At 56.7% G+C, this 57,671-nt stretch carries 50 protein-coding genes (1 of these 50 running past the window's edge); 24 read left to right on the top strand and 26 right to left on the bottom strand.

Annotated elements, in window-relative coordinates; translation table 11 throughout:
* The 14 genes from ACYQ11_RS12375 to ACYQ11_RS12440 all read right to left on the bottom strand — a co-directional run.
* Positions 1–633, bottom strand: a 633-nt coding sequence (locus ACYQ11_RS12375; protein ID WP_459924103.1) for a hypothetical protein, incomplete at its 3' end; no start/stop codon positions are given.
* Between the two features lie 260 nt (positions 634–893).
* The gene (locus ACYQ11_RS12380) at positions 894–1,691 is read right to left on the bottom strand and encodes an RDD family protein (protein WP_459924104.1); all 798 of its coding nucleotides are present in this window, start codon (positions 1,689–1,691) and stop codon (positions 894–896) included.
* Positions 1,688–2,692: a stage II sporulation protein M gene (locus ACYQ11_RS12385; protein WP_459924105.1), complete on the bottom strand. Its 1,005-nt coding sequence runs from the start codon at positions 2,690–2,692 to the stop codon at positions 1,688–1,690. The genes ACYQ11_RS12380 and ACYQ11_RS12385 overlap by 4 nt, the downstream gene beginning before the upstream one ends.
* Positions 2,689–4,059 carry a DUF58 domain-containing protein gene (locus tag ACYQ11_RS12390; RefSeq protein ID WP_459924106.1) on the bottom strand — a complete coding sequence of 457 codons (1,371 nt, stop codon included), beginning with the start codon at positions 4,057–4,059 and terminating at the stop codon, positions 2,689–2,691. Before ACYQ11_RS12390 ends, ACYQ11_RS12385 begins: the two co-directional genes overlap by 4 nt.
* 6 nt (positions 4,060–4,065) lie before the next feature.
* Positions 4,066–5,031: an AAA family ATPase gene (locus ACYQ11_RS12395; RefSeq protein WP_459924107.1), complete on the bottom strand. Its 966-nt coding sequence runs from the start codon at positions 5,029–5,031 to the stop codon at positions 4,066–4,068.
* Positions 5,028–6,299 carry a DUF4350 domain-containing protein gene (locus ACYQ11_RS12400; protein WP_459924108.1) on the bottom strand — a complete coding sequence of 424 codons (1,272 nt, stop codon included), beginning with the start codon at positions 6,297–6,299 and terminating at the stop codon, positions 5,028–5,030. Before ACYQ11_RS12400 ends, ACYQ11_RS12395 begins: the two co-directional genes overlap by 4 nt.
* Positions 6,289–7,953 (bottom strand): hypothetical protein, encoded by a 1,665-nt coding sequence (locus ACYQ11_RS12405; RefSeq protein WP_459924109.1) that lies wholly within the window; start codon positions 7,951–7,953, stop codon positions 6,289–6,291. The genes ACYQ11_RS12400 and ACYQ11_RS12405 overlap by 11 nt, the downstream gene beginning before the upstream one ends.
* Positions 7,954–7,957: 4 nt before the next feature.
* The gene (locus ACYQ11_RS12410) at positions 7,958–8,272 is read right to left on the bottom strand and encodes a hypothetical protein (RefSeq protein ID WP_459924110.1); all 315 of its coding nucleotides are present in this window, start codon (positions 8,270–8,272) and stop codon (positions 7,958–7,960) included.
* Positions 8,269–9,267: a hypothetical protein gene (locus ACYQ11_RS12415; RefSeq protein WP_459924111.1), complete on the bottom strand. Its 999-nt coding sequence runs from the start codon at positions 9,265–9,267 to the stop codon at positions 8,269–8,271. Before ACYQ11_RS12415 ends, ACYQ11_RS12410 begins: the two co-directional genes overlap by 4 nt.
* Positions 9,268–9,289: 22 nt before the next feature.
* The gene (locus tag ACYQ11_RS12420) at positions 9,290–9,847 is read right to left on the bottom strand and encodes a B-box zinc finger protein (RefSeq protein ID WP_459924112.1); all 558 of its coding nucleotides are present in this window, start codon (positions 9,845–9,847) and stop codon (positions 9,290–9,292) included.
* A 30-nt stretch (positions 9,848–9,877) separates the two neighbouring features.
* Complete coding sequence (locus ACYQ11_RS12425) at positions 9,878–10,663, bottom strand: RDD family protein (RefSeq protein ID WP_459924113.1); 786 nt, start codon at positions 10,661–10,663, stop codon at positions 9,878–9,880.
* 473 nt (positions 10,664–11,136) lie between these two features.
* Entirely contained in the window at positions 11,137–11,643 is a 507-nt protein-coding gene (locus tag ACYQ11_RS12430) for a hypothetical protein (protein ID WP_459924114.1), read from the bottom strand.
* Positions 11,644–11,978: 335 nt separating this feature from the next.
* The gene (locus tag ACYQ11_RS12435; RefSeq protein WP_459924115.1) at positions 11,979–12,953 is read right to left on the bottom strand and encodes an electron transfer flavoprotein subunit alpha/FixB family protein; all 975 of its coding nucleotides are present in this window, start codon (positions 12,951–12,953) and stop codon (positions 11,979–11,981) included.
* Positions 12,954–12,957: 4 nt separating this feature from the next.
* Entirely contained in the window at positions 12,958–13,728 is a 771-nt protein-coding gene (locus ACYQ11_RS12440) for an electron transfer flavoprotein subunit beta/FixA family protein (RefSeq protein WP_459924116.1), read from the bottom strand.
* Between the two features lie 197 nt (positions 13,729–13,925).
* Here ACYQ11_RS12440 and ACYQ11_RS12445 point away from each other — a divergent pair, with 197 nt between their 5' ends.
* From ACYQ11_RS12445 to ACYQ11_RS12510, 14 genes are all read left to right on the top strand, one after another.
* Positions 13,926–14,627 carry a histidine phosphatase family protein gene (locus ACYQ11_RS12445; RefSeq protein WP_459924117.1) on the top strand — a complete coding sequence of 234 codons (702 nt, stop codon included), beginning with the start codon at positions 13,926–13,928 and terminating at the stop codon, positions 14,625–14,627.
* 58 nt (positions 14,628–14,685) lie between these two features.
* Positions 14,686–15,894 (top strand): acyl-CoA dehydrogenase family protein, encoded by a 1,209-nt coding sequence (locus ACYQ11_RS12450; RefSeq protein WP_459924118.1) that lies wholly within the window; start codon positions 14,686–14,688, stop codon positions 15,892–15,894.
* Positions 15,895–15,959: 65 nt separating this feature from the next.
* The gene (locus tag ACYQ11_RS12455) at positions 15,960–16,676 is read left to right on the top strand and encodes a TetR/AcrR family transcriptional regulator (RefSeq protein ID WP_459924119.1); all 717 of its coding nucleotides are present in this window, start codon (positions 15,960–15,962) and stop codon (positions 16,674–16,676) included.
* Between the two features lie 24 nt (positions 16,677–16,700).
* Positions 16,701–17,768, top strand: coding sequence for a phosphotransferase family protein (locus ACYQ11_RS12460; protein ID WP_459924120.1), 1,068 nt, complete (start codon positions 16,701–16,703; stop codon positions 17,766–17,768).
* A gap of 17 nt (positions 17,769–17,785) precedes the next feature.
* Entirely contained in the window at positions 17,786–18,079 is a 294-nt protein-coding gene (locus ACYQ11_RS12465; RefSeq protein WP_459924121.1) for a putative quinol monooxygenase, read from the top strand.
* Positions 18,080–18,124: 45 nt separating this feature from the next.
* Entirely contained in the window at positions 18,125–18,883 is a 759-nt protein-coding gene (locus ACYQ11_RS12470; RefSeq protein WP_459924122.1) for an SDR family oxidoreductase, read from the top strand.
* A 13-nt stretch (positions 18,884–18,896) separates the two neighbouring features.
* Entirely contained in the window at positions 18,897–19,616 is a 720-nt protein-coding gene (locus ACYQ11_RS12475; RefSeq protein WP_459924123.1) for an enoyl-CoA hydratase, read from the top strand.
* On the top strand, positions 19,613–20,533 hold the full coding sequence (locus tag ACYQ11_RS12480) for an amidohydrolase family protein (protein ID WP_459924124.1): 921 nt from the start codon (positions 19,613–19,615) through the stop codon (positions 20,531–20,533). Before ACYQ11_RS12475 ends, ACYQ11_RS12480 begins: the two co-directional genes overlap by 4 nt.
* A gap of 26 nt (positions 20,534–20,559) precedes the next feature.
* Positions 20,560–21,375 carry a nitroreductase family protein gene (locus ACYQ11_RS12485; protein ID WP_459924125.1) on the top strand — a complete coding sequence of 272 codons (816 nt, stop codon included), beginning with the start codon at positions 20,560–20,562 and terminating at the stop codon, positions 21,373–21,375.
* A 120-nt stretch (positions 21,376–21,495) separates the two neighbouring features.
* Positions 21,496–21,846 (top strand): hydrogenase maturation nickel metallochaperone HypA, encoded by a 351-nt coding sequence (gene hypA, locus ACYQ11_RS12490; RefSeq protein ID WP_459924126.1) that lies wholly within the window; start codon positions 21,496–21,498, stop codon positions 21,844–21,846.
* Complete coding sequence (hypB, locus tag ACYQ11_RS12495) at positions 21,843–22,511, top strand: hydrogenase nickel incorporation protein HypB (RefSeq protein WP_459924127.1); 669 nt, start codon at positions 21,843–21,845, stop codon at positions 22,509–22,511. Before hypA ends, hypB begins: the two co-directional genes overlap by 4 nt.
* Before the next feature lie 163 nt (positions 22,512–22,674).
* Positions 22,675–23,664: an ATP-binding protein gene (locus ACYQ11_RS12500; RefSeq protein ID WP_459924128.1), complete on the top strand. Its 990-nt coding sequence runs from the start codon at positions 22,675–22,677 to the stop codon at positions 23,662–23,664.
* Positions 23,665–23,974: 310 nt separating this feature from the next.
* Positions 23,975–24,607 (top strand): TetR/AcrR family transcriptional regulator, encoded by a 633-nt coding sequence (locus tag ACYQ11_RS12505; RefSeq protein ID WP_459924129.1) that lies wholly within the window; start codon positions 23,975–23,977, stop codon positions 24,605–24,607.
* A 262-nt stretch (positions 24,608–24,869) separates the two neighbouring features.
* Positions 24,870–27,116 (top strand): ATP-binding protein, encoded by a 2,247-nt coding sequence (locus ACYQ11_RS12510; RefSeq protein WP_459924130.1) that lies wholly within the window; start codon positions 24,870–24,872, stop codon positions 27,114–27,116.
* A gap of 293 nt (positions 27,117–27,409) precedes the next feature.
* Here the strand turns inward: ACYQ11_RS12510 and ACYQ11_RS12515 are convergent, their stop codons facing one another.
* Both ACYQ11_RS12515 and ACYQ11_RS12520 read right to left on the bottom strand, forming a co-directional pair.
* The gene (locus ACYQ11_RS12515; protein WP_459924131.1) at positions 27,410–28,996 is read right to left on the bottom strand and encodes an amidase; all 1,587 of its coding nucleotides are present in this window, start codon (positions 28,994–28,996) and stop codon (positions 27,410–27,412) included.
* A gap of 13 nt (positions 28,997–29,009) precedes the next feature.
* Positions 29,010–29,156 carry a hypothetical protein gene (locus ACYQ11_RS12520; RefSeq protein WP_459924132.1) on the bottom strand — a complete coding sequence of 49 codons (147 nt, stop codon included), beginning with the start codon at positions 29,154–29,156 and terminating at the stop codon, positions 29,010–29,012.
* Positions 29,157–29,557: 401 nt separating this feature from the next.
* Here ACYQ11_RS12520 and ACYQ11_RS12525 point away from each other — a divergent pair, with 401 nt between their 5' ends.
* Genes ACYQ11_RS12525 through ACYQ11_RS12540 form a run of 4 tightly spaced genes read left to right on the top strand, consistent with a single transcriptional unit; the run spans position 29,558 to position 40,407 of the window.
* The gene (locus ACYQ11_RS12525) at positions 29,558–31,528 is read left to right on the top strand and encodes a hypothetical protein (protein WP_459924133.1); all 1,971 of its coding nucleotides are present in this window, start codon (positions 29,558–29,560) and stop codon (positions 31,526–31,528) included.
* Between the two features lie 30 nt (positions 31,529–31,558).
* Entirely contained in the window at positions 31,559–32,542 is a 984-nt protein-coding gene (locus tag ACYQ11_RS12530; RefSeq protein WP_459924134.1) for a PKD domain-containing protein, read from the top strand.
* A gap of 27 nt (positions 32,543–32,569) precedes the next feature.
* Complete coding sequence (locus tag ACYQ11_RS12535; protein WP_459924135.1) at positions 32,570–38,419, top strand: hypothetical protein; 5,850 nt, start codon at positions 32,570–32,572, stop codon at positions 38,417–38,419.
* An 8-nt stretch (positions 38,420–38,427) separates the two neighbouring features.
* Positions 38,428–40,407: a fibronectin type III domain-containing protein gene (locus tag ACYQ11_RS12540; protein ID WP_459924136.1), complete on the top strand. Its 1,980-nt coding sequence runs from the start codon at positions 38,428–38,430 to the stop codon at positions 40,405–40,407.
* 68 nt (positions 40,408–40,475) lie between these two features.
* On the opposite strand, the gene ACYQ11_RS12545 is transcribed toward ACYQ11_RS12540, so the two are convergent.
* The 8 genes from ACYQ11_RS12545 to ACYQ11_RS12580 all read right to left on the bottom strand — a co-directional run bounded on the left by ACYQ11_RS12545 (position 40,476) and on the right by ACYQ11_RS12580 (position 47,905).
* Complete coding sequence (locus tag ACYQ11_RS12545) at positions 40,476–41,252, bottom strand: ATP-binding protein (RefSeq protein ID WP_459924137.1); 777 nt, start codon at positions 41,250–41,252, stop codon at positions 40,476–40,478.
* Entirely contained in the window at positions 41,249–42,019 is a 771-nt protein-coding gene (locus ACYQ11_RS12550) for a hypothetical protein (RefSeq protein WP_459924138.1), read from the bottom strand. Before ACYQ11_RS12550 ends, ACYQ11_RS12545 begins: the two co-directional genes overlap by 4 nt.
* Positions 42,020–42,072: 53 nt before the next feature.
* A complete protein-coding gene (locus ACYQ11_RS12555; protein WP_459924139.1) occupies positions 42,073–43,371 on the bottom strand; it encodes a GMC family oxidoreductase N-terminal domain-containing protein in 1,299 nt (432 codons plus the stop codon).
* 262 nt (positions 43,372–43,633) lie between these two features.
* On the bottom strand, positions 43,634–45,424 hold the full coding sequence (locus tag ACYQ11_RS12560; RefSeq protein WP_459924140.1) for a DEAD/DEAH box helicase: 1,791 nt from the start codon (positions 45,422–45,424) through the stop codon (positions 43,634–43,636).
* Between the two features lie 228 nt (positions 45,425–45,652).
* Positions 45,653–45,946, bottom strand: coding sequence for a PEP-CTERM sorting domain-containing protein (locus ACYQ11_RS12565; protein WP_459924141.1), 294 nt, complete (start codon positions 45,944–45,946; stop codon positions 45,653–45,655).
* A gap of 266 nt (positions 45,947–46,212) precedes the next feature.
* On the bottom strand, positions 46,213–47,007 hold the full coding sequence (locus ACYQ11_RS12570; protein ID WP_459924142.1) for an acyl-CoA thioesterase: 795 nt from the start codon (positions 47,005–47,007) through the stop codon (positions 46,213–46,215).
* Positions 47,008–47,016: 9 nt separating this feature from the next.
* On the bottom strand, positions 47,017–47,604 hold the full coding sequence (locus ACYQ11_RS12575; protein ID WP_459924143.1) for a transglycosylase SLT domain-containing protein: 588 nt from the start codon (positions 47,602–47,604) through the stop codon (positions 47,017–47,019).
* Positions 47,579–47,905, bottom strand: coding sequence for a hypothetical protein (locus ACYQ11_RS12580; RefSeq protein ID WP_459924144.1), 327 nt, complete (start codon positions 47,903–47,905; stop codon positions 47,579–47,581). Before ACYQ11_RS12580 ends, ACYQ11_RS12575 begins: the two co-directional genes overlap by 26 nt.
* A 274-nt stretch (positions 47,906–48,179) precedes the next feature.
* Here ACYQ11_RS12580 and rdgC point away from each other — a divergent pair, with 274 nt between their 5' ends.
* The 5 genes from rdgC to ACYQ11_RS12605 all read left to right on the top strand — a co-directional run bounded on the left by rdgC (position 48,180) and on the right by ACYQ11_RS12605 (position 54,251).
* Positions 48,180–48,794, top strand: a complete 615-nt coding sequence (rdgC, locus tag ACYQ11_RS12585; RefSeq protein WP_459924145.1) for a recombination-associated protein RdgC — start codon at positions 48,180–48,182, stop codon at positions 48,792–48,794.
* Between the two features lie 3 nt (positions 48,795–48,797).
* Positions 48,798–49,325, top strand: coding sequence for a hypothetical protein (locus tag ACYQ11_RS12590; RefSeq protein ID WP_459924146.1), 528 nt, complete (start codon positions 48,798–48,800; stop codon positions 49,323–49,325).
* A gap of 405 nt (positions 49,326–49,730) precedes the next feature.
* A complete protein-coding gene (dnaN, locus tag ACYQ11_RS12595; RefSeq protein ID WP_459924147.1) occupies positions 49,731–50,849 on the top strand; it encodes a DNA polymerase III subunit beta in 1,119 nt (372 codons plus the stop codon).
* On the top strand, positions 50,846–53,281 hold the full coding sequence (gene gyrB, locus ACYQ11_RS12600) for a DNA topoisomerase (ATP-hydrolyzing) subunit B (protein WP_459924148.1): 2,436 nt from the start codon (positions 50,846–50,848) through the stop codon (positions 53,279–53,281). Before dnaN ends, gyrB begins: the two co-directional genes overlap by 4 nt.
* 160 nt (positions 53,282–53,441) lie before the next feature.
* Complete coding sequence (locus ACYQ11_RS12605) at positions 53,442–54,251, top strand: response regulator (protein ID WP_459924149.1); 810 nt, start codon at positions 53,442–53,444, stop codon at positions 54,249–54,251.
* On the opposite strand, the gene asnS is transcribed toward ACYQ11_RS12605, so the two are convergent.
* Positions 54,252–55,616 (bottom strand): asparagine--tRNA ligase, encoded by a 1,365-nt coding sequence (asnS, locus tag ACYQ11_RS12610; RefSeq protein ID WP_459924150.1) that lies wholly within the window; start codon positions 55,614–55,616, stop codon positions 54,252–54,254.
* 10 nt (positions 55,617–55,626) lie between these two features.
* On the bottom strand, positions 55,627–56,955 hold the full coding sequence (locus ACYQ11_RS12615) for a trypsin-like peptidase domain-containing protein (protein WP_459924151.1): 1,329 nt from the start codon (positions 56,953–56,955) through the stop codon (positions 55,627–55,629).
* Between the two features lie 127 nt (positions 56,956–57,082).
* On the opposite strand from ACYQ11_RS12615, the gene ACYQ11_RS12620 reads away from it, so the two are divergent.
* Positions 57,083–57,671, top strand: partial view of a TIGR03960 family B12-binding radical SAM protein gene (locus tag ACYQ11_RS12620; RefSeq protein WP_459924152.1) — the beginning only. 1,952 nt of this gene lie beyond the right edge of the window; the window shows 589 of its 2,541 coding nt (coding positions 1–589); its start codon is at positions 57,083–57,085; its stop codon lies off the right edge, out of view.

Consider the following 57,671-nt stretch of genomic DNA (forward strand, 5'->3'; position numbering starts at 1 on the left):
AAAGGTGTACCCGGTTTTCACCAGAGATCCGGTGTTGCCCAGAACGGTGACCGGATCACCGTTGTGGTAGCTGTTGCCGTCCGTGGGCACGGCGCCTCCGGTGTTGGTATTGCCGTCATAGGTGACCGAGTACGTGGGCAATACCGGCGGAGAAAAATCCAGATCGTCAATCGACAAGAGTAAATTGCTGCCGCTGATGGTCACGGAGCTGATGTTCTGGAAATCAGTGTTTGCCGAAAAATCAAGGGTTTGAGTTACCCATGAATTGTTTGAAACAAGGGTCACGTCACTGCCGCCGCTGGGTGTGATCAGGATGTTTGCATCCGCCAGGGCATCAATGGCGAGTCCCCTGAAAAAGAACGTCAGCCCATCTGCCGCTGAAATGGTCAGGGAGGAATTTGTACCGACGGCCATGTAATAATCGGCTCCGTCATCCCCCAACGGACTGGTGCTGTCATTTGTCACGAACGTTCCGATCAATGGCGCTCCCAGGGTATAGGTGATGCCGTCGTTGGTGAATTGAGCGCCTGCCTCATTCAAAGCACTGTCATCATTGAAGTTTTCATCCGCCGGTTCGGCGTACGCTAAATGGAACGACGCGGCCATGACAATGGCCGTGATGAGAAGGGTCACGAGGGCTTTCATTTTTGTGAGCATTCGCATGTTGTACCTTATTCGTTGTTTATTAGGGGGGGGGGTGAACGATATTACGTGATGACCTTATCGTGCCCTGAATGAGGCGGTCATTTCAAATCGGAATAAAAACGGACTGACACGGCGGATTCGCGCTTCGGCGACGGACGACGCGACAGACTGCCGTCATGGAACATCATTTAATGTTCGGACATTATAGACGAGCTTCCAGACTGATGCAACGGAGAAATGATCGTGGGTTATGACGGCGTTTGCCGCAGGGCACCGGTGCCGGCCTCACTCCGGAAAAGGATTTCCACCAGGTTGCGGGTGATCTGCTCGTCGGAGAGTCCGACGAGGGCTTCGTCGGGAAAGGTCACGTGGTTTCGGAAGTGGGCGGCGATGGCGGCGAACAGGGTGATGCGGGCCTGGGGGGCGAGGGCTTCCCGGCGAAGCAGGGCGGCGAGGGCCAGGTCGGCCTCGGCGGGGGTGGTTTTCTGGCGGAGCCGGGCGCAGAGGTGGGGATAGGCGCGGAAGGAGTTGAACTTCCCGGCGAACAGCTGGGACAGGTCGGGCTGGGGGGTGTCGGGGGTCCAGACCACGATGGTTCCGGCGGCCAGGTCTCCCAGGCGCTGGTAGACGGGGGAGATCAGCATGAAGAGCCCCCCCAGCAGGTAAAAGGCGGGCAGAATATCCACCAGCCGCAAAAGGTTCCGGAGGGCCACCTGATCGAATCTCAATGACAGGCCCTGGGCGTCCATGACCCGCAGGTTAAGCAGCCGCTTGCCCACAGTCTGGCCGTGCCAGAGCCATTCCAGCACCATGCCGTAGCCCATGGACACGGCGAAATAGGTGAGGATGGACAGGGCCGTGTACACATCGGCGCTGATCAGGCCGACCAGGCCGAACAAGGCGGTGATCACACGGGTCAGCACGGCAATGCACATCAGATCCGTCAGAAAGGCCAGCAGCCGGACCAGGGGGCCGCCCAGGCGCAGGGCGAAGGTCAGGCCTTCGGGGGTGTGAATGGTCATGGCGGCGTAGCGTCGATCGTTCATGGCCGCACCTCTTCGCCGGATCGTCCGCAAAAAGCCAGAAAGGCGATCAGGGCCGTCAGTTCCACGGCACCGAACAGGATTTTGACCGCATAGGGAATGACCGGTTCGTGATACTGGGACAGAAAGGCCTCGACCAGACCGGCCCAGACCAGCAAAATCGACACCCCGGCGATAAGGGTCAGAAGATCCGGCCCGACGGCTCTCAGCCGGTTTCCAAGACCCATGGATTGCCCCCGGCCGATCAGGGCCCCGGCCAGCACCAGACCGGCCTGGCCCGCCAGAACGATGGCGGGAATTTCGATGGATCCGTGGGGCAGAAGCCAGCCCATCAGAAACACACCCTGGCCGGCCAGCAGGTAGTCGGCGACCACGGCCCCCAGCATCACGCCGTTTGCAAACAGAAGAATCAGGGTGCCGAGGCCCCAGGTGATCCCGAGGCCCATGGCCAGCATCGAGACCCGGGTGTTGTTGGCGATCAGCTGGGAAGAAAAGCCGGATTTATGACCGGCCAGGCGGTCCCGGTCGGCGCTTTCCTCCCAGGCCACGCGGTCCGCCGGATCACCCGACAGATGTGAAAAAGGCATCAGGGCCTCTTTGGCCTGGGGGTCCAGAGACAGGGCAAGGCCCCCGAACAGGCAACCGCCGGTCATGATGGCCGCAGACACCATGAGGGCCAGGATGCGCCGCCGGACCGTTCGGGGAAAATCCCGGACAAACCAGCGCAGCGGGGAAAAGGCCCGGCCGCGTTTGCGGCTTTCGTGAATCCGTGCAAAGGCCCTGGCCACCAGGGCTTCCAGATACAGACGGATGCCCTGCTCTGCCGAAAGTCCGGCCATGCGGGCAAGATCCGAGGCGGCTTTCTGGTACAGGTAGTAAAACCGCTGGATGCCGTCAAGGTCAAGGCGCATGGCCGGGTCGCGGTCCAGACGGTCGAGCAGGTCCTCGAGTTCGGTCCAGAACGGTTCGGCCTCGCGGATATAGGCGTTGAGATCAATAATCATAGACATTGCCTCTGCTTGATATCCAGATACTGGCCGATCAGGCCAAGGCTGAGGCCTGAGGGGTCCAGCTGAAAAAAACCGGTGTGACGCCGTCCCAGGGCCTTTTCCAGTTCCCGGAGCTGGTGCCAGAGGGTGTGACCGGCCAGATGCCCGTACAGATCGCCGAGATTTGGGGCATCCCGGGAGAACAAGGGTTTTGCCCAGGATGGTTTGAGCATGTTCACCACCACCAGATGCCGCCGGCTGAGGATGTGAACGTGGTTGAGAAAAGTCTCGGCCAGCACCGGATCATCCAGACTGGTCAGGATGATCAACAGGGACCGCTTTCGGAGCCGGGTTCCGGCAAAGGTGAACAGTTCGGAAAAATCCGGGGTGATCCGCCGGGGTTCGGCCATGTAAAGCAGATCCCGCACCGCGTTGTAGTGGGCCTTGCCGCTGCCGCTCCGGAGAAACCCCAGCATGGTGTCGGCGAACAGTCCGACGCCGATCCGGTCGCCCTGTTTTTCCGCGGCCAGGGCCAGGGTCAGGGCGGCGGTAATGTACCGGTCCAGGATGGTGTCCCCGGAGGCCGGATCCGTCTGTCGGTGATCGGGGGCCTCGTTCGGGTCGAAGATTCGTGCGCTGCGGGCGCTCATCCGTGAGGCGTCGATCATCAGGTAGATGTCCTGGGTGCGTTCGACCTGGAAGACTTTGGAGATGGGGGCGCCCCGCCGGGCCGTGGCCTTCCAGTGAATGTCCTCGTAGCTGTCTCCGGCCGTGTATTCCCGGAGCTTTTCGAATTCCCGTCCCTTGCCCAAAAGACGCCGGGACCGGCTGCCCGGGTCCCGGCTCAGAAACAGGCGGGCCAGGGTTTTCCGTTCCGTGGAAAGGTCCGGATAGACGCGGATGTCGACGTCAAGGATGTGCACGGCGCGAACAGCCCACAAGCCCAGAAGGGAGGGGCGATCCAGATAACAGCGCTCCAGCCGGTAACGGCCCCGCCTGCGGGCGGTCAGTTGGAAGGTCAGACGGTGGTCGGTGTGATGGCGGTCAAGCACCAGGGACTTGTCCGCCGTGTCAGGCACCAGGTCGGGCGTGAGGGCCGGGCCGAGGCGCAAAGCACCGCCGCATTCATTGGCGGTATGGATGTGAAAGGTCAGATCCCCGACCCCGTTTTGACTGAGGCGCAGCACCGGGTCGACGGTCACCACGACGTCCCGGGCCCGGCGCCGGGATATCAGCGCATCTGAAAGGGCCAGGGCGGCCAGAAGGGCTGCAAGGCCCCAGGCGGCGGTTCCGGTTCCGGGAATCAGGGCGGCCATCAGGCTCGAAGGGATCGTGATCATTCCTGAAAACACGATCAGTCGTCGGGTGGGTACCATGGGCATGGGCCTTTACCTGGGAACCGTCACGTCTGTGAGAATGTCGCCGATTACGTCCGAAAGGGTCAATCCCTCGATTTCAAATTCCGGCCGGAGAATCAGGCGGTGTTCCAGCACCGGCCGTGTCATGACCTTGATATCGTCGGGGGTGACGAAATCCCGGCCCGACAGGGCGGCAAGGGCCCGGGACGAGAGCAGAAGGGCCTGGGTGGCCCGGGGGCCGGCCCCGGTCAGCACCGAGGGATGGTTCCTTGTTTTCCGGACGATATCGACCATGTAGCCGATCAGCTCGTCGGCCACCCGGATGCCGAAAAGGGCGCTGCGCAGCCGGGACAGAGGCTCGCCGTTGAGCACCGGTCGGACGGTCCCCGAGGCCAGGATGGTTTCCGGGGCCTGATCGCTGCGCATCCGCTCGGCAAGTTGAAGTTCCTCGTCCCGGTCCGGGGGATCCATGGTGATTTTCAGCAGAAACCGGTCCTTCTGGGCCTCGGGCAGGGGATAGGTGCCGTCGAACTCGATGGGGTTCTGGGTGGCGAAGACGGTGAAGTCCGGCGACAGGACATGGGTGTTCCGGTCAATGGTCACACTGCGTTCCTGCATGGCCTCCAGCAGAGCCGACTGGGTCTTGGCCGGGGCCCGGTTGATTTCGTCGGCCAGCAGAAACTGGGTGAACACCGGCCCCTTGATCAGGGAAAAGCGGTTGTCGCTGAGGTTGAACACATGGGTGCCGGTGATGTCGGCGGGCATCAGGTCCGGGGTGAACTGGATGCGGTTGAATTCACAGCCCAGCACCTGGGAAAGGGTTTTGACCAGAAGGGTCTTGCCCACGCCGGGGACGCCTTCGATGAGTACATGGCTGCCGGTGAAAATAGCGACCAGGCACTGGTCGATGACCCGCGTCTGACCGATGATGACCCGGCCCACTTCGTCCCGGGTCCGGGTGAGGATGTCCTTGAGTTGTTCCGTATCCGTGTTCATGGTGTTTTTCCTTGGGACAGCAGGCGTCTGATCTCACGGTAGGCGGAAAGGGGATCCTTTACCCCGGCCTCGGACGTGGACACGGCGTCTGCCGCCGATAAAAGGGTGTGGCGTGTGTCGGCCCGGTCGCCTTTGAACAGGCGGATTCCGTCGCCGGAGCGTTTCCATTGGGCCACACAGACCCGGATCAGATCGCCGGGCGGGATGTGGCGTTTGTACAGACTGATCAGGCCCGAGGTCTGGTCCCGGTCCGACAGGGCCCCCCGCCGGATGGGCCGGTCCGCAGGGGGAACCAGGGGCACCGCGTTTTTCCAGATGAAAAGGAGTGCCAGAAGGGCCAGGGCGCAAACCAGGCCTTCCAGATCGTATTTGCGGATCAGGGTGGCGATGCCCGGTTGCATGTGGATGCCCAGGTGGGATTCGTCAAAGATCACCCGGCGGTGTTCGCCGATGAGGGCCGTCAGAAAAGCGGGGTGCAGATCCTCTGAAAGGCCCTCGTTGCTCATCATGTAGCTGTCCGAACAGAAGACAAGGGTTCCACGGCCCAGCGTCCGTTCGATGACCACGGGCTCCCCGTCGCGCCGGGCCAGGATCCGCCAGTCCGGGGTGAGATCGGTGAAAACAAGGGTCGAATACCAGGGCAGGGTCTGCGGACCGGACCCGTCATCGAACACGGCCGTGAGGGAGGACGGGTCCGGATCGGATGCCCAGGGTCGGTCTTCGATGGCGTAGCCCCAGATCTCCCGGAGGTCGACGGTGCGGATCCGGGGTGGCGGCGGTGAGCTTTCATCGTCGGGAGCCGGTTTGGATTCCGTCTCGGTGTCCGTTTCCTCCGGCGGCACCGGGTCCGGCTCGTCCGGGGAAACCGGGTCCGGCTCATCCGAACCCTCCTCGTCGGGGCCACCCAGGCTCTGGACGGGAAACAGGGCCACGACCACACGGCCACCGGCGTCGAGCATGGCGGCCAGGGGCTGATACTGGGCCTCGGGGATGCTGCCGCTGCCGGCCTGATCGCCGAGAAAAAACACCGTGGCCGGATCGGATGCATTCAGCGACGAGAGGGAGGCCCGGTGCCGGGACACCGACAGGCCCAGATCCGTCAGGGCATCGTGAAAGGCCCGGCAACCCAGGGGGTCGGACCGCAGCGTCGAGTAGGGCGGATAGATGTCGCCGGCATCGAACCGGAGGGTGAACAGATGAACGAGGGCCCATCCGAACAGACCGAACAGGAAAAGAAGGGCGAGGGTCTGACGGTGTTTAGCGAGCATGGCCGAGGATCCTTTCCTGGATGCGGGCGAAATCGAGAACATCGTCCCGGCTGACGGAATGCATGCCGTACCAGACGCCCTCGAACCGGGAGACACTGTCGGCGAAGCCGTGGACGCGCTCCGGGTGGTCATGGCCCCGCCGGGACAGTTCGTCCAGATAATCCCGGTTGGATTTGTAGCGGGCGAGGAAAAGCAGCTGCTGTTCGGAAAGCCGGGCCAGGGTCCCCAGGTAGAGGGCCCGCATGGCCGGCCGGAAATCGCCCTGATCCATGAGGGTGTGGGCCAGGCGGCTCCAGGAATCCGGCGGCAGATCGTCGGCCGACACGCTGTCGTCATTCAGGTCCACGGTGACCTGGGCCTCCGTCGCGACAGGCCCTGGCATCTTTTTCCCCCGGTTCCGGACCATCCGGAATAGGAAAACGATCAGGAAAAGGACAAAAAGTGCCGACAGGGCGTACAGGACCATCCGCAGGGATCCGCTTCGACCGGAGGGTCCGGTGTCCATGGACCCGTCCCCGTCAAGGGGGGGGAAGAGTTTTCTCAGCCAGTCCGCGATGGTGTCCACCCAGCGTGCTATGCCTTTGAAAAAGGCGGTCAGATGGGGGTTCAGCCAGTCGAAAAAGGCCTGGAGCATGCCGGGCTCATCGTTCTCGTCGATATCTGCAGGCGGCATGCGCCAGGCAAAGGCCCGCCTGTTCAAGACCTCATGCACGGCTTCTTCCAGCGCCTCGGGGCTGACGGCGGCGGGCGGGGCGATCCGGGCCGGAATCGGATCCTCGGTCAGGGCCAGGGCGCTGTGGGGCATGCTCAGGGCCGTCATGCCGAATCCCGCCGCAGCGATTGTCAGAAGGCCAATGATTGCCAGGCGTTTGAGACCGACCATCAGGTCCTGCCCCCCGGCGGCTGAGATGCCATGGAACCAGCGGAGGGTGTAGACGGTTTTGACCAGAGGATCCACGCATACATAGGTCAGGCAGAGCACGGTCATCAGATAGGTGCTGTTCAGGGGATTGAATCCGCCGAGGGTCATGGCCGATTCGATGCCCAGAAGACGCTTGGCCAGCTGGGGCAGGGCGTAGACGGCGATGGCCGCGTTCATCAACACGATCAGTTTCAAAAGGGTCAGGTAGAGGAGGATCATGTGGTTCTGTGCGGGCTCACGGGCGGCGGTTTTGAAGGTGTCCCGGACGATGGCGGTGACGGATTTTCCGGGAGGACAGTCGGCCACCAGGCAGGACTGATAGAAGGCATACACCCAGCCGTAGGGCAGGGTGATCAGAAGAGCCAGGGGCAAGAGAAAAGGTGCCGTGGCATGGACCAGGGCCTGGAAGGACAGGTGTCTCAGGGCTGCGGACGCAGACCCTCGCTGGGGCGGGGTGTCGTTCAGGTGGTCGAGGAGGCCCCGGGCAAAGAGACACTGAAACCCCTTCATCCAGACAAAAAGCAGGGCAAGGCCCAGGGCCGACACGCTCAGGCGGCCGGGGGCAAGGGCACTTTGGCTCATGTCGCCCCAGAAAAAAAGAAGGGCTGTCACAAAAGGCAGGGTTCCGGCATAGTAACGGACCAGAAGGCCTTTGGGAAGGCGTCTCAAAAGGTGGATGGCCTCTTCGATGAGGGCCGTGCCGGTCTGCTGACGGGGTTTGTCTCTGCCCATGGCGTTACCAGAGATCCTTGAAGATCGTGCCTTCGTGAAAGGCGGTGGGCAGCAAAAGCAGCAGCCGCCCTGCGGAATGGAACATCAGCCAGAGGATCAGAATGCCCAGCATCAAGGCGGCCAGGGAGCGGAGGGCGGCAAAGGTGCGTGTCCGGGGAGCCGGGCCGCTGACGTCCTCGCTCAGACAGGCCGCGCACAGCACGCGGCCATCGTGCTCGGTGACGCATTCCCGGCAGAAAAAACGCCCGCAGGACGGGCAGCGGGCCACGGCTTCGCGGAATCCGTGGTTGAAACAGCGCCGGGCCGACAGGCTGTTCATACGGTTCTCCGGCGCCTGAGGGCCCACAGTCCCCAGATTCCCACCAGGGCAAAGGCGATGATGCCGATGATGTCCAGGGTCAGAAAAACCGGATAGTCAAAGGGGTCCATCCGGGTGTGCAGCCGGAGCAGGGTCAGCTGATCGAGGGGTCCCTTGTCCTGACCGGCCCGCTGGAACACCAGAAACATGGTTTCGGCATAACTCTGGATAAAGCCCAGAACCACCAGGCCCAGACCGGCCCAGGCCGAGTGTCTGACCGAGGGGGAGAGACCGCTGTCCTTCTGGCGCACCAGGGCCGTGATGCTGGCGATGGCCATGGCTGCAAACAGAAGGGTTGCCGCGATGACCAGGAGATAGGGCCGGTAAAAGAGGGTGATGCCCGACATCACCGACAGCATGATCAGCATCAGATAAAGGGCAAGGTGCCAGGCTCCCGTCTCTTCCCGGCGGGGAAGATCGTCGGGGTCCACGGCCGAGAGCTGTTTGCGGACCGATGGGTCGGCGTCGGCCAGATGGGCCAAAACCTCGGGGGTAAGGGTTCCCTGGGCCTCGACGATGCGGTCCCTCAGCCGGGCGATCATGGAAAGGGTCGGCCTCATCCGGTGGGCCGGGGAAAGCTTTTCACGGCCCACCGCCGTGATGATCCAGCAGGCGCAGGAGGGGCCCGCAGCCAGGCAGAACAGACCGTAGAGCAGAAACACCGGGGCGGTGACCCAGAAAAACACCTGGACCGCGTGATCGAGTTTGAAAAGGACGGCGCCCGCGATCAGGCAGATCGCAAACACGGCGAACACGAACAGGGTCTTGGTCCGGGCCGTGGTGGTTTTTGACACCACCAGGCTTTTGATGTCCGTGTAATAGAACCTGCGGTAGTGTTCACTCATGCCGCTGGATACCATCAGAAGCAGGTGATCGGGGCCCAGCCAGAGGGTGTCCCGTCCAAGGGTTTTCCGTTTCTGTCCGGGAAGTCGCTGATAGGGTCTGGCAGTGGGCATGTCGGTCTCCGGCCGTCGTCGTTCAGGTCAACAGGGTGTAGAGTCCGGCCGACCAGGCCAGAATCTGAATGCTTGAAAAGATGCCCGCCAGCACGAATCGGATGCGGGTGCGCCCCACAATGCTGGTCGGGGCCTTCCAGTACCGGAACACCATGAAGAGCGACAGAGGCGCCGTGATCACGGTGATCCAGAACAAAAGCAACGGCAGAACCGACAGGCGGAGGGCGATGCCGTCATACAGGGTCCGGTGGTTGTCCAGGTCGTTGTTGCTCGTCTGATGCTTCTTCCGTTCCAGGCAGGAAAAGCAGGTGTGCCGCCCGGACAGCTCCACGTCGCAGAGGGCACACAAAAAACGCCCGCAGGTGTCGCAGGCGGTCACGGCTTTTTTGCCGGGATGATAGAAGCATCCGGCTTCCTGGTCCGACACAAGGGTTTCCCCGGCCTGAGCCGCGGGCGCAGGAGACAGGGCCGCAGGAAACAGATCCACCCGCTGCCGGGTTCCGCATCGGGCGCAGGGAACCAGGGTACCGGTATTGACCGCCTCCATGGGAATCGGGGCCTGACACTGGGTGCATCGCATAGGCGTTATTCCGTTTGAAAAATACGATAATTACAGATGCCGGACCCGGATCACCCGTGTGGCACAGATCCGGTCGTGAAGGGCGCGCTTTTCGCTGTCCCACCCCGCCATCAGGTAGCCTATGCCCAGGGTGATGCCGCTGACCAGTTCACCGAAATAGCGGGCAAAGCCCCGCATGTAGGAAACCTGACCCTGGTCGGCGGTGATGACCTTGAGACCGCAGGCCATCTTGCCCGGAGTGGCGCTGAAGTGACCGAGAAACAGGGAGCTGTAAGCCGCCGCCACCAGAATCTGCAGAAACATGGTAAACAATGTGAATTGCAGCGTCGCCGCCGGATCATCCAACACCGGGACCATCAGAAGTCCCATCACGAAGCCCATGAGCATGTTGACCACGCTGAGGATCAGGCCGTCGATGAACTTGGCCGCGACGCGGATCCAGAACCCTGCATAAACCGGCCCGCCCACGGAAACGCCTTCCCGGATTTTCTGGACGAACAGGGGTTTGCACCCGGCGCAGACCCGGGCGTTCTCAAAACGGACCAGTTCCTCATCGTAAAACTCACCCCCGCATTCCGAGCACCGGGCCGTCTCGCCGATGGGCTCCGGCGCCGTGACCGGCACGCCGGGAATCGGATCGGGTTCCTTGGCCTTGCCCGGGTAGTCCGGCACATCGGCCAGCCGGGTCCAGCCGGAAAAGGTGCTGTTCCAGACCAGGGTTTTGGCCGTGATCTGGCCGCTTGCCACACAGGCTTCGAAATCCGCCTCATCCAGGGGGCCGATCCGCTCCTTGCCTACCGCATAATACCACTGCATGCATGTCCTCCATGGGGGTGGTGAAACACCGGGGTGATAGGGTCTTTAAGTCAATGCCTTTAACTTAACGAGTGCTTTTGCTGTTTCACCTGATGGGCACGCGTTGCTTTGCCCATCCTACGGGCGACACAAGGTAGGATGGGCAAAGCGCAGCGTGCCCATCAGTGTCTTAAGTTAACGACATTGGTCTTTGAGTCAAAATCGGGATCGCACGATCCCTCCGTTCGAACGTTCAACCGGGCACAGGTCTGTGACGCCCACGGGAAGGCCTCCCCCCGTCATGGTGCATCCGATCCATTAGTATAGAATGTTATCTGACATATCAAGGGGAAAAAATGTGCGGAGACAGGCGGCGCGGATTCGTGTGGGTTCCGGGTTTTCCCCGGGAACGAAGGGGCGCTGGAACCTGAAAACCGCTTCACGCCGCCGCGTGCGGCATGAAGCGGTTTTTGGCTGAATCATTGCGCAGGGATTTAGAAGTTTTCAATGCGGTCTTCGCAGGGCAGGCCGTCCATTTTTTCCTGCCAGCGCTGCAGGGCTTCGTCGAGCATGTCGTTTTCTTCGGGGGTGTTGACCTGATAATTTCTGCCGTCATCCCAGGCGTATCCCCAGCGGTAAGGCTGTTTCCAGTAAGGTGATCCGCCGATTTCGGTTCCAAGGTAGAAGGCTGCGCCCAATTCCGGAATACCGGTTTTTTCCTGGACGCATTGGCCCAACCGGGCGTCTGCCAGCCGGCGCTCCACCCAGGTTCCGCCCCGCCAGTAGGCAATGTCGTGCTCAATGCAGCACTCACACCAGAGGTATTCCTGGGAGGGGTCCCAGGGGTACCCTTCAGGAACCACACTGCAGCCGTCAAAAATGAATTCATTGGGCTGGACGGTGGACGAGGGGGGCTCAGGCGTGCTGCCCATGGCAAACGCCGTGCCGGCAAGACAGAGTAACAGCAACAGACAATGTGTGGATATATCCGCTTTTTTCATGGTGTGTCCCTTCTTTTTTCAGTTGTCGGTCATCAAACAGGCTTTTTTCGGAAAAACGAAAACACTGCGAAACAATGTTTCCTTGTTGCAAGGGGTGTTCCACAATGGGGTGACCACCATATGGTCTTAAAAACAGCGGGTTAAACGACATGAAATTGACGCGGGGGGTCCACGGGTATAACAACCATTATCAGCCGGGGTTGAGTTGTTGAAAAATAGCGTATTATTTCAAGCAGATACATCAATTATAACCGGCGTAATAAAAATAACCCGGGTTATAAAAACAGGGGGGCGCCGAGGCCGCTATTTCCTTCCGTCCCTGGGCCTGCTGTCGATCATTTCCCCGAGACCAGCTCTTCGAAGGTTTCGATGAAGCCTTTGAGGTCGTCGACGATGCCGATGTCCGCCGCGTTGAAGATCGCCGCGTGGGGGTCGGTGTTGACGGCCACCACGAATTTGGACGCAGCCATGCCGGCGATGTGCTGGCTGGAGCCGGATATGCCGCAGGCGATATACACGTCCGGGGAGACTGCGGCGCCGGTGATGCCCACCTGGTAGCGGTATTCCAGCCAGCCCATGTCGATGAGGGGGCGGCTGCCCGCCACGGCGGAGCCGGGAATCAGGGCGGCGAAGCGTCGGATCAGGTCAAGGTTTTCGGCCTCTCCGATCCCCCGGCCCGCCGCCACGATGACTTTGGCCCGGCTGAGACCGGACGAGGCCGAGGGGTTCTGCTCGATGCCGGTAACCCGAAGGGCCCGGGGAACAAGGGTGTGGGTTTCGGTGGTGATGCGGCCGCGGTCCCCGGTGTGTGGCCGGGCGGGGAAGGCGCCGGGCTGGACGGTCACGACCGTCCGGTCGGTGCGGGGACGGATCAGGGCGTTGAAATTGCCCCCGCAGACGGCCCGGGAAAACAGGAGTGTGCCGTCCCCGTCGCGGTCGATGCCGTTGACGCCGGTGATGCAGGCGGCGGACAGACGCACGGCAAGACCCGGCGCCCATTCGGCCCCATGGGAAGAATGGGCGGTGAGGATCACAACGGCCCCGAGCAGTTCAGCCTTTTCGGCCACCAGGGTTTTGACGATTTCGCTGTTGTCGTGCACAAGGCCCGGCACGTTCAGATACAGCACGTCGAGGCCGGTCAGCCGGGCCGCTTCGTCGCAGGCCGCCGAAAGATCGTCGCCGATCAGAGCCAGCACGATGCGGTCCTTTGGGCCCGCGATGCGCCGGGCCGCGTCCGAAAGTTCCAGGGTGGCGGGTCGGAGCCGTCCGTCGGTCGTCTCCCCGATAATCAAAATGGAAATACGTTCCATAGGGTTACCTCATGATATCCTTTTGTCTGAACAGGTCCAAAAGCTGCCGGGCCTTGTCTTCCCGACTGCCGTCGAGAATCTTTCCGGCACGCTGTTTTTTGGGGTAGCGGATCACCCGGCAGGTCTGCCGGGTCAGATCGAGGGTTTCGGTCACGGTGGTCACGGTTTTGCTGTCGGCCTTGAGAATTTTCGACAAGGTGGGGTATCGGGGCGTGTTGATGCCCGCCTGGATGGTCAAAACACAGGGCAGAGTCACCTGGACCAGGCTTTTTCGGCCGCCCTCGATTTCCCGTTTCACGTGGGCGCGTTTGCCCTCCTCATCGAGGACCAGCTCCACCACCGAACTCACGCAGGGCAGTGAGAGGTGCTCGGCCAGCATCTGGCCGGTCTGTGCCTGCATCAGATCCTCGGACATGATGCCGCAGAAGATCAGGTCATAATGACCCCCGGCCGCTTCCCGGGCCAGGCGGGCCGCCACGGTGCCGGGATCCTGGTAGGCGCTGTCGTCATCGATAATGTGGATGCCGTCATCGGCACCCATGCCGAAGGCCCGCTTGAGCACCTCCCGGGCCCGTTCGGGGCCCAGGGTCAGAACATCGACCCGGACGCCTTGGGCACGATCCTTGATCAACAGGGCCTCTTCGAGGGCGTACTCGTCGAAGCGGTTCATTTTATAAGCGACATGGGCGCTTCGTGAAATCCAGGTTTCATCGTCCCGGATCGCAGTGGCGGATTCGGTCTGGGGGACGTGTTTGATGCAGACTAGAATGTTCATGACTCACCTTCTCCCTGGGTTATAATCAACCGTGTTGATATGAAAATAACCCGGCCGTCGAAAAAGATCAAGCCAAAAAGCGAACGCTCGTTCTTTTTTCTTGACAGACGGCGTCGTTCCCCTGTACTATCGTGCTGACGATGACAATCACGACCCGGCACGGCCGGGCGGCAACCGGCAAAGGACAACGCATTTTTATGACCCAGCTGATCATCATACGGCACGGCCAGGCATCGTTCGGCGCATCGGATTACGACCGTCTGTCGGACACGGGCGCTGAGCAGAGCCGGATCCTGGGCCGCTGGCTGGCGCATACGGGGACGGTCTTCGATAAGGTGATGTCCGGCACCATGAGCCGTCAGACGGAAACGGCCCGCCTGGCCCTCGGGGAAATGGGCCCGGACCGGAGCGGTCCCGTCACGGACCCGGCCTTCGACGAATACGACTACAAGGCCATCATCGGGGCCCTTCTGCCCGGCCTGATCACCGACAACCCGGCGATCGCCGATCTGTTGCCCCGGGTCACCACGGACAACCGGGCGTTTCAGAAGATGTTCGCTCCCATCATGGACCGGTGGGTGTCGGGCCGCTACGAAACACCCGGCACGGAATCCTTCGACGACTATGTGAACCGGGTTACCCGGGGGCTGCTTGGGCTGGCCGACGCCGGTGACGGCCGGCATCCCGCGGCGGTATTCACCTCGGGGGGCGTCATTGCCGTGGCCGTAAAACTGGCCCTTGGCCTGTCAAACACCGAGGCCATGCGTCTGGCCTGGTGGATCCGGAACACCTCGATGACCACGGTCAGTTACGGCAGGGGGCGGTTCAACCTGATGAATTTCAACGTGCTCTCACATCTTGACAAGGAAAACAGACCCGACCTCCTGACCTTCAGGTAGCACGGGCAAACGATAACAAGCTCACGACGGCATTACCCAACCACTTTGGAGGATACTTATGGATTTCAGCGTATCGCAGAAAATGCAGACGATCATCGGCATGATCAACGAATTTGTGGACAAGGAACTGATTCCCATGGAAGCGGAGTTTCTGACCCATGATTTCCACGAAATGCTCCCCGCCATCCGGGAAAAACAGGAGATGGTCAAGAAAATGGAACTCTGGGCCCCAAACTTTCCGGCGGAACTGGGCGGCATGGGCCTGTCCCTGCTCGAACACGGGCTGGTGTCCGAGGCCCTGGGCCGGTCTCCCCTGGGGCACTTCACCTTCTGGTGCCAGGCCCCGGACGCGGGGAACGTGGAAATCCTCCATATGTTTGGTAACGAAGAACAGAAAGAGACCTTCCTGAAACCCCTGATCCAGGGAAAAATCCGGAGCTGCTTTTCCATGACCGAAGTGGACATGCCCGGCTCCAACCCGGTGATGCTTGAAACCACGGCGGTCAAGGACGGGGACGATTACGTGATCAACGGCCACAAATGGTACACCACCGCCGCCGACGGGTCGGATTTCGCCATCGTCATGGCCGTGACCAATCCCGAGGCTCCCACCTACCTTCAGGCCAGCATGATCATCGTCCCGACCAACACCCCGGGGTTCAACCTGGTGCGTAACATTCCGGTCATGGGTCACACGGGCAGCGACTACGCCAGCCATGCCGAGATCCTTTATCAGTCCTGCCGCGTCCCCCAAAAGAACCTGCTGGGACCCGAGGGACACGGCTTCGTCATCGCCCAGGAACGCCTGGGGCCGGGACGGATTCACCACTGCATGCGCTGGCTGGGTGTCTGCAAGCGGTCCTTCGACCTGATGTGTGCCCGGGCCAACGAGCGGGTGATCGCTCCGGACGGCAGCACCCTGGGCTCCCGCCAGATCGTGCGCCAGTGGATCGCCGATTCGGCGGCGGAAATCGAAGCGGCCCGCCTGATGACCCTGAACGCGGCCTGGCAGATCGACAACATGGGCGCCAAAAACGCCCGGGACAGCATCTCCATGATCAAGTACCTGGTGGCCAACACCATGAACCGGGTGGTCGATCGGGCCCTTCAGGTTCACGGCGGTCTGGGCATGACCGATGACACGGTGCTGGCCTATTTCTATCGCCATGAGCGGGCGGCCCGGATTTACGACGGGGCCGATGAGGTTCACAAGATGTCCCTTGCCAAACGCATTCTGAAAACCTATGAAGGAAAGATCGTGAAATAGGGAATCGCCCCAAATCCGTCCCGGCCCTGGTCCGGGACGGTGCGGCGGTTAGGCGGAATGCATCATTGAAAATCAGCCATCGGGACGCCATGACATACGAGGAATTCAAAAAGAGGATCAGCGACACCAAGCAGGACATCTGCCGGGACGTGTATCGGAAAAATCAGGACAGCATCCGGATCAAAAAGGAAAAAACCGCCATCAAGAATTTCGAGAAGATCTTCGACGCGGTGTTTAAAATTTCCTACGCCAAAGGGTTCCAGGCCATGAGCATGCGGGACCTGAGCAGCGAAACCGGTCTGTCCATGGGTGCTCTCTACGGCTATTTCACCAGCAAGGACGATCTTCTGGCCATCATCCAGCGCCAGGGCCGGTCCATGGTCCAGAGGGTGCTGGCCGATTCCATGGTGGCCACGTCCGATCCCGTGGACAAGCTGAAAGCCGTGATACGGGCTCACCTTTATCTGAGCGAACTGGCCCGGCCCTGGTTCTTTTTTACCTTCATGGAAGCCCGGAACCTCAGCGAGGAGGAACTCAAATCCGTTCAGGACATGGAGTCCTATACCGAACAGATCCTGGTGGATATCCTCGAAGACGGGGAAAAACAGGGAGTCTTCAAACCGGGCAACCACCTGCTGACCGCCAGCCTGATCAAGGCCATGCAGCAGGACTGGTACCTGAAACGCTGGAAATACAAGAAACGCAACATCACCGTGGATGCGTACGCGGAAGGTATCATTGCCGTCGTCACATCCTTTTGTCTGGCCTGTCCGGCCCCGTGATCACGAACACACATGGAGACACGCATGGATTACATCGACAAACCCAAAGACATCAGAAAGGGCGAGGAACTGGATATTCCGGTTCTCGAAGCCTATCTCAAGGATACCATTCCCGGCCTCACGGGATCCCTGGCCATTTCTCAATTCCCCAGCGGCTTTTCCAATCTGACCTACCTGATCAGCGTGGGCGATACGGAAATGGTGCTTCGCCGCCCGCCGGTGGGGGCCAACATCAAATCGGCCCACGACATGGGCCGGGAATACCGGATTCTGACGGCCCTGCGGCCGGTCTATCCCTACTGCCCCAAACCCCTTTCCTACACCGAAGACCCGGCGGTCATGGGCTGCCCCTTCTACGTGATGGAACGGATTCCCGGCATCATCCTGCGCAAGAACCTGCCCAAGGGCTTAAATCTGCCCGCCGACGGCATGCGGGCCCTGTGCGAGAAACTGCTGGACGTCCATGTGGAACTGCATTCCATTGACGTGGTCAAGGTCGGCCTCGACAACCTGGGCAAGCCCGAGGGCTTCGTCAAGCGCCAGGTGGACGGCTGGAGCGACCGCTACCGCAAGGCGAAAACCCCGGATGCCCCGGACTTCGAAACGGTCATGGGCTGGCTGGCCGACAAGATGCAGAACGATACGGACCGGCCGACCATCGTGCACAACGACTACAAGTTCGACAACGTGGTGCTGGACCCGGCCAATCCGATGAACATCATCGGGGTCCTGGACTGGGAAATGGCCACCTACGGCGATCCCCTGCTGGACCTGGGCAACTCTCTGGCCTACTGGATCGAGAAAAACGATCCGCCCGAGGCCCAGGCCATGCGCATGATGCCCACCCATCTGGACGGGGCCCTGACCCGGGCCGAACTGATCGCCCGCTACGGCGAAAAAACCGGACGGGACATGAGCGCCATGGATTTTTACTACTGCTTCGGCGTGTTCCGCCTGGCGGTCATTGCCCAGCAGATCTACAAACGCTATTACGAAGGCGTCACCAAAGACGAGCGGTTCGCCCTGCTGATTGCAGGCGTTCAGATTCTTGAAAAGACGGCTCTCTCCGTCATCGAGCGGTCCAAACTCTGATAAAAAAAGGAGGCCTTATGGTCATCGTGGCGAAAATGAAGGCACTGAGCGGAAAGGAAGCGGAGATGGAGCAGCTGCTCCGGGACATGGTCGAAAAAGTCCGGCAGGAGCCGGGAACCCTCACCTACACCCTGCACCGGGACCTCGGCAACCCCGGCGTGTTTCTTTTTTACGAGAAATACGCGGACATGGACGCCGTGACGGCCCACAGTTCGACGGATTACTTCAAGGGCCTGTTCGCGGCGCTCAAACCCCTGCTCGACGGCAAACCCGAGATCGCCATGTACACCGAACTGGCCGGAATCTCTTAAGCGATTAACCATTTACCCGATATTCAACATCAAACGGAGGAACACATGGTCACCTTTTCCCTGAACGACAAAATCGCCCTGATTACCGGCGCCAGCCGGGGCATCGGCGAATCCGTCGCCATCACCCTGGCCGAAAACGGCGCCCACTGCATCCTGGCCAGCCGAAAACTCGACGACCTGGAGGTGGTGGTGAAAAAAATCACCGATGCCGGCGGATCGGCCGAGGCCATGGCCTGCAACATGGGGTACCCGGAGCAGATTACCGACCTGATGAAGGCCATTGAAACCAAGCACGGACGGCTGGACATTCTGGTCAACAACGCGGCGGCCAATCCCTATTTCGGCGAGATGATCAACGCCGAGGAATGGGCCTGGGACAAGACCATGGGCGTGAACCTCAAGGCCCCTTTCATGCTCACCCAGGCGGCGGCGAAGATGATGAAAAGCACCGGCGGCGGGAGCGTGGTCAACGTTTCGTCCATCAACGGGGTCCGGCCGGCCTTTCTCCAGGGTATCTATTCGATCACCAAGGCGGCCCTGATCAGCATGACCCAGGCCTGGGCCAAGGAACTGGCCCCCCACAAGATCCGCGTCAATGCCCTGTTGCCCGGGCTGACCGATACCAAATTTGCCAGCGCCCTCACCGCCAACGAAGAGATCAAGAACATGGTGCTGGCCCAGATTCCGCTCCAGCGGATGGCCCAGCCCGAGGAAATGGCCGGTGCCGTGCTCTATCTGGTGTCCGATGCGTCCTCGTATACCACCGGTTCCTGCATCACCGTCGATGGCGGCATGCTTGCCTGAAGGAGAGAAAGCCATGGAACAATGCGTGCTGTTTGACGTCAAGGACCGGGTGGCCCTGATCACCCTCAACCGGCCGGAACGCCGCAACGCCCTGAACCAGGCTCTTCTGGCCCAGCTTTATGACGCGCTGGACACGGTAGCCGCTGATCCGGATATTGTGGCGGCCGTCATCACCGGCCAGGGCACGGCCTTCTGCTCGGGGATCGACCTGGCCTGCCTGGGTACCGACAACCTGTTCGATCCCCGGGGTGACGGCTCCGACCTGCTTTCGGTGTTCGCCGCCTGCACCAAACCGATCATCGGGGCCGTCAACGGTCCCACCATCACCGGGGGCTTCGAGATCGCCCTCAACTGTGATTTTCTGATCGCCTCGGAAAACGCGAGTTTTGCCGACACCCACGCCAAGGTGGGCATCCACCCGGGCTGGGGCATGACCCAGATGCTCCAGGAGGCCGTGGGCCGGCGCATGGCCAAACAGATGTCGCTGACCTGTCAGTTTATTTCGGCGGACAAGGCCCTGGCCGTCGGGCTGGTCAACGAAGTGGTGTCATCGGATCACCTGGTGGACCGGGCCATGGAGATCGCCCGGCAGATCTGTGCGGTCAATCCCCAGATGATGATGACGGTCAAGACGCTCATTGAAAACCGGAACAAGGGCAGCTTCGACGAGGCGCTGGCCATGGAGACCCGGGGCTTTCAGGCGTTTATCCAGGCGTTCAAGGGCGGGCAATGAACGATCGGCCGATCCGGATCGACACCCATGTCCACATCATGACGGACCGGCGCATCCAGGGCCTGGCCCGGTGGATGAAAAAGGCCTTTCCCGGTCATCCGGTGGCGGAAACGGTGACGGCGCAGGATCTGGTTCGTGACCTGAAAGAGGGGGGGGTCACCCATTTTTTCAATCTGGTCTACCCCCTGTCGGCTGATGAGACCGATGACCTGAACGCGTTCAACATCGACTTCTGCCGGTCCGTGCCCGGGGCCGTTCCCGTGGCGGGGATCCACCCGGATACGCCGGACAAGGCCGGGGTCGCCGAACGCCTGCTCGCCGATCATTCGGTGGCCGGGTTCAAGCTCCACCCCTTCATCCAGCGCTTCGATCCCTGGGCTCCGCGCATGGATGATTTCTATGCCTTTCTCGAGGAGGTTAAAAAGCCCGTGTTTCTTCACACGGGCTTTGAAACGTTCTATGGCAAGGGCATGGCCGTGACGGAACTTCGCCGTCTGCTCGCACGCTTTCCCGGACTGCCGGCGGTTCTGGTTCACATGGCCTATCCCCATCTGGATCAGGCCCTGGACCTGCTCGACGAATTCCCCGACCTGTACCTGGACGCCACCGGCGTTTTTGTGTTTTTAAGGCACAGCTTCCGGCCCTATCTGGAGCCGCCCCTGACCGCGGAAACCTTCGAAACGCTTCTCAGTCGGCGTCTGGGGCAGTATCCCGGCCGGATTTTTTTCGGCTCCGACCATCCGGTGGGCTGGGGGGATGTGGGAAAAATTTTTAAAGACCTGCGTCTGGTTCCGGTGTCCGAAACGACGCGCCAACACCTCGAATCGGGTGCGGCCAGAGCCTTCATCGACCGGTTTTATCCGGGGTTCGACTGGAGCCGCAACCTTCAGGACCACGGGCCGGACGGCAGCATGTAAACAAACAAACGAAAGGACAACAGCATATGGCGTTTATGACGATCGATAGTGACAAATGCAACCATGACGGAATCTGCGCGGCGGAATGCCCGATGAAGATCATCCAGATGGCGGACAAAACCCCCACGCCGGTGCGGGGGGCCGAGACCCTGTGCATCCGCTGCGGGCATTGTGTGGCGGTCTGTCCCACGGAGGCCCTGTCCCTGGACACCCTGACACCCGACCAGTGCCTGCCGGTCAACACGGATCTGCTTTTAAATCCGGAGCAGGCCGAACATTTCCTCCGTTACCGCCGCTCCATCCGGACCTATAAGGACAAATCCGTGGACCGGGACACCCTCACCGAGCTGATCCGAATTGCCTCCCAGGCGCCGTCCGGCCACAACAGCCAGCCCGTCACCTGGCAGGTGATCGAACGCCGGGACGAGGTCAAACGCCTGAGCGGCATGGTCATCGACTGGATGAAATACATGCTCAAGGAACAGCCCAAAATCGCCGCCATGATGCACCTCGACATGGTGGTGGCCGGATGGGAATTCGGTATGGACACCATCAGCCGGGGCGCGCCCCACCTGATCCTGGCCAACGGGGAGAAAGCCAATGTCATGGCCAAACCGGCCTGCACCATTGCGATCACCTATCTGGAACTGGCCCTGCCGGCCTTTGGCCTGGGCGGATGCTGGAACGGATTCTTCAACGCCGCCGCCCTTTCCTGGCCCCCCCTCAAGGAGGCCTTGGGGCTGGGCACCAAAGAAAACTACGCCGCGCTGATGGTGGGTTTCCCCAAATTCAAATACCACCGCATGCCGCCCAGAAACGAGCCCCCCATCACCTGGAGTTAGGGGCCGGCGCTGATCGGGGCTTGAAGGATGTGCTCTTCAAGCCCCTTTCTTCGGCCGAGTCCTTATGCTAAGATCCACGCCGGTCTGTTTTTTGAACCGAGATGTCGAAAGGCTCCGCCCATGCATGAATTACCCGTGATCAACAGTATTTTATCGATCGTCCTCAAGCACGCGGCCCGGCACCAGGTCCGGAAGATCGTGGCCATCCATTTGCGGGTGGGGGTGCTGTCGGACCTGGAGGACCAGTGGATGCAGCAGTATTTCGACTATCTGAGCAAGGGCGGGGTGGCCGAGGGGGCGACGCTGGTCATCGAACGGGTCCCGGCGGTGATGTGCTGCTCGGCCTGTTCGGCGTCCTTTGAAATTGACGTTAAAAGCGGCACGAAGCCGGTCTGCCCGGCCTGCGGCGGTGAGAAACACAGCCTGGTCTCGGGCAGGGAATACTATATCAAGAACATGGAGGTCTTATGAACGACGTACGGATCATCGAGGTCAAGGAGGACATTCTGGCCGACAACCAAAAGACGGCCCAGGCCCTCAACGCGGAACTGACCGGGAAAAAGACGATGCTGGTCAACCTGATGGCCTCCCCCGGCGCAGGAAAAACCACCACGATCCTTTCAACCCTCGACCGCATCAAAAACGACCTGGCGGTGGCGGTGATGGAAGCGGATATCGATTCCAAAGTGGATGCGGAGAAAATCATGGCGTCGGGCACCCATGCCATACAGATCCGCACCGGCGGGTTCTGTCACATGGACGCCACCATGGTGAAAACCGGCCTTGACGCCATGGATTACGGCAGATTCGACCTGGTGTTCCTTGAAAACGTGGGCAACCTGGTCTGCCCGGCCGAATTCGAAACCGGCGCCCACCTGAACGCCATGATCCTCTCCATCCCGGAAGGTGACGACAAGCCCTTGAAATACCCGCTGATGTTTTCCGTCTGCCAGGTGCTCCTGATCAACAAGATCGATTACCTGCCCCTGTCCGATTTCAACCTGGACCTGTTCAAACAACGGGTTTTGTCCATCAACCCCGACATCACCATCTTCGAGATTTCCTCCCGCACCGGCCAGGGCATCGACGCCTGGGCCGACTGGCTGAAAAACCGGGTGAAATCGATTACCGGCTAAGGGCAGAGGGATGCCTCCGGCGGCCCTGCCGGGGGCCAACCTTTTCAAAAGGTTGCCAAACATGTTTTTTTTCTATTGGCCGGTTTTATAAAACCGGCCGCCGGAGGCAGCCGTCAACGAAATAGCTTGAGATGGGTTCAAAGCACTCACAAGGAGATGATCCATGGAAAAATCGATTTACGACCGGATGGCGGATAAAATTTTTCTTCCAGGCTCCACCCTGATTCCGAAGCTGTTTGCCATGATCGCCGACACGGAGGAGGCCGAGTTGCTGATGGCCATGCCGGGGAGCCCGGAGGAGCTGGCCCGGGATCTGAAAAAAGACGCGGCGACGGTGGACGCCATGTGTCGGACCCTGTATGTCAAGGGTCTGGCCTTCAAGTCCCTGCGGGATGGGCAGACCAAATACAAGATGTGCCGGGATCTGATCCAGTTTCACGACGGAACCATTCTCTGGCCCGCAGCCACCCGGGAATTCCACGATCTGTGGCAGACCTTCATGGAGACCGAGTGGCCCGACTACGCCCGGATGATCACCAAGGTGGTTCCCACGGCCTTCACCCGGGTCATCGCCGTGGAGGAATCAGTCGATCCCGGCAAACAGCAGGTCCTGGACATGGACAGTGTGGATGCCGTCATCGAGACCGCCGACGCCCTGGCCGTGACCCCCTGCACCTGCCGTCTGATCGCCCGCAAATGCGATCATCCCCTCGAGGTCTGCATCCAGGTGGGCAACGCCGCCCGCTACACCCTGGACCGGGGCACCGGACGGGCCATCGACAAGGACGAGGCCCGGGCCATTCTCCGGGACTGCGAGGAAAAAGGCCTGGTCCACGTGACCATGAACAAATCCCACGTGGGTCATTTCATCTGCAACTGCTGCTCCTGCTGCTGCCAGACCCTGCCCCTGATCATCTCCGATCGCCTGAATCTCACGGCTCCCAGCCGGTTCTGCGCAACGGTGGACCCCTCGGTCTGCTCCGGCTGCGGCACCTGCCTTGACCGCTGCCACTTCAACGCCATCACCCTCACCGATGACGCGGCTGTCGTCAACGAGGAGCTCTGTCTGGGCTGCGGCCTCTGTCACGGCACCTGTCCTGAATCCGCCATCACCCTCACGGAAAAACGCCCCGTGGATTTCATTCCCCGCTGATCGGACGGAGTGGCGGCCAACACGCTGATGCGTGAGGACATAAACCGGGCTTCCCGTTTGCCAACCCATATAAAGGGCCGGCAAACGGGTTTTATCAAACAGGGCATCTTCGTTTCAGATCGATTCAAACCTGATGCAAATCAGGGCACTTCTTGGGCAAATTGTTTTATCCCGATCCCAAAAAACTCCACACACGTATCATAAGACCCGTTCCCGAATACTAAAATCTTGACAAACAAGAAGGGTTGAATTTATTAATGAACAATTAAACCAAATGTTCATTAATAAATTTAAGGACCCTGTTTGCGCCATGAAAAAAAAGGCCAACGCCAATGATATTTACAAGGCAGCGTTAAAAGTTTTTTCCGAATTCGGTTATAAAAAAACGACCATGGAAGATATCGCCAAAGAGTTGGATATGACCAAGTGCAATCTCTATCTTTACGCTGAAAACAAAATGGATCTCTATGAAAATACGGTTCGATCCGCTCTCGTCAAATGGCAGGTTTACGTGATGGAAGCCGTTTTAACTGGAAAAACATCCGAGAATCAGTTTTTTACGATAGCTCAAAAAGCGATCGATTATCTGGATGAGGCCCCCGAATTGAGAGCCCTTCTCAAAAAAGATCCGGAAATTTTTCCGATGTTTCCCACGAATGAACGCTATGAAACAATTCACGCCGACTCTGTCGAGATGCTTAAGACCATTATTGAAAAGGGCATCAGTGAAAAGGTGTTCCGTCCTGTTAATGTAGACAATATTTCTAAGATTTTATTTTCAATCTATAAAATGTTTATTATCAGAATTTATGTTCAGGACTCGGCAGAAAAAGACACCATCAAGATGTTGTTCAACGAGGCTCTGGAGCTTCTAACAACCGGCCTGTTTACCGTTCATGCATTTAACGGAGAGGGCCCAGAACAACTTCATAACACGACATGACGCGTTGACGCTGATTCGTCAAAAAGGCCCCTGTTTCAAATAAACAACACCGTTAACCATCGCGCGTTTCTCCGACATACATATTGATGATTTCGTCAAAAGCATCCCATGACGGCATGTGAAAAACGTTCGAGCTTACGGCGTTGCGAATCCCTAAGGAGTGAGGCGCACTTAGGGTACGCCGCCGTGACGGGGGATGAAGCGCAACGATTAAAATCGGACGTTTTACGAAGCCGTCAATTATTGACATTATGGGATTCACATGGGCAACCTGTTTGACCGTGCATTGTCACGTTACTCACAATCAGAACTTGACCTCCAGCTGAAAGCACGATTTTTTTTCATCGTGTGTCTGTTCAGTATGCTCATGATCGTCATGAGCATATTTATTTCGGTTTATTTTAACCTCAAAGGGTTTCATAACGCAAAAATCCTGATCCCGATAATGATTCTCGGTTTCATCATGATGCCGTGTGCCTTTGGCTTGCTGATTTGCGGACATTTCTCCATATCCGCCCACATGATCATTATCATTAATCTGATCAGCGTCTGGGCCGTGATGGCTGTTGACAACAGCCCCCCATTATCGCGTCTTGATACGATCGTATTCGTTATCTGTATCCTGAGTCTGCTGCCAATGGCTATAACGCGTCGAAGGTCCGCCATTTTCGCATACGGTTCACTGAATATCGGATTCATGCTGGCTTTTTTTTATAACTATCGCTTTCAAATTCCCGTCTCTGATTTCGCCGTGATTGAATACATCAGTGATAACACCTTGGCCTGCATCATCACCTGCATTGCAGCTTACAGCGTATTCACGATCAATAAGACGGCTCTCGACAGGGCAAAGGAAGGGATTGAAAGACACCGGAAGACCGAAGCCATCGTTCTGGCTATCAACAAAGAACTCATGGAAAAAAATAGAAAGCTAAGCGATGCCCAGTCAGAAATCCTGTCAACGCATGTCCTTCTTCATGAGTCCGAAGAAAAATTCTCCAAAGTATTTCATCTGAGTCCTGTTATCATATGCCTTATCAGTCTTCCTCACGGTCGTTTTGTTGATATCAGCAATTCTTTCTGCTCATTGACGGGTTATGCGCCCGAAGACATCATTGGCAAGAACTCCAGGGATCTTAACCTGTGGGAAAACGAAACTGATTTTCAAATCATCCAAGACCATATTTCTTCTGAACAACAAATTCTGGAGATTGAAATTGTTGTTCGCTCACGAAACGGGAAACGGTTTACCCTGCTCGTATCCTCCGGGAGCCTATCCATAGCCCAAACCAACCATATTATTATAATGGGAATTGATATCACGAAACGGAAGCAGGCCGAGACGGAAAAAGCCCTTCTCGAATCCCAGTTGCTTCAGGCACAAAAAATGGAGGCCATAGGCCATCTCACCGGTGGCATAGCCCATGATTTCAACAATATATTATCTGTTGTCAGTGGGAACGCCGAACTTGTAATGATGGACAAGGGGCTCGATGCGAAGATTCTGGAACGACAAAAATCAATCCTTGATGCGACCCATCGTTCCACCAATCTGATTCGGCAGCTCCTGGCATTTTCCCGGAAGCAGGCGATCAACCCTAAAGTGCTGGATATCAATAAGACGATCGTCGGCATGCTGAAGATGCTCCAGAGACTGATCGGAGAGAATACGTATCTTGCATGGCTGCCCGGGCAGGGAATCGGCAGAATATTGATTGATCCGTCTCAAGTCGATCAGATTTTAGCCAATCTTATTGTCAATGCCAGAGATTCCATTCAGGATGTGGGCAAAGTTACCATTGAAACACAAAGCGTCGTCATAGATGACGCCTACTGCGAAGGGCATGTCTGGTTCCATCCGGGCGCTTATGTCATGTTGTCCGTCAGTGACAACGGTTGCGGGATGGACAAAAAAACCCTGGAGAAGATTTTCGAACCCTTTTTTACCACAAAGGCAGTGGGTCGCGGGACTGGATTGGGTCTGTCAACGGTATACGGGATTGTTAAACAAAACGATGGCTTCATTCATGTCTATAGTGAAGTGGGCAGGGGAACAACATTTAAAATCTATTTCCCGTTGATCGAAGGAGAGGACGATAAACCGGAAACGGTTATTCCCGCGAAAAATCATAATAACGTCTCCGGTACGGTTCTCCTGGTGGATGACGATATGGCGGTGCTTGATATCGGCAAATCCATTCTTGAGCATCTTGGGTTCACGGTTCTTACTGCAAACGTTCCGGAAAATGCCATTGATATGGCTTTGTCGTATAAAGAGAAAATTCATCTGCTGATCACCGATGTGGTCATGCCTCAGATGAATGGCCGTGAACTGGCACGCCGACTTGGTGAAATCGATCCGGATATCCGATGCCTGTATATGTCCGGCTACACTGAACATGTGATCGCACGGCACGGTGTTCTTGAAAAGGGGGCGAATTTCATGACAAAACCATTTTCGGTCAAAGAACTGACCGATAAAATCAATCAAACATTTAATTCAAAATAAGTGTCCGGCAACGGGACTGAAAAGAGACAGTTAAACCGAGAAAGCGTATCGGCCGCATGCCATTTGATCCCAAAAAGCTTTTTCCGAGACCACACGATTGATGAACCCGTAAAAAACGTTTCCAGTCCCAACAGTCCCTATATCCGAAAGGAAGCGCGTTAATCCGTCTTGATGCAAAAAACAATTATATTCCATAAATTCAGTTTAATAATTCATTTTTTGCGTATTCCCGGTGTCCGGACCCGGGACGGCCTTTGACCGGGCGAAGGTTTTCATCGATGACCCCTTTCCCATCAGAACCCCGGCGGACGGCGGTAGGCGCCGGCCACCGTGTCCAGCTGGGCGGCCGTGTCGAGAAGGGCCAGGTCGTGCCACCTGTGCCCCACGACCTGGATGCCGATGGGCAGGTGGTCGTTGTCGTATCCCACGGGCATGACCACCACCGGATGGCCGGTCAGGTTGAACAGGGTGGTGTAGGCTCCGTTGGCCACCATGTAGGGAAGGGTCTGACCGTCCACGGCAAAGGGCTTTTTGTAGATCGGATAGGGGCCGAAATACCGGTCCGCCTCGATGTGGGGATAGGCCGCCGTCGTGTGAACGGGGCAGATCAGCGCATCGTAGGACGACAGAAAGCGGTCCATGGCCAGCATATACTCCTCGCGCCGGGTCAGGACGGTCAAATAGGTTTCGTAGGACATGGGGTAAGCCATGGAAATTGTCGGCGTGTTTTTGCGATAGGAACTGCCCAGCAGATATTGGAAGAAACGGGCCACAGGCGGAGAATAGACACCGGTTTCAAGGTCGATCAGCTTGCCGTAGGTGCGCCAGGCCGACGTGACGTCAAGGCCCGGAGTGCTGACCTTCTCTATGGTGCATCCGGCGCCCGCAAGGGCCGCCGCGAACCGGGCCAGGGCCTCTTGTGTTTCCGCCGAGACAGGCACATCGCCGACGGTGTCGATCCAGGCGATTTTAAGATCCGTGAGGGCTTTTTTCGGAGGCTCGCTCAGTGGCAGATCGGGCACGTCCGGATCATGGCCGTCCGGTCCGGCAATGATGGACAGGCAGAGTTTGAGATCCTCGATGGACCGGGCCAGGGGGCCGATGGACAGCTGGTGGCGGATCGACCGGAACGGCTTGTCGGACAGGCCCGGTGACAGGCCGGTGTTGGGAACGCGGTGCTCCGTGGGCTTCAGGCCGTAAATCCCGCAGAAATGGGCGGGAATGCGGATGGAACCGCCGATGTCGTTGCCGATTTCAAGGGGCGTGAATCCCGCCGCCACGGCCGCAGCCCCGCCGCCGGTGCTTCCTCCGGGTGTTCGCGTCAGGTCCCAGGGGTTGTTCGTCACGCCGAAGAGAGGGCTTCGGGTCTGGTAATCCATGCCCAGGGCGGGCAGGTTCGTCTTTCCGAGGATGATGGCGCCTGCCTTGCGCAGGCGCTCAACCACCGGGGCATCGGCCTCCGGAATATACTCGGCGGTCTTTTCCATGCTGCTGGTGGTTCGCATGCCACAGGTGGCCACGTTGTCCTTGATCGTCACCGGCACCCCATGAAGGGGGCCCCACCATTCGCCCCTGGAACGCGCGTCGTCGGCCTGTCGGGCTCTGGCCAGTGCTCCCTCTCTGTCCAGGGTGACCATTGCGTTCAGGGCAGGGTTGTGCACGTCGATGTGATCGAGGCAGGCCGTGATGAGTTCCAGCGATGTGAATTGTCCGGACCGGATGCCCTCCGCCATCTCATGGGCGCAAAGAAACACACGGTCGTCGGTGGCCCTGTCCGTTCTGATGACGGCTGCCGCGCCCTGAATGTTCATGGGTGTGGTGCAGGCCTGAACCAGCGCAAGGATAATCAGAATGTAAAGCCCGGCAAGGGGTTGTTTCATGGGTGTTCCTCCGTCAGTGGGTTTTGAAAGCGTCCGATCCCGGCGAGCGTCGGATTCTTCGGCGGTGGAAGTATCTTGCAGAAACCACCGTGTCCATCTCGGCGATGGCCTTGTTCACCTGATCGATGCCCGACGACTGATCGGCGGATGCGTCGGACATCTGATCCACGAGGCCGGCGATGTAGAAGCAGTTGAAAGATAAGGGGAAATTATCATGCTTCGCAGGCGGGGTCAAAAAGAAAAACGTTTCGAAGCCGTGATTGGTCGCTGATGTCGTCACGCAGATGGGCGAAGGTTTGGACGAAGCCGGAGCGTTGATGCCCGCCTTGTAACTGGTAAAACCGGCGTCCCATTCATCCTCGCTCCGGAGAGAAAAAATGATTTCGGCTGGGGTGGTGATTAAAACCCGGACAGCGTTGAATTTTTACGTTATCGGGTGTTTCTTTTTTGGTGAAGTTGGAGTATGAAGGAAATGTGTGTTCTTCGAGAGTAAACATTCGCCGCTGATCAGGTGATAATCAATGCATTGAACCATTGCGTCGCAATGAAATACGGGAGCGTATGATGGTACGTGGTCTGATGTGTCTCAGCCGACCGTTACAATTAAGGGTCCGTCTGTGTGTGTTTGTGGTTGCCGGTCTTGTGGGGTTTTCGGCGTTTCCCGTCGCCTTGCGGGCCCAGGATATCGTATTTGAACGGCCGAGGGCCGGAGAAACGACCATTGCCAAGAAACCGGAAATAACGTGTCTGATTTCGGTTCCTTATCTCAGGGAAACCCTGTTTGTCATGGTTGATCAGACCGACATGACCGGCCTTGTGACTTTTTCGGAAAGCGGGTTTACCCTGACGCCCTTTCATGTCATGCCCGCCGGAAAGCACACGGTGTCAGTCCGGCTTGTGGATCGACAAAACAAGGTGCATGACGGGCAGGCCGACTTCGTAACGCGTCATTCCACGACCTTTGAAACCGCCACATCCGTCAACAGCATCTCCGCCGTTTATACGCAGCTGATGGCGCACGATGAGGACGGTAATGCCGGGCCGGGACCCCACTGGCGGGTCGAGGGCAATCTTGAAAGTGACAACACGGTGGGCCGGGGGCCCTGGACCATGGGTCTTACGGCCAACGCGCGCTACAGCGATCAGGAACACGGGATGGCCGAACCGGTGAACGATGGCCTTTATCTGGCGAATTACCTGCTCAGGGGTGACCTTGAGGCCGGTTCCGCCACCCTGGACGCCGGCCTGGGGGACCTGTCCGTCGAAGGAACCTCAAACACCATCGGCAGCCTGTACCGCAGGGGCGTGGCCCTGGGTGCGACGACCCAGGGTTTTTTCGTCAAAGGCTTTTCACTCAAAAGCCGCAATGAGTTCGGGGAACGTCCCGGCGAGGACCTGTCGCTTCAGAACACGGATCACCTTCTGGGCATCATCACGGGTGGGGCTCTTTTTGAAGAAAAGCTTACCCTTCGGGCCATTTACGCCAATGGCGGCGAAGATGCCGAAGCGGAAGCCTTCAACACCTGGCCGCCCGCCGCCGACACCAGGGGCGATGTGTTCGGTCTGGAAGTGAAAACGAACTTTTTCGACAACAGCCTCGTCACCCGCCTGGAGGCGGACTGGTCGGATTATGATGCCGACACCGCCGACGGCCGGGATTCGGACTCGGACAAGGCCTTTCAGGGCCAGGTTTCCGGCACCCTTGATTTTTTCAATTATGATCTGCTGTATGAATATACCGGAGCGGATTACCAGGTGATTGCCTCGTCGATCCAAAAGGACCGGAAAGGATGGACCACCCAGGCCGGGTTCAATGGCGAAGGCCAGTCGGTTCTGATAACCGTTGGACGCTATGACGACAATCTGGACCGAGACCCGGATCGGCCCCGGATCGGTTCCACCCAATATGGGACAACCTATTCGTTCACGAAATTCCCAACCCTTCCCATGAGCATTGGATGGCAGCGCTCCCTCCAGGACAGTTCCCATGAACCCGCAGGCGCGAGCCGGATTGAAAGCACCACGGATTCGTTTACCGGGTCCCTGTCCTATTTCAAAAACGCCTTCGTCCTGGGGTTTCAGCCTGCGTATTCGCAAATGGATGATGAAACAAACGCCGATTACGACACCCGCACACACACCCTGACGCTTTTTTCCGGATTCAACACCGAGCGGTATTCCCTGTCACCGTCCCTGTCCTTCAACCGCTATACGGCAGAGAGCCTCGATGTCGATCAGGATACCCTGAGCGCCAACCTTTCTTTTGCGCTCAGATGGTCCCACGGCCTCTCCCTGGACGGATCCGCCGCCTACAGCCAGGTCAAATCCGATGACGACGCCGTGGACCAGAACACCGCCTCCGGTGATCTTCAGCTCAGCTACACATGGCCCGAACCCCTGGGTCAGATATTTTCACCGTCCGTCAAACTGCAGCTCAGTCAAAACCATACAAGGGATGATGTCGCAGGCACGGATTCGGATGAGACCCGTATCTATCTGGTCCTTACCGGTACGCTTGCTCTGTCTTATTAGCGGATGAATGAGAAAGGAGATACTAAAGGTATGTTTTCAAAACACAGTCTCATCGCGTCGATCATTGTGGCCCTTGTGCTTTGTGCCGTTACGGACGCCCTCGCCATCACCGTTTCTGCCAGCCCGAATCCGGCCATTATCAACAAGGCGGTGACCTTTACGATCGCGGTCACAACGGATTCACCCCCCAGTGATATCTATATTTCATTCGGCGACGCCAGGGGAGACGGCCGTCTGGTCGGCACGGTGACCCAGACAGATTCCACGCTCCAGATCACACACATCTATGACAAAGCCGGGATCTACACCATCAGTGTACACGATGCTGATTTTGATGCAGAGCCTCCCAATCCGGCCACGATGACCTTAAGGGTCGAAGACTTCGACATCAAACGCATCGAAACCGTGTTCGACACGGGCAGGCCCGAGGTCACCCTTTTCCGCAACCAGCCGGCCCCCGAGCTGAGCACCATCATCAACTATTCCGGAACCGGATTCATCAAAGGGTACTGGGAGGTGGACGGGATTAAAAAGCATCATTTCTTCAAGCAATTGAGTGTCGGCCCCCAGGAGGTGATCACCTATCCTTCCATGCCGGGACTTTCCACCTTCAAGCCGGGCAGCCATGTGGTCCGTTTCGTGATCACCGAACCGCTTCTCGATATCCCCTTTCCCAGGGTGGTGTATTATGTGACGGAACAGGCCTATGTGACCGAAACCGAAATCGCCGTCCTCACGCCCGGCAGCGGCGGGCCCCTGCCCTTCAAACCCCTGACCCTCGCCTGGCAGAGTGTTCCGAATACCGAAGTCTATATGGTGCACATCTTTAAACAGCCGGACCAGGCCCCCATTTTCAGCGCCTACAGCAAAAAGAACAGCTACGCCCTGCGCCCGGAAATCCTTGCGCGTTTTTTGAAACCGGGTGAGACCTACCATTACACGATCCAGGGTTTTCATGAGGACACACGTCTGACCGGAAAAAGCGTTATGACTCAACTTACCTTTGATAACTGATTATTACAGGACGAGGACACGATGAACATGACCCTTGTGAAGAGGCTGATGCGGGCGCTTTCGGTAGTGTGCGCCGTGTGGCTGTCGAGTCTGGGCGCCCCGTGTTTTGCAGGACCTGACGCCGTCGGGAAAAGCCCGGTAACCCTTCATCAGGACACCGTCACCCCGGGGATCACAAACCCGTTCCAGCAGGCGGCACCCACCCTGACCGGTGTCTTCCCCAATACCCTGACCCAGGGTCAGGCCCTGAGCGTCACCTTGTCCGGCGCAAACCTTTCTTCCGCCATGGGCATCCGGCTGGGCGACGGCATCGGCACGTCGAATTATCATATGATCAACGACACCCAGGCCTCGGTTATGCTTTCCGTTTCAGCCCAGGCCGCGCCCGGAAAACGGCAGGTTTCCATTCTTTACAAGGATCAGCTCAGACCCACCCCGGTGTATGTCACGGTCAATCCTCTCTATGTGCCGCCCACCGTTCAATCCCTTGCGCCCAATGCCCTGAGCCGGGGGAAATCCTACAACGTCGTCATCACGGGCTCGAACCTGTCGGGCGTTAAAGGCCTGGATTGCGGTGCGGGCATCACCGCAAAAGGCCTGAAAACCTCTGCCGCGTCCCCGAACATGCTCACATGCACCCTCGATGTGGCCCAGACCGCCTCACCGGGAGCCAGAATCGTCAAGGCTGTGGATGAAAAAGGGTCCCATGCCGGTGCCGCCACGGTCACCGTGCTGGCGGGTCTCTCCGGCGTGGAGGTGATGACAGACATGGTGATCATGCCGGATACGCCCCAGCCGGACATGCCGCCGTCTGCCGCACCCCAACCTGTGGCACCGCCCAAACCCGTGGTCAAGGTCGGGGGGATGACCCCCAACCGCTGGTTTGCCGGAAAGACCTACGAGGTGTCCATTTTTGGAACCGATGTGGATGAGGACACCCTGCTTCATTTGGAAGACGGCATCACCATCGAGAACATCGATGTCAAAGCCGCCGGCTACACGACCATGACCATCCGGGTGGATGCGAAAGCCTACGGCCAGAAGCGCTTGAAGATGCGACAAAACACGTTTCATGCCTGGGCCGACACCGGCCTTTCCGGCTACGTGATTCCCTACACGTATCAGGCCCCCGTGCTTTCGGCGGCCATCAAACATACGGCGATCGAAGACATAAAGATCGTCAAAGGCGTTATCGAACTGGAAAAGCCTGAATTCGGGGATCTGTGGATCATGGAAAACGCCTGGCATGACAGCGGGATTCCCACCAGCGACGATGCGAACGTCTTTACCTGGGAGGAAAAACAGGCGGGCGGAAGTCAGTGGTATGAACTGCGCATCATAAGCACGTCCGGCAAGGTCCTGGTCACCCGAAAAATCGAAGGCTCTCCGCTTCCTGATTCGTTTTATGTTCCGGATGTGGCCTTTCTGACGGAGATGTTTGCGGCCATTCGACCGGATGACGATCCCGGAAAAATCACAACCACGGTGTCGGGAACCGATGGCGTCAAACGCACGACCTTCAAGCCGGACGCAGCGACGATTGCCGCGGCGGGCTTTTCGGCGGCGGCCGGGACCTCGTCAGGGTCGTCCTATGGCCCCCGAACCGATGAGGACTATATCGAAACACACAAGGACGAGATCGACTGCTACTGGGAGGTGGCGGGATTCAAACGGCTGATGTCCTACACCTATTCAAGCCAGGCCGGGAAATACCTTCCGGTCACAAGCGATGTTGAAACAGCCGTCTCCGAGCGCTGGCCCCTGAAGCTGCCCCAGTACAGCCCCACGGGCCTCATCTGTTCCAGCGCCAACACCGTGACCCAGCTGAACATCAACCCGGCCAATGACGACATCGGCGGAACGGTCGAAGGAGACAACCTGTTTGTGGGCCAGGATTTGAGACTGACGGGGGATTTCACCCTGGAAGGCTGCCCCTGGTCCATCGCCTCCACGCCCGTCTATGACGATCCCGAAACGTCTTATATGCCGACTGACCCTTCGACATCAACCTCCAACGCATCACAGAGTACCGTGATCCCGACATATACGGTCATGGGCTGGCAGCTTGACAATGTCTTTATCGACTGGGGTGACGGGACCTTTGACCGGCCCTATGTCGTTCCCAGGGATGTGGTCACGAGCATCGGCAGTAAAGTGGATAAAGATCCCACAGGGGTTCTCTCGCTTTCCATTATCCACAATTACCGCTATGCCCAGAAGTTTCCCGTGCGCCTGTTCGTCCTCCCCAGGGAAGAAGCCGGAAAGATCCACAGCATTGTTCAGGCCGCCAAGGCCCCCGTGGGCGGTTCGGTCTATCAGGAGACCAGGGTTTCCGATCCATTATACGGTGAACGTCTTTTCGCCTCCCTGTCCCACACCGTGACGGAGACGGCAGGGCCGGTTGCAGCCGGGGTGTCGAAAAATAAAACCGTTGCCGTGGTCAACAACCTGGGCTTCGAAGCTCCGGGCAGCAATGCCTTTCTGCTCTATTGCCAGCCCAAGGTCATCGATGTGAGACCCGATCCCGCGGCCACCGGCGACCTCCACCTGATCGATCTTTCCATTTCCGGCTTTTCCGGACAGGAAGCGACGTCTGACGGCGTGATCATGATCGATTCTCCGGTAAGCGTCGGGGTCGGGAAAACCATGACGCTTCCCGACCATGAAAAGAAAACCCTCCCACCCATCAAGAAAACTAGTGAAACCCTGACCTTTTCGGCCGCACCAGGCATGTCGGCAGCCATGGTGGTGGAGAATTCGGCGGCAGGCCTTGTCGGCAATGTCCATCCGTCTTCGGATGCGGTGGCCTCGACCTGTGATGCGGGGCTTTACGCCACGGTCCGACTGGAATACTTCGGTCTCGGGCGGATCAACCTGATCTGGAAGGTGGACGACATCGAGATCGCACACACGGTGGAAGAGGTGGGGCCTTCCCCCATTCGGACCGAACTCGATGACGACAGCCAATATACGGAACCTGAACGGCACGGGTTTGTGTCTTTTCAGTCGCCCAACCTGCCCCTTTCCGTCGCGGGCCTTCACCGGCTTTCCGTCGAGACCTCGGTGGTGGGGTTCGAGAATGCGGAATACCGCCCGGCCGTTCCGGGAGGACAGCACGGCGGGGTGTATCTGGACGGCATACCGGGCTCACCCGAATACTACCTGTATGTGAAACGCGCCGCCGCACCCAAGACCTACTGGGTCCAAACGCCCAGCCCCGGCCGGCCCTGCGCGTTTTATTTTCCGGTTTCTGGCGGCAAAACCTTTGTCGTATCCAACCTCCAGAACCGGATCACCAAGAAGAACGGGATGTTTTCCGGTGAAGGCACCCTTTATTTTTCACTTCCAGACGGCCCCAGCAGCATCAAAGAACACTTTGTGGACATTCATATCAGCAACTGGCAGGTGGACGAGAACTATGTGGTCACAAAGGGATACATCAACGAAATCAATATCGGCAAAACCATGGATGAACTGCCCGCGGTTTCGGCGGTGCTGAAAAAACTCAAAGGCCAGGCAAACGAGCCATTGACGGCGACCATGGATGTCAAAGTCAGGGATTCGGGCCTGCACCGGGTGGGGGCCACCCTGCCTCCCGAATGGCTGAATGCCGAAGCCGCCCTCGTTCCGGAGGACGGCTGGTACGCCGAGGGGCAAACCATGCCGGAAACCGAGATCTACTGGAGCGATTTCCGTATTTCCTCCAATGATGTGATCCTGGATCTCAGCTGGAAACGGGGGGATGCGCCTGTGTCGGATGACACCCTGACGATTCCCGGCCTTGGCGGCACTCCGGCAACGCAGGTCACGCTCCCCTCAGGCAACACGAGCGTCACCCTGCCCCAAAGCGGTTCATCGACCGCCAAGACCAAATCGTCAAAAAACAAGCCCATCACGGCGCAGGACAGTATCGTCTCATCCATGACCCAGGACATGGGCGTTCCGCAGGCCGCCTATTTCATCCCCTGGGCCGGTGTCAACCTGGGGACGGCCCGCATCTATCCCTACCTGTTCAACCTGGCCGACCTCACGGTGGACGCCAAAGGCTGGAGTATCACGGACCGGGGTATTGTCGGAAAGGCGCGGTTCAATCAGTTCGAATACAAACTGGGCGACGGCAGCATCAGCTTCGATGCCATCGATATCGAATCGGGTGATCATCACCTTGAGGCGAACTACAAAGGGGTCAAGGTCCATATTCCCTGGCCCGATGTGACCCTGGACGGCGGCGATGCCACGGTCAGCTATACCCAGGGTGAGGAAGCGGCCAACATCGCCTTTCATTTCAATGTCACCGATAAGGTGGTGGAAGAGTACGATAACGTGACCATGAGCGTTGCCGTCAAAGGGTTTGAAAAACGCGGTTCCGGATGGGGCATTTTAACGGACACGACCTTCGATTTTACCGACGGTCAGGACCCCTTTGCCACGGCCGTTCTGACCGACCTGTTCTTCAACGTTTTCGGGGTCGCCCATTTTACGGACAGCGGGGATCAGGCGAAAAACCGTTTCATCCCCTTTGACAGGGCAACGACCTTCGGGAAAACGGACTTCACCCTGGCCGGTCTCAACGTCCACGCACAGACCGATTTCCAGAAAGAGGAGCGGCTCTCCTTTTTATTCAACGGCCGGATCCGGTTTGGAGATGCCTTCAACGCGCCGGATGTAAATGTGACCTACGGCATCGACAGGCCCCCGGGAAAGGACATTCAGGCCACAGGGCCGTCCCATTCAAAAATCACCCTCTGTTCGGATTTCCATCCGGCCGGGGAACCCTTGTCCAGTATCGAGGTCAGCCCGACGCTCGATCTTTCCGGCGGGGGAACCACCGTGTACGATGTCCCGGACGAGGACAATCCCGTCGTCGCCTTTCTGCTTCCCAGCGCCTGGGCCGCGACGCCTGTCACGGATACCTTCCGGGGGGACGTGAATCCCGAGATGTTCGGGGTCACCCTGCCTGCCGCGGTCCGGGCCAAATTCCGCTATGGAAAGCATAACGGTCAAACCTACTGGCTGACCCACCTTTCGGGCAGCGGCATCGATGTGCCGATTTTCACCAGCGGCGTCAATCTGAAGGCGGTCGAAGGCGGCATCGCCCACGGCTTCAATGCAAACGTCTTTGACGGCGACCCCATGGAGGCGATACCCGAAGGGGACGACACCTTTTATTCCGCCGGCGTCACCATCGGATCACCCTCGTCCGTCGGCAACATCTATTCGCTCAGGGGTGTTCTGACCGTGCGGATGACGGACGTCCTCATCAAGATAACCTGTAATCCGGTCTACATCTTCGGCATCAATGTCGGCGGCGGCTATTTCGCCTATCTGAACAAGGAATTTTACGGCAGTATCCATGGGAATTTAAGCCTCTATGGCGGGGTCTTGAAATGCGAGATCCCCAATATCCCCTTTGATGAGAACAATCCCGGAAAAATCGGTCAGGTGGGCCTTCACTTTTCTGACAGTGAATGGGAGATCCATGCGGGCCTTCCCAATGACCCCGTGGAAATCACGTTGTTCAACCGGGCCGGTGTGGCGGGTTTCTATCAGTTCGGATACCCCGTGGGGTACCATGTGGGCGGCCACCTGGGCTTTGATACGAAAAAGCTGTGCCTGAAACTTTTTGCGGCCAGGGCCTATGCCGATGCCAACATGTCCGTGGGCATTGCCCCGGGTTCGCTGGACGGCCATTTTTCCATCGGCGGCGGGCTGCATGCCTATGTCCCCTGCAGCGGCGATATCTGGGACGACGGGTTCAGTAAAAGCATCGGCGTCGATGTGAAAGCCCCGCCCCTGTCCATGAAGGGCGTGATTCGATTCGGCGTGCCCAAATGGGTTCCCGGCCCCAGCCGTTACACATTCCGGTTTGGTATTTAGGAGCAGATATGAAAAGAATGACGATGATTTTATGGCTGGTGCTGACGGTGGCTCCGGCCGTGTTGACGGCAGCCCAGGCAAACGACGAGAAGGGCCTGCTTCTTTCAGCCTCGAGCGGTGCGGGAGAGGTTTATCTTCTCTGGCTCGTTCCGGCTGAAAAGATCCCGGCAAAGGGGTGGCAGCTTTCAACGGATAAAGGCAAAATCCTCGTGCCTCAGATCCTGCCGCTTTCAAACGCAGCCGCAGCGGATCTCACCCCGGAGCAGGCCGACTCGGTCCGGGCCTTTCTTGACAGCCTGGCCCAGGCCAAATCCGCCGGCACGGAGGAGCGGGAGCTGTTCAACGGGCTGTTCACCCTGAGCGTGCTCAGCTCCTTTGACAAGGCCCGGGCCTTTGGGCTTGCCTGGAAACTGACCGGGGTTGCACCCGGCCCGGTCACCTACGTTGTCACGGGCCTCGATGCAACCAAGCGCCCCAAGGGTATTCGCCTGGTGTCGAATCCGGTGGACGCGGCCAGGGCCACACCCCTGCCGCCCGCACCCGGGGATCTTAAAATCGAAACGGATGGGGAAGGCGCCAAACTTTACTGGACGCCGGTGCCGGACAGCAAGGTCCATCCGGTCCTCTCCTACGCGGTCGAACGAACGGCCCGGGACAAAGCCCAATCCCGGACATTCAAAGCCATCCTGGGTTCTTCCTGGGAAACGGGTGATCCGGCCTACGTGGATACCGCCGTTCCCGTGGAGCAGGACATCACCTACCGTGTCTTTTCCGTGGACTGCTTCGGCAGGAAAGGTCCTCCGGCCTCGGTGACTCTGTTTGTGCCGGATACGATGACGACGATCCCGCCCCGGAATGTTTCCGCAAAATCGGGATCAAAGGCCATCACCCTGTCCTGGGAAACAGCGGACGAAGCCAGACCGGCCCGGTTTGTGGTGGAACGCGCGGCGGGCTCGGGAGGCCTTTTCAAGGCTCTGACGCCCGAAGGTCTGTCGCCCAAAACCCGTCAATTCACCGACAAGGATGTGATCAAAGGCATTTATTACCAGTACAGGATAAGAGCCGTGGGCACGGACGGCACCCTGGGCGAGCCCTCATCGCCCGTCACGGAACGGGTGCCCGCAGGCAAGATAAAGGCACCCAGACATCTCAATGCAGACGTCAGCCCCATTATGGTCACGCTCTCCTGGGAAAAAGGGGATGATCCGGTCAAAGGCTACATCGTTGAGCGGCGATCCAAAGATTCCGATATCTGGGCCCGGCTGAACGACCGCCTCGTTCTCCCCCGGCAATACAAAGACCCCCTGAAAGCCGGAACCTACGGCACGTTCTATTATCGGGTGACCGCCGTGGGATTTGACGGCAGTCAGAGCAAACCCGGCAAGGAGGTGAAGGTGACGCTCGAGGATCATACGCCGCCCGCTCGCCCGGTGATCACCGCCATTGACGGCCGGGACGGCACGGTCCGGCTCACCTTTGAACCCGCCAAAAACGATACCAAAACAAAAACCTTCACCGTGCTGCGGGATCATCCCTCCCGGAAGCAGGGAAAGATCATCGCGGAAAACATTCCCGTCAAAAAACGCCGGTTCGAGGATACCGGCGTGGTGCCCGGCGACGGATACTGGTATGCCGTGACGGCGGTGGACGCAGGCGGCAAGGAAAGCCCCGTGAGCGAAAAGCACCTGGTCACGGTTCTCCCCCCCCCGGTGCCCAAACCGGCCAGACCCTCTCTGAAAGCGGTCAGCGAGCCCTTTGCCCACGTTAAAATTTCATTCCGGCAGCCCCCGGATACCATGGCGGTGTCACTTCAGCGCAAAGACCGTGCGGACGCCCCATGGACCACACTCCTCAACGGCCTGACCGGCACCGACAAGGCCGTGGACGCCCATCCGGTGGACACCGGCACCGCCTGGTACCGCATCGTCTACCACATCCCGGGCGGCCCGGAAGGCGAACCCTCCGACGCCGTTGAGATCAATCGCTGATCAGGGCGGGGGAACTGTGGCGGCGGTCCTCTCACGTATGAAGAGTGATGGTAAAGTAACCTTTTTCATTAAAAACGCCGGCACCCGTCCGTTATAAAATCCGTCAGGGCCCGTTCCAGGCCGGTGAGGTGGGGATCGTCGGGCAGATCGAAAAAACTTCGTCCTTCACGGTCGTAATCCCGGATCAGGGGGATGTCTTTCATCAGATGGACCAGGGGGAGGGCATTGGCTTCTTCGACGAAAGCGCCTTCCCGGGCGTCCCGAACCCGGTTGAACACAAGGCCGGCCTTGCGGAAGATCCCCATGCCTTCGGCGACGTCGAAGATGGTCCGGGCCACGTTGCGGCCCTTGAGGGAGGTGTCCGAGACGATCAGAAGATGGGTGACCATGTCCATGACCCGCCGGTTTATCTGTTCGAGGCCCGCTTCCCCGTCGATGACCACGGCGTCGAAGCCCCCGGCCAAATCGCGGATCAGATCCCGGAGCAAATGATTGACCTGACAGTAACACCCATCCCCTTCGGGCCGTCCGATGGCCAGAAAGGCCAGATTCCGTTTTTCAGCAAGGGCTGAAAACATGTCGTAATCCAGACGACGAAGCAGTTCCTCCTTGTTGACGGGCTGTTCTTTGCCCAGGGCCTCGATCAGATCCCGCCGGATCTGGTCCACGGTTTTTCGGACGGTAACGCCCAGAGGATAAGACAGCCCCACCGCCGGATCGGCGTCGATGGCCAGAACGCGCCGTGCGGGGTCGGCGCAGAGCATCCGGGTGATCAGGGCGCTCAGGCTGGTTTTGCCCACGCCGCCTTTGCCGCACAGGGCGATGATGAGGGGGGTCCGGGTCACGGCGAGGGCCTCCTTTCCAGTCGTTTTTTTTCGGACAGGGCCTTGCGAAGGGCCTGCATGCCGGCGGCGTCGCTGCACACATCCTGATACTCGCAGCCCGAACAGTCGGTAATGTCCTCCTCCACCATCCGGGTCATGGCACCAATCAGTCGGCCGACCCGCCGGCAGGGTTCGATCAGGGCGTTGACCGCCTCGGCCTCGGTGACGAACAACACCTCGGCGTCAAGCACCCCGGGCCGGGTTTTCAGGGCTTTTATCAACGCGGTGCCCAGCATATGAAACGAAAACCCCTTGGCCGTCGCGTCCCGGCTGATCCGGGCCCATTCCCGCATCTGTCCCGATGCGGCCCGAAGCATGTAGCCTTTGAGTGAAACCTCAAACCGTGCCAGATCCAGATTCAGATAATTCCGATAAGAGGGTTCATCCCAATCCGGCGTTATCCGGACCATCACCACCTTGGCAAAGGGCAGCCGGGATGTTTCTGTTTCGCCAACGTCCGGTCCGATCAGCCGGATGGTCCCGTCACTGACCCTTCCGTCTGTCCCGGTCCAGACCAGAAAGGCGGCCGAGGCTTCTTCGGGGGGACCCAGCTCCACGGCCAGATCCGGCAGCAGCACGATATCCCGAGGCCCGGCTTCGGGCCAGTCCGATACGGTTCCCGATCGAAAGGTGCGGCACCTTCCCCGGGCTTCCCGGTCGCGAATCAGGCTGTAAACGGTATCCATCACCGGATGAAACACGCTGAGAATCTCTGTATCACCGTCCATGGAATGCGTCCTCGTCGTCAGACTCTAACCCGTTTGGCCCGATCATGCGGCCCTCACGCCCGGCTCTCCAGGTGGCGTCCCAGACGCCGGCCCAGGGCCAAAAGGGTCAACGTGGGCGGAAGCCCCCAGGGCTCGGGAATGACGGAGCAATCGCACACATAGAGATTCTCTTTCCGGGTTTTCAGATCGGCATCGAGCATGTGGTTGATCTTGACCGTGCCCCCGGGGTGTGCGGCCACGGTCCAGCCTTTGAAAACACTTTTGGCTCCGGCCTGCTCGAGAATCCGCCGGGCATGGGTTGCCCCTTCCTTGAGTTTGTCTTTGTCGGCGGCCGAGATGCTTTTCCTGACGCCGCCGTTCCAGGTGACGCGTCCTCCCAGGCCATCTTTGATCTTGATCATGATCATCAGGGTCTTGTCACGTGAAAACGCCTTGTCCAGGCGCAGGCGGGGAAGACTCTGGGCCCAGAACATGGGGGTGGGAAAATTCAGATCCACCATCAGATACCCTTTTTCCGTATTGTGATACCCGGCACTCATCTGAATTTCTCCTTTGCTTTTCAAACCGTCCACGGACCCGAACACCATGATCAGGGGGTCGAAGAAAAAATCATAACCGGCTTCGTGGAGTCCGCTCTGCCTGAGAATCTGAGGGGTGCCCACGCCGCCTGCGGAAACGACGATGGTGTTGGCCGACACCTCATGATCGGAGAACCCCTTCCGGTAACGGACACCCACGGCCTTGTCCTTTTCGAACAGTATCCGTGTGACCCGGGCGCCGTTGATCAGGGTCATGCCCTGGTCCACCGCCTCTTCCACGTAATTCCTGGCCGTCCATTTGGCCCCGTACGGGCAGCCGTAACTGCATTTGTCACAGTTCTCCCGGCATTTATCCTGATAGATGAACTTGTTGAATTTTTCCCAGGGATACCCGAGGGAAAGGGCGCTGTCCATGATCCGTTTTGCACCGACCCCCATCAGCCGGTCCTCGGTGGGGGCAATGGGCAGTTCCGCCTTGATGTCCCGGACCTGGTCCCGAACATCGATCCCATAGGCATCGAGCATAGCCGTGGGCGGATCGAAGGCGGTGGCGCAGTAAAACACCGAACTGCCGCCGGTGCAGATTCCCCGGACCATTCCCAGGAATTTTTTGTCGGTGAACAAAAGGCTCTGTCCCGGAATGCCTGCGTTTGATGCCATCTGAAACAGTGAACCGCGAATCGGGGCGTTGTCGCCCATTTCAAGCATCAGCACGGATTGGCCAGACCGGGTCAATTCCCTGGCCACCGAAGCGCCTCCCGGTCCCGAGCCGACAATAATGGTATCGTATGCGTTCGACTGTGCGTTGTTCATCCGTTGTTCCTCCTTGGCAAACGTGGTGGTGTGGAATGATGTGTGGTTGTATTTTGCATATTGTCGACAATATGCGATCGTGTCAACCTTTTTTTACAAACGCTGACGTTCTTTCCGACGGGGTTAAGCCGCGGTTGATTGATCACCCGGTCGTTGCCGTGTTTGTAAGCACGTAAAAAAAGGCCCCCGGCTGTTTCGCCGGGGGCCTATGCGTTGGATACGCGGACTGGTGTTTGAAAGGAGTGAACGGGCCGTTAATATATCAGTCCATCCGGGGGGATGATTTTTTTCCGGATTTTTTTTTGTCCCGGACCGGTTTCGTTTTCCTGGCCGGACGGTCAGTCCGGTTGAAGGGTTTTTTAAACGGTTTATCCGACGGGAGTTTGGGCGCGGCGAAATCGATGGTCAGCTTGCGTCCGTCCAGCGATACGTCTTTCAGGGCCTTGCGGACCCGATCGGCCACGGACTGTTCCACATCGAAAAAGGAAAATTCCCTCATGATTTCAATGGCCCCGATTTTATCGGACGAAATGCCGGCGTTTTCGCAGACCAGACGGACCAGAGCCCCGGGATTGAGATTGTCCATGTTGCCCGCACTGGCGAAAAACCGCTGGGTCGCTTCGTGTGATCCCCGCTCACGCTTGCCGGTCCGCTGCCGGTCTTTTTTGTCCGGACGGTCCCAGGGAGCGGAAGACGGGTATTTATCCCGTCTATTCTCACGTTTGTGCATGTCCACATTGATGTCTTCGGAATCCTGGTAGTAGGTGAGAAAGCGGTTGAATTCCAGGGACACGAACCGTTTGATCAGTTCCTCCCGGCTCAGGCCGGCCAGGGTATCGTAGACCGGAGGCAAAAAACGACCGATTTCCGCCTCGTTGATATCCACACTGACCAGCTTGCCGACCATGGCGAACAGCTGTTTTTCACAGACCGCCGTGCCTCCGGGAACGTTTTTCCGGGTGAAGGTGATTCCGGCCCGGCGTTCGACTTCCTGGAGTTTCCGGCTTTCCTTGGTGTTCATCAGGACGATGGCCACCCCTGATTTTCCGGCCCGGGCCGTCCGGCCGCTGCGGTGGGTATAGCTTTCGATTTCATCGGGCAGTTTATAGTGAATCACATGGGTGATATCCTTGACATCCAGGCCCCGGGCCGCCACATCGGTGGCCACGAGAATCTGAAGATTCTTTTCTCGGAAGCGTCCCATGACCTTTTCACGGACCGCCTGACTCAGATCGCCGTGCAGGGCCTCGGCATCATAACCGTCCTTGATGAGTTTTTCAGCGATCTCCTGGGTTTCCACACGGGTCCGGCAGAAAATCAGCCCATAGATGTCCGGATAAAAGTCGATGACCCGTTTGAGGGCCTGGTAACGGTCTTTTTCGCGAATCACGTAATTCACATGCTCGATGTTCGACGCCCCGCTGTTTTTCTTTCCCACGGTGATCGCCACCGGATCATCCATGTACCGGGCGGCGATGGCGGCCACATCCGACGGCATGGTGGCCGAAAACAACCAGGTTCGACGGGTTTTCGGGGTGCTTGCCAGGATGGCGTCCAGATCGTCCTTGAATCCCATGTTCAGCATTTCATCTGCTTCGTCGAGCACCAGGTAGTTGAGAAAATTCAGATTCACCACTTTCCGGTTCATCAGATCCAGCAATCGTCCGGGTGTGGCCACGATCACCTGGGCGCCTTTTTTCACATCCCTGATCTGATTGACCATACCGGCGCCGCCGTAGACCGCCACAATGGACGCATCGGAGCGCGTGCTGCAAAACGCTTTGAAATCCTGGGTGATCTGAAGGCATAATTCCCGCGTGGGACAGAGCACCAGACCCTGGGTATTTCGGGATGTGAAATCGATCAACTGGATCATGGGCAGACCGAAGGCCGCCGTTTTTCCGGTTCCGGTCTGGGCCAGGCCAACCAGATCCCGTGTGCCGCCGATAATTTCAGGAATCGCTTTTTTCTGGATGGGAGTCGGTTCTTCAAATCCCATGGCGGCAACCGCATCGATCAGTTGACGATGTAAACCCAATGCTTCAAAACCCATATCGTTTGTTCCATTCTCGTTCCGTCTGTCCGGAACCGTTTAATAAGGTGAAAAATTCAAAAACCGCGTACTGTATCATGGAGGGAAAGAATCGGCAAGACATGAATAACATAATTGATGTTTATCGGTATGTCCAGGGGCGGGAGATCACCGTCGAAAAAAAGGGCGGCCATGACGGCCGCCCCAAACCAAAAGAGAAGAGTAACACACAAAGGGAATGAAAAAACATTACCTTTTTTTATGGTTTCGCCTTACCGACGATGCCAGCCCGATAAGACCGGTACCCAGAAGAAAAAGCGTTGCCGGTTCAGGGACGCCCACCGCTTTGACGTTGGAGGGATAGGCGGTATCCCGTCGCGTATCGTTGAGTGTGAAAAAAACCGGTGAAATCTGGGCCGACAAAGAATCTGAGGTCATCCCGATCTCGGAAAGCGTTTCATGTGCCGTCCAGGTGAAGGATTCGGCATGGGCATTCATAAACAGAAAAACAGATATCGCAATCATCATAACAATGGTTTTCATCGACGTGCGGCCTTTCATACAAATCAAGATAAAACGATGTGTGACAGTGAACGGCCGCCTTACTTTGCATTATATGTACCATTTTCAACTATAAAATTTAAAATACTGATTTCATGTATAGTTTATTTTTTTACGTTGGGTGATTGTGTCATGGGTTACATGATTTTATGATACATGAATGTATCAATGTAAAACAAACACCACACAGGGATAATCGTTACACATATGATCAACGATGTTCCCCGTGTGTCGGTCTCGTTTGTTTTTCAGGATCGATTTCTGAACTGGGCAATCTGACGGCTGATGGCCACCAGGGTTCCGTTTTCATCCCAGAGTTCGCCGTCTTCCTCGACGAGACCGCAGGTGATGTAACGGGACCTGAAGCAGGCCCTCAGCCAGGATGATTGAGGGACGGACCTGATATTCACGGAAAACTCGATGGTGGGAACCCAGGCCTGCATGCCCTGGCTGGACATCACGGGAGGGGGAAAAGCGTCGGCCATCAATACCAGAGCTATAGCGTCCATGGGACGGGGATCCTTGAAACGAATCCAGCCCTTGTGCTCGGAAATATCGGCCAGTTGTCCCTGGAACCAGCCCGCACAGGCGGGATCGAGGCGGACGTCCATGTTCCGGTACAGGGTATAGCCTCCGAATTCGGGAATGGGGATACAGCTGTCACGGTCGGCGACGGTCGGCGGGGTGCGTTCATACCGTGTATCGCCGCATTCGTCGTGTTTTTCAGCGAAGGTTGCCCAGGCCCTGACCTTTTCTTTTCCCTGCTGGGTCAACACGGATTGCATCCGGTCGAAGGATTTGCCGCGGGAAATGATTTCAACGTCAAAACATGCATCTTCCCCGACCCGGGCGGGACCGATGTAATTTGCCGTCACGATGGCCGGATGCTTCTTGTCGGTCTGATCGAGCATCGATGACAGCATCAGCGCCATGATATATCCGCCGTTGGGATTGCCGTTTATCGACCATTCGTCGCTGATACGTCCCGAAACGGCTGTTTCGCCTTTTTTTTCAAGGGCCATATCCTGGTCAAACCGATGCATGACGACTCCTTATCTGTAATGATAATTGTATTTGATGACCTTTTCCACGAACCGTCGGGTTTCCGTGTACGGCGGAATATCCTTGTACCGTTCGACCGCCGTGGGTCCGGCATTGTAGGCGGCCAGGGCCAGAACCAGCTGCCCGTCGAAGCGATTGAGCATCTTTCGAAGGTACCGGGACCCGCCCATGATGTTCTCATAGGGATTGAAGGGATCGTCGATGTTCAGTTCCTTCATGTTTTTCGGCATGATCTGCATCAATCCCTTGGCGCCGACCTTCGATACGGCATGGGGGTTGAAATTCGACTCCACCTTGATCAGGGCTTTGATCAACGAAAAGGACAGGTTGTGAACCCGGGCCGCCTGGAGAATGATGTCGTTGTAACGGTCCGGACAATGGTATACCGCCCGCCGGGATTCGGGGTTGTTCCGGATGAACAGGACCATTTCTTCCTTGCTGGGGGAATCGGTAAAATGCATCACCCCGTCTTCATCCGTATAGGTGAATATTTCAGCGTCCGCACCCGTGCCGATCAAGGCCCAGATGAGGAGGATCATCACCGCATAACGCTTAACCGAAACGTTTTTTTTTATCATGGTAAGTCTTCACGGCATATTTCACGGCAAATTTCGGATGGGACAGGTATTTCAGATTGGTCGAGAGAAACGAATCCCTGATATCGTCGAATACCGTGTCTTTCTGTTGATCGGATATAAAATTCCTCTCATGCTTCACCTCATACACCAACTGATCGTCCAGGGTGTCTATGATGTGTTTATCGGTTGGGGTGAGCGGGGAATTGACCTTTATTTTATTCACATCAAGGGTGATGCGAAAGGCTGCGGCCACCAGCCAGGTGTCGGCCGCGACCTTCCGGGAAAGGTCGTATATCTCCAATGTTTCTCCATTTGTAAGTTCAATTTTTTCAATTGGTTTCGATTGATCGATCATCGTTTGGCACCTCATGACGAACGTTTTGAACAAACACGAAATAACGTATAAAAAACATTACAGAATTATCTTGTTTCCGATTTTCAAAAAATATATATTCCAAATCCATGACGCTGTCTATCCGAAATCCAAGAAACATGGAAGATGAACCCTTCATCTCCGGACCGGACAGCTTTTTTCTATTTGAAGCGACCCTCAACGTCTAACCATGGAGTCTTGTATGGGAATTCTTTCATCCACCGTTTCACTGACACGTTACCGGGTCAACGGAACGTTCGACGACGCTCCGATCGAGCGTGTGGAAAAAGGCCTTCATCGATTGCGAATCCAGGATATCGATACGGAGCCGTCAGAAATGTCCGTGGGATGGACCAGCCTGTTCGAGCCCTTTACGCCGGATTTTTCAGGATCATCCTTTCTGGTGGCCTCGTATTTTGTTTTTTCCCTGAGAATCGACAAAAAAACCGTCCCCGCCAAAGTTCTCAACAAACATGTGGACATCCACCAGAAAAAAAGGCTGGCTGAAACCGATCGGGAATTTCTTTCAAAAAATGAAAAAAAACAGCTCAAGGACGAAGTCAAACAGATTCTCCTTTTAAGGATTCCGTCGGTTCCCAACGTCTACGACGTGATCTGGGATTACGACAACTCCCTTCTCTGGTTTTTTTCCACCCAGAAAGCCGCCTGCGAGGAACTGGAAAGCCTGTTCCTCAAATCATTCAATATCGGACTGATCAAGTTGTTTCCCTATACCGCGGCCGATTTCACACTGGGATTGACCCCGGCGGAAAAAGACCTGCTTCTCAACCTTCAGCCCACCTCGTTCACGGAGTGATCCATGCTTGATATCGCTGTATCATACAACCGCTACAAATTTCTTGGTCATGAATTTCTCACCTGGCTCTGGCATGTGATCGACCGCGATCAGGGGGCGTTTACCGATACGTCCGGTACCGCATTTTCCCTGGTCATCGGCAACCGGATTGTCTGTGAAAACATCGTCGAGGACAATACGGTGGAAACGGTGACCATCAAAGGCGATAACGCCGGTCTTGAGGAAGGGCGCATGGCGCTGAGGAAAGGGGCCGTGGTGACCGAAATGAGTCTGAGTCTGCGTTTTCTTGAACAGAATTGGGAATTCAATCTTAAGGGAGAGAATTTTCACCTCACGGGATTCAAGCATCCGGAAACGGAAAAAATCCAGAAAAAAGAGGACAGGGAGGGGGCTCTGCTCGAAAAGGTCTTTCTATACGGGAAAGCCGTTGAGCTGATGGATCATGTTTTCGGACAGTTCATGCGTCTTCGCCTGTCGAAAACCTGGACATCCGAAACGGTCAACCAGATCCGATCCTGGATTAATAGATGAATCTATGTTCATTGATCGCCAAAACGATGTTAATAAAATCGAAGTTATGAACAATCATTTTTTCCATGTCGATAACCCGGTCGTTTCCGACCAACGAAACACAATCTTATCGTCTTTTTTTTTAAACTTATAAATTAATAATATCAATAAATTATAAGTTTATTATACTTTTAAACAAGGTTTATTATCATGATGACCTTATTAAATCCTTTATAAAATAAAAAAACGATTGTTCATTCATCTTCCCAGGGAAGCAGACGGCAAACGAACGTCGTTATTTTTTTATAGTTTTATATTGATATTTTAGTAATTTACAACTATGTATAGGCAGTGTTTCCAACGGACGGAAGCCCGTTGTCCGGTGGAAACCCGTGAAACAACAACCCGAATGATCTGGATGAACCTATGAAATTCACGATTAGAAAAAGTGACATCACGGATATTCTTTCGAAAGTCCAGGGAATCACCGGACGGAAAAGCAATCTGGCCATCACGGCCAATATCCTGATCAAAACCGGAGACAACGGAATTTCCTTTATCGCCACGGATCTTGAAACCGGTTTTGAAGGAAATTACCCCGCCCATGTGGAATCACCGGGGGTCATTACCATCAACGCCCGAAAATTCTTTGAAATCGTACAGAATTTTCCAAGCGACGACATCCGGGTCGAGGAGGTCGAACGGCAGTGGATCCGCATCGGTTCCGAAAAAGTCGAATACCACATTGTCGGTATGAGCCCCGATGATTTTCCGGATCTTCCCATGCTCGAAGAGGTCGAGTACATTGAAATCGACGCCATCCGTTTACGGAAGATGATCGAGAAAACCATCATGATCGCCGCATCCCCCGATGAAAAACGAACCCACATCACCGGGGTGTTTTTCCAGGCCCGCGACGAAGAGGGCGAGCGCGTGATCCGCATGGTCTCCACCGACGGACGGCGTTTGTCCAAGGCGGAGTTTATCAGCGGTGAGGATCTTGATTTTCGTCCGATCGACGGCGTGATCATTCCGAAAAAAGGTCTTTCCGAAGTGTCCAAACTCCTGGATTCGGACGGTATCATCGCCATTGGCGTCAAGGATAATTACTTTGTCGTCAAAAAAGACCACGAGACCATCATCATCGGTCTCCTTGAAGGTGAATTTCCTCCCTACGGCGAGATTGTCGTCAGGGATGAGGCCAACGCCATCCGGATAGAAAAACGTAATTTCTACATGACCTTGAAACGCATGTCGATTCTGTCCACCGAAAACTACAACGGGGTCATTTTCAATTTTGACAAAAACCGTCTGATGCTCACCGCCACCAACCCGGATCTTGGAGAATCCAAAGAGGATTTCAACATCGAATTCGATCGTGAACCCATTGAGGTCGCATTCAATCCAAAGTATTTCATGGATACCCTGAGTGTGATCGAAGAGGACAGTGTTCTGATCAATATCAGGGATAATGAAAAACCCTGCATTATTGAGGGAACGGTGGACAAACATTTCCTAAGCGTTATCATGCCGATGAAACTATGAATGACATAAAACCCAATACATCCAATTACAATCAGGACAGCATCAAGGTACTCAAAGGCCTTGAAGCCGTCCGTCTCAGGCCCTCCATGTATATCGGAAACGTCGATGTGGAAGGGCTTCACCACCTGGTCTACGAAGTGGTCGACAACAGCATCGACGAGGCCATGGCCGGGGTCTGCGACACCATTCACGTGATCATCTACAAAGACAACAGCGTCAGCGTGGAAGACAACGGCCGGGGTATTCCCACGGGCATGCATGAAAAGGAAAACATGCCGGCGGCGGAGGTGGTGCTCACCAAGCTTCATGCCGGAGGCAAGTTCAACAACGATTCCTACAAGGTGTCCGGCGGGCTCCACGGGGTGGGTATTTCCGTGGTCAACGCCCTGTCGATTTTTCTGAATCTCGAAATCTATCAGAACGGAAAAATCTTCACCCAGTCCTTTTCCAAAGGAATCAAGACATCCGAACTGACCGTGGTCGGAGAAACGGACAAACGGGGAACCCGGGTCCATTTCAAACCCGATACGGGCATCATGAACGACGATAATTTCAGTTTTGAGATTCTGTCGCGGCGTATGCGTGAATTGGCTTTTTTGAACAGCGGGGTCCGCATCATCATCGAAGATGAACGCTCCGACGAAAAACACGACTTCTGTTATGAAGGGGGACTGGTTTCCTTTGTGGAATACCTGAACCGTGCCCATGCGGCCCTCCATGAACCGATCATCGTCAAAGGAGAACGGGACGAGGTCCAGGTCGAGGTGGCCATTCAGTACAACGACACCTACAATGAAAAGATCTATTCGTTCGCCAACAACATCAACACCGTTGAAGGGGGATTCCATCTGTCCGGATTCAAAGGGGCCCTGACCCGGACGATCAACAGCTACGCCACCTCGGACAATGTTCCCAAAAACATGCAGGGCAAGATATCCGGCGATGATACCCGTGAAGGCCTGACCGCCATCATCAGCGTCAAGGTCCGGGAACCCCAGTTCGAAGGACAGACCAAGACCAAACTCGGAAACAGTGAGGTCAAGGGTATTGTGGAATCGCTGGTCAACGAAAAGCTCGGTGATTTTCTTCAGGAAAATCCAACGGTGGCCAAGAAACTGATCACCAAGGCCGTCGAAGCGGCCCGCGCCCGGGATGCCGCCAAACGCGCCCGGGATATGGCTCGCAGCAGCGGCGCCCTGATGGATTCCTCCCTGCCTGGAAAACTGGCCGAATGCCAGTATACGGATCCGGCCTTTCGTGAACTGTTTCTGGTCGAAGGGGATTCGGCCGGCGGATCGGCCAAGATGGGACGGGACAGAAAGTCCCAGGCCATTCTCCCCCTCCGGGGCAAAATTCTCAATGTGGAAAAAGCCCGATTCGACAAAGTGCTGCGCAGCGAAGAAATCAAAAACATCATCACCGTTCTCGGAACCGGGGTGGGCACCGAAGAATACAACGTCGACAAGATCAAGTATCACAAGGTGGTGATCATGACCGACGCCGACGTGGACGGGTCACACATAAGGACCCTGCTGTTGACTTTTTTCTATCGTCAGATGCCCAACCTGATCGAAAACGGCTATCTTTATATTGCCCAGCCTCCGCTGTACAAAGTGGGCAAGGGTAAAAGCAGTGTCTACCTGAAAGATGAAAACGATTTCAACGAGTACATCATGAAACGGGCCTGCGACCAGAAAGACTTAGAGATCCCCGGCGTGGGCATGGTGTTCAAGGATCATGAACTGGTTCTCCTGCTCAAAGACCTGGCGGATTATTTCGGATCACTGGATCGCCTGGGTCGCCGGGGGTATCATACGACCCTGATTCACGCCCTTCTTGAAGAGAACATCGACAAGATGTACCTGGCCGACAAAGACAAGATGATTGATCTTCAGAAAAAGATCATGGCCATGGGATATACCTCCGGCGAGATCGTTTACAATGAAATGCGTGGTCGCTATCGTTTTTCGATTACCGAAGAGGATCGTTCCCACGATGACGGCACCATCGTACTCAAAAAAAGTGAGAGGGTTGAAATAGGTCGTTCTCTGATCTTTTCGAACGAATACCAGTCTCTGATGAAAAAAAAGGATATGCTGAAAATATTCGAAACCCCGCCGTTTAAGGTCAATCGATCGGATAACCAGGAACTGATAACCGAATTTTCAACCCTGGACGATCTTTATTCATACATGATGAAAGAAGGGAAAAAAGGCATCGCCGTCCAGCGATACAAAGGCCTCGGCGAAATGAATCCCGATCAGCTGTGGGAAACCACCATGGATCCGGAGCGTCGGAACATGCTTCGGGTCACCATTGAAGACGCGGAAAACGCCGATGCGATTTTCACGCTGCTGATGGGCGAGGAAGTGGAACCCCGGCGTCACTTCATCCAGAAAAATGCCCTGGAGGTGCAATCCCTGGATATCTGACGATCAGCGTTTTTTTCATCATCACGGCAAATAAAAAAAACGGATGCGGCCCATCCGTTTTTTTTTATTCGAATAAAGAAAAATCTCAATATATTAGATGATTCTACCGAAAAGTAGTTCAGAGTCTTTACTTTATGAACGATACGACGGATGAAACGGCATGGACCAGAAACCTGACGACGACCCGATCAAACGGAACCTTCCGCCCGAAAACGATCGAAACACCGATGACTCCTATGAAAAACGGATGGAGCGAAACAAAATCATTGGAAGTATCGGCCATGAATTCAACAACCTTCTGATGGGTATCCAGGGAAATTTATCCCTGATTTTTCTGGATATGCAGCACACGGACAAGCTGTACGGCAAACTCAAGGACATTGAGAAGTACGTGGAAGGCGGTGTGAAACTCACCGAAAAACTCTTTGATTTCCTGAACGAGGGGATCTATTCTCCGGAACCCAAGCAAAAGGAATTACCGGCCCAGAGCATCAACAGGCTCAAGGGGGAAATCAACAAGGCCATCAACAGCCAGGTGATCCGGAACACCTACGGTCCTCCGGGCATTCAGGCCCTCCGTCAGTATGAAAAGGTTTACACCGGATCAAAAACCGTGCTTCTGGTCGATGATGACGCCATGATCATCGATGTGGGGAAACAGATGCTTGAACGCACCGGCCTGGACGTGGTGACGGCCCGAAGCGGTCAGGCGGCCGTTGACATTTATCGGAAAGATTTCAAAACCATTGATATGGTCATTCTGGATCTGGTGATGCCGGGTTTGAGCGGGATCGAAACCTATTATGAACTCAAGCAGGTCAACCCCGATCTCAAGGTGCTGTTTTCCAGCGGCTATCGCAAGAACATGGATGTCCATGCCATTGTCAAGGAAGGAAAAAGCTCGTTTATCCAAAAACCCTTCAAAATGGAACAGCTGACCCAGGAAGTCGGCCGTCTTCTGGAAATGTGATCAGAAATCGATGTGACCCGGCGTCCGGGGAAAGGGAATGACATCCCGGATGTTGGAAACCCCGGTCAGCAGCATCAGAAGGCGTTCGAATCCCAGGCCGAATCCGCTGTGGGGTACGGATCCGTACCGCCGTGAATCCAGATACCACCCGTAATCCTCTTCGCTTAATCCGCAGTCCTTCATCCGGTCGATCAGGATATCCAGGCGTTCCTCCCTCTGGCTGCCGCCGATCAGTTCCCCGATATGGGGCACCAGAAGGTCCATGGCCGCCACGGTGGTCTGATCGTCGTTGACCCGCATGTAAAAAGGTTTGATGTTTTTCGGGTAATGATAGATGAACACGGGTTTTTTGAAATGGCTTTCAGCCAGATACCGTTCGTGTTCCGACTGAAGATCCGAACCGAAGGACACCGGAAATTCGAAGGACCGTCCCGATGCGTGCAACAGATCGACGGCGTCTTTATACGTGATCCGGGCAAAGGCCTCACGATCGATCGTATTCAGAATTTCGGGAAGGTCCGGCGCCACAAAGCGGGCAAAAAGGGAGTAATCTTCCTCGCAGGTCGTCAGGTAACGGCGAACCACATCCTTAACGAACCGTTCGGCCATATCCATGGTTTCGGTCAGGTCCCGGAAGGCCATTTCCGGTTCGATCATCCAGAATTCGGCGGCATGGCGGCTGGTATTGGAGTTTTCCGCCCGGAAGGTCGGACCGAAGGTGTACACATCTCCCAAAGACAGGGCAAACATTTCGGCGGAAAGCTGTCCCGATACGGTCAAACCGGTTTCCTTGCCGAAAAAATCCCCGGACGGATCGGTCGGACCGTTTGGGGGAAGGGTTGTCACCCGGAACATCTCACCGGCGCCTTCACAGTCCGATCCGGTGATGATGGGGGTATGAATGTAAAAAAAACCCTGATCCTGGAAAAACTGATGCACGAACATCGACACGTGTGACCGGATACGAAACATGGCCCCGTATTTGTTGGAGCGAGGCCTTAAGTGAGCGATACTTCGAAGAAATTCATCACTATGCCTTTTTTTCTGAAGGGGATAGGTTTCCGGCGTTCGGCAGAAAATCGTGATATCGTCGGCGCGGATTTCGACATGCTGGCCTTTTCCGGGCGAGGGACAGAGATCACCGGTGACCGACACCGCAGATCCCGTAGACAGGGAGGCTACCTCGGAATAATTGGGAAGGCAGTCGTCGGCGATGATCTGGATACTGGTCAGGCATGATCCGTCATTCATTTCGATAAACGAAAAGGTTTTAGAATGTCGGATGGTGCGTATCCATCCCTTGACGCAGACCCGCCCGGAATCCTTGTTTTCTTTCCATATGGTATTGATTTTGGTCTGTTTCATCTGACGGCCGTTATCCTTGTAATTCAAGCGTGATATAATACCCCCGGTCGTTCCGGGTGATCAGAAGCACCAGGGACGGGTTGGACCTGTAAGTGATCAGGGCTTTGTTGAAATCCTCTTTTGTGTCGATGGGAATATCATTGATCCGTCTGATCCAGTCACCCGGCCTGACCCCGATGGAGAACAGCCCGGCCTGTCGTGACAGTTCCGAAATCATCACGCCCTTTCGTCCGGTTTTGGAAACCACCCGAACGCCCAGAAGATCCATGGCCAGCTGGTCTGCCCGTTCAACGGGAAACGGCCGTGTCGGCAGGACGAGGTCCCGGATTGTACCCGATCGATTGATTCGGACCTTTAAGCGATCCCCCGCGCTGTGCCTTCGGATGATCTGATCAAACATGTCCGTATGCTGAACGGCTTCTCCGTCGATGGCTACAATCACGTCCCATTTTTTGAAACCGGCCTCGATTCCGGGGCTTTCGGGAAACAGATCCTTGATGACGACCCCTTTTTGATGATCGATGCCCAGGTAATCGGAAATGTCCGGGTCCATGTTCTGAACGATCAGACCGGTCCAGGCCTGGATCACCCGACCGTAGGTGATCAGATTGTCGATGATGCGCCGGGCCCGGTCGATGGGAATGGCGAATCCGATCCCCTGGGCGTCGGCGTAGATAGCCGTGTTGATTCCGATCAACTCGCCCAGAATGTTCAAAAGCGGGCCGCCGCTGTTTCCCGGATTGATCGGCGCATCGATCTGGATGAAGTGCCGGTAGACCCGATCCCCCGATTTGATGCTGCGATCCGTGGCGCTGATCACGCCGGTCGATACGGTGTTGGAAAATCCGAAGGGGTTTCCGATGGCGATAACGGTTTCTCCGATCATCAGGTCATGACTGTTGCCCATGTTGACCGACGGCAGGGCTTCGTCGGTTGTGATCTGCAGGACGGCCAGATCGGAGTCGGGGTCGGCGCCGACCAGTTGAGCGTTGAATTCCCGGTCGTCATTCAGGGTCACCGTGATGCTGCCGGTTTTTTCGATCACATGGGCATTGGTCAGAATGTATCCGCGCTTGCCGTCAATGATAACCCCGGACCCCAGGGCCATGCGTTTGGTCTTGTTCCTGAAGCGGGGTTCGAAGAAATCATTGAAAAAATCATGGAAGCGCTGGTCCCGCCGAAAGGTGAAAAACGGATTGGTCTGGTCGTAGACATCGTATTCCGACGAAATATTGACCACCGACGGACTGATTTTCTCAACGGCTTCGACCACCTTTGATCGCCGCGCCGAGATATCGGCATTGACCGGGCCGGCCTGCATCAGCGTCAGTCCGATCACAACACAGCACCATGATACTTTTTGAAACAACATCGAATTATAAATTTGCATTTTGAAATTTAAATTATATAATGACTGGTTATTGTCAATTTTAATGGAATGATTTTACTGAACGTAAAGATATAGCATGGGTTTTAAAAGTATTCAAGATATCATCAAATCCGTCGAGCAACCCAGCCGGTATGCCGGTGCGGAAGTCAATGCCGTCATCAAGGATCATCGGGATAAGCGGCTGTCCATGGTTCTGGCTTTTCCCGATCTCTATGAAATCGGGACATCCCATTTCGGTATTCAGATTCTGTACCATATTCTCAACCGTGATCCGGACATCGTTGCCGAGCGGGTCTATACCCCTGCGCCGGATATGGAACGGCTTTTACGCGAGCATGGCCTGCCCATGTTTTCACGTGAAACAAAGACCCCCCTTGGGGATTTTGACATTATCGGGTTCAGCCTTCTTTACGAGCTTAATTATACCAATGCTCTGACTCTGCTTGATCTTGCCGGTATTCCCTTTCTTGCCGCCGATCGCGGGCCGGCTCATCCGCTGATTATCGCCGGGGGTCCCTGCACCTTCAATCCCGAACCGGTGGCCGATCTGTTCGATGCCATGGTCGTCGGAGACGGAGAAGACGTCATTCTGTCCATGGCCCATGTCTATATGGACTGGAAATCAACCGGAGCTTTGAGAGACGATCTTCTCAGGAGGTGGTCCG

This window comes from Desulfatiferula olefinivorans (assembly GCF_054657895.1).

Coding starts and splice junctions, on each gene's coding strand:
- ACYQ11_RS12380 (WP_459924104.1), bottom strand. CDS start 1,691: ATGAACGATCGACGCTACGCCGCCATGACCATTCACACCCCCGAAGGC.
- ACYQ11_RS12385 (WP_459924105.1), bottom strand. CDS start 2,692: ATGATTATTGATCTCAACGCCTATATCCGCGAGGCCGAACCGTTCTGG.
- ACYQ11_RS12390 (WP_459924106.1), bottom strand. CDS start 4,059: ATGCCCATGGTACCCACCCGACGACTGATCGTGTTTTCAGGAATGATC.
- ACYQ11_RS12395 (WP_459924107.1), bottom strand. CDS start 5,031: ATGAACACGGATACGGAACAACTCAAGGACATCCTCACCCGGACCCGG.
- ACYQ11_RS12400 (WP_459924108.1), bottom strand. CDS start 6,299: ATGCTCGCTAAACACCGTCAGACCCTCGCCCTTCTTTTCCTGTTCGGT.
- ACYQ11_RS12405 (WP_459924109.1), bottom strand. CDS start 7,953: ATGGGCAGAGACAAACCCCGTCAGCAGACCGGCACGGCCCTCATCGAA.
- ACYQ11_RS12410 (WP_459924110.1), bottom strand. CDS start 8,272: ATGAACAGCCTGTCGGCCCGGCGCTGTTTCAACCACGGATTCCGCGAA.
- ACYQ11_RS12415 (WP_459924111.1), bottom strand. CDS start 9,267: ATGCCCACTGCCAGACCCTATCAGCGACTTCCCGGACAGAAACGGAAA.
- ACYQ11_RS12420 (WP_459924112.1), bottom strand. CDS start 9,847: ATGCGATGCACCCAGTGTCAGGCCCCGATTCCCATGGAGGCGGTCAAT.
- ACYQ11_RS12425 (WP_459924113.1), bottom strand. CDS start 10,663: ATGCAGTGGTATTATGCGGTAGGCAAGGAGCGGATCGGCCCCCTGGAT.
- ACYQ11_RS12430 (WP_459924114.1), bottom strand. CDS start 11,643: ATGAAAAAAGCGGATATATCCACACATTGTCTGTTGCTGTTACTCTGT.
- ACYQ11_RS12435 (WP_459924115.1), bottom strand. CDS start 12,953: ATGGAACGTATTTCCATTTTGATTATCGGGGAGACGACCGACGGACGG.
- ACYQ11_RS12440 (WP_459924116.1), bottom strand. CDS start 13,728: ATGAACATTCTAGTCTGCATCAAACACGTCCCCCAGACCGAATCCGCC.
- ACYQ11_RS12445 (WP_459924117.1), top strand. CDS start 13,926: ATGACCCAGCTGATCATCATACGGCACGGCCAGGCATCGTTCGGCGCA.
- ACYQ11_RS12450 (WP_459924118.1), top strand. CDS start 14,686: ATGGATTTCAGCGTATCGCAGAAAATGCAGACGATCATCGGCATGATC.
- ACYQ11_RS12460 (WP_459924120.1), top strand. CDS start 16,701: ATGGATTACATCGACAAACCCAAAGACATCAGAAAGGGCGAGGAACTG.
- ACYQ11_RS12465 (WP_459924121.1), top strand. CDS start 17,786: ATGGTCATCGTGGCGAAAATGAAGGCACTGAGCGGAAAGGAAGCGGAG.
- ACYQ11_RS12470 (WP_459924122.1), top strand. CDS start 18,125: ATGGTCACCTTTTCCCTGAACGACAAAATCGCCCTGATTACCGGCGCC.
- ACYQ11_RS12475 (WP_459924123.1), top strand. CDS start 18,897: ATGGAACAATGCGTGCTGTTTGACGTCAAGGACCGGGTGGCCCTGATC.
- ACYQ11_RS12480 (WP_459924124.1), top strand. CDS start 19,613: ATGAACGATCGGCCGATCCGGATCGACACCCATGTCCACATCATGACG.
- ACYQ11_RS12485 (WP_459924125.1), top strand. CDS start 20,560: ATGGCGTTTATGACGATCGATAGTGACAAATGCAACCATGACGGAATC.
- hypA (WP_459924126.1), top strand. CDS start 21,496: ATGCATGAATTACCCGTGATCAACAGTATTTTATCGATCGTCCTCAAG.
- hypB (WP_459924127.1), top strand. CDS start 21,843: ATGAACGACGTACGGATCATCGAGGTCAAGGAGGACATTCTGGCCGAC.
- ACYQ11_RS12500 (WP_459924128.1), top strand. CDS start 22,675: ATGGAAAAATCGATTTACGACCGGATGGCGGATAAAATTTTTCTTCCA.
- ACYQ11_RS12505 (WP_459924129.1), top strand. CDS start 23,975: ATGAAAAAAAAGGCCAACGCCAATGATATTTACAAGGCAGCGTTAAAA.
- ACYQ11_RS12510 (WP_459924130.1), top strand. CDS start 24,870: ATGGGCAACCTGTTTGACCGTGCATTGTCACGTTACTCACAATCAGAA.
- ACYQ11_RS12515 (WP_459924131.1), bottom strand. CDS start 28,996: ATGAAACAACCCCTTGCCGGGCTTTACATTCTGATTATCCTTGCGCTG.
- ACYQ11_RS12520 (WP_459924132.1), bottom strand. CDS start 29,156: ATGTCCGACGCATCCGCCGATCAGTCGTCGGGCATCGATCAGGTGAAC.
- ACYQ11_RS12525 (WP_459924133.1), top strand. CDS start 29,558: ATGATGGTACGTGGTCTGATGTGTCTCAGCCGACCGTTACAATTAAGG.
- ACYQ11_RS12530 (WP_459924134.1), top strand. CDS start 31,559: ATGTTTTCAAAACACAGTCTCATCGCGTCGATCATTGTGGCCCTTGTG.
- ACYQ11_RS12535 (WP_459924135.1), top strand. CDS start 32,570: ATGACCCTTGTGAAGAGGCTGATGCGGGCGCTTTCGGTAGTGTGCGCC.
- ACYQ11_RS12540 (WP_459924136.1), top strand. CDS start 38,428: ATGAAAAGAATGACGATGATTTTATGGCTGGTGCTGACGGTGGCTCCG.
- ACYQ11_RS12550 (WP_459924138.1), bottom strand. CDS start 42,019: ATGGACGGTGATACAGAGATTCTCAGCGTGTTTCATCCGGTGATGGAT.
- ACYQ11_RS12555 (WP_459924139.1), bottom strand. CDS start 43,371: ATGAACAACGCACAGTCGAACGCATACGATACCATTATTGTCGGCTCG.
- ACYQ11_RS12560 (WP_459924140.1), bottom strand. CDS start 45,424: ATGGGTTTTGAAGCATTGGGTTTACATCGTCAACTGATCGATGCGGTT.
- ACYQ11_RS12565 (WP_459924141.1), bottom strand. CDS start 45,946: ATGAAAACCATTGTTATGATGATTGCGATATCTGTTTTTCTGTTTATG.
- ACYQ11_RS12570 (WP_459924142.1), bottom strand. CDS start 47,007: ATGCATCGGTTTGACCAGGATATGGCCCTTGAAAAAAAAGGCGAAACA.
- ACYQ11_RS12575 (WP_459924143.1), bottom strand. CDS start 47,604: ATGATAAAAAAAAACGTTTCGGTTAAGCGTTATGCGGTGATGATCCTC.
- rdgC (WP_459924145.1), top strand. CDS start 48,180: ATGGGAATTCTTTCATCCACCGTTTCACTGACACGTTACCGGGTCAAC.
- ACYQ11_RS12590 (WP_459924146.1), top strand. CDS start 48,798: ATGCTTGATATCGCTGTATCATACAACCGCTACAAATTTCTTGGTCAT.
- dnaN (WP_459924147.1), top strand. CDS start 49,731: ATGAAATTCACGATTAGAAAAAGTGACATCACGGATATTCTTTCGAAA.
- gyrB (WP_459924148.1), top strand. CDS start 50,846: ATGAATGACATAAAACCCAATACATCCAATTACAATCAGGACAGCATC.
- ACYQ11_RS12605 (WP_459924149.1), top strand. CDS start 53,442: ATGGACCAGAAACCTGACGACGACCCGATCAAACGGAACCTTCCGCCC.
- asnS (WP_459924150.1), bottom strand. CDS start 55,616: ATGAAACAGACCAAAATCAATACCATATGGAAAGAAAACAAGGATTCC.